This window comes from Acaryochloris thomasi RCC1774 (genome assembly GCF_003231495.1).
Classification (GTDB): domain Bacteria; phylum Cyanobacteriota; class Cyanobacteriia; order Thermosynechococcales; family Thermosynechococcaceae; genus RCC1774.
The window spans coordinates 56,591-97,793 of the sequence record NZ_PQWO01000017.1 but is presented as its reverse complement, the minus strand read 5'-3'; the positions used below and the strand labels follow the sequence as shown (position 1 = coordinate 97,793).

Annotated in this window: 40 protein-coding genes, 1 tRNA gene and 2 pseudogenes (1 of these 43 only partly in view); 21 read left to right on the top strand and 22 right to left on the bottom strand. The window is 50.8% G+C overall.

The genetic code is table 11. The features are described 5' to 3' along the window. The 4 genes from C1752_RS21445 to menB all read right to left on the bottom strand — a co-directional run. A partial coding sequence (locus C1752_RS21445) for a sodium-dependent bicarbonate transport family permease (RefSeq protein WP_199464474.1) occupies positions 1-232 on the bottom strand: 232 nt, incomplete at its 3' end. Positions 233-333: 101 nt separating this feature from the next. After that, positions 334-1,710, bottom strand: coding sequence for a cation:proton antiporter (locus C1752_RS21440; protein ID WP_233501797.1), 1,377 nt, complete (start codon positions 1,708-1,710; stop codon positions 334-336). A 165-nt stretch (positions 1,711-1,875) separates the two neighbouring features. Continuing rightward, entirely contained in the window at positions 1,876-3,570 is a 1,695-nt protein-coding gene (bicA, locus tag C1752_RS21435) for a bicarbonate transporter BicA (protein WP_110988096.1), read from the bottom strand. Between the two features lie 560 nt (positions 3,571-4,130). After that, complete coding sequence (gene menB / locus C1752_RS21430) at positions 4,131-4,964, bottom strand: 1,4-dihydroxy-2-naphthoyl-CoA synthase (protein ID WP_110988095.1); 834 nt, start codon at positions 4,962-4,964, stop codon at positions 4,131-4,133. A gap of 116 nt (positions 4,965-5,080) precedes the next feature. On the opposite strand from menB, the gene C1752_RS21425 reads away from it, so the two are divergent. After that, positions 5,081-6,664, top strand: coding sequence for a purple acid phosphatase family protein (locus C1752_RS21425; protein ID WP_110988103.1), 1,584 nt, complete (start codon positions 5,081-5,083; stop codon positions 6,662-6,664). A gap of 40 nt (positions 6,665-6,704) precedes the next feature. Here C1752_RS21425 and C1752_RS21420 read toward each other — a convergent pair whose 3' ends face one another. From C1752_RS21420 to C1752_RS21410, 3 genes are read right to left on the bottom strand one after another with little or no spacing between them, the layout of a single operon-like run. Further along, positions 6,705-7,535, bottom strand: coding sequence for a hypothetical protein (locus C1752_RS21420; RefSeq protein ID WP_110988094.1), 831 nt, complete (start codon positions 7,533-7,535; stop codon positions 6,705-6,707). 30 nt (positions 7,536-7,565) lie between these two features. After that, positions 7,566-8,402, bottom strand: a complete 837-nt coding sequence (locus C1752_RS21415) for a M56 family metallopeptidase (protein ID WP_110988093.1) — start codon at positions 8,400-8,402, stop codon at positions 7,566-7,568. Positions 8,403-8,405: 3 nt separating this feature from the next. Next, positions 8,406-8,822 (bottom strand): BlaI/MecI/CopY family transcriptional regulator, encoded by a 417-nt coding sequence (locus tag C1752_RS21410; RefSeq protein ID WP_110988092.1) that lies wholly within the window; start codon positions 8,820-8,822, stop codon positions 8,406-8,408. Between the two features lie 347 nt (positions 8,823-9,169). Here C1752_RS21410 and C1752_RS21405 point away from each other — a divergent pair, with 347 nt between their 5' ends. Then, positions 9,170-9,823 (top strand): DUF3386 domain-containing protein, encoded by a 654-nt coding sequence (locus C1752_RS21405; protein ID WP_110988091.1) that lies wholly within the window; start codon positions 9,170-9,172, stop codon positions 9,821-9,823. 182 nt (positions 9,824-10,005) lie between these two features. On the opposite strand, the gene C1752_RS21395 is transcribed toward C1752_RS21405, so the two are convergent. Further along, positions 10,006-10,078: transfer RNA gene (locus C1752_RS21395), tRNA-Thr, on the bottom strand. Between the two features lie 87 nt (positions 10,079-10,165). Then, positions 10,166-11,026, bottom strand: coding sequence for an acyl-CoA desaturase (locus tag C1752_RS21390; RefSeq protein ID WP_110988102.1), 861 nt, complete (start codon positions 11,024-11,026; stop codon positions 10,166-10,168). A 173-nt stretch (positions 11,027-11,199) separates the two neighbouring features. On the opposite strand from C1752_RS21390, the gene C1752_RS21385 reads away from it, so the two are divergent. Next, positions 11,200-12,405 (top strand): TetR/AcrR family transcriptional regulator, encoded by a 1,206-nt coding sequence (locus C1752_RS21385; protein WP_110988089.1) that lies wholly within the window; start codon positions 11,200-11,202, stop codon positions 12,403-12,405. A gap of 184 nt (positions 12,406-12,589) precedes the next feature. After that, positions 12,590-12,808, top strand: a pseudogene (locus C1752_RS21380) (DDE-type integrase/transposase/recombinase); the annotation flags it as partial. A 279-nt stretch (positions 12,809-13,087) separates the two neighbouring features. Here C1752_RS21380 and C1752_RS28105 read toward each other — a convergent pair. After that, positions 13,088-13,567 carry a hypothetical protein gene (locus tag C1752_RS28105; protein ID WP_146242395.1) on the bottom strand — a complete coding sequence of 160 codons (480 nt, stop codon included), beginning with the start codon at positions 13,565-13,567 and terminating at the stop codon, positions 13,088-13,090. A 225-nt stretch (positions 13,568-13,792) separates the two neighbouring features. On the opposite strand from C1752_RS28105, the pseudogene C1752_RS21375 reads away from it, so the two are divergent. Both C1752_RS21375 and crtD read left to right on the top strand, forming a co-directional pair. Beyond that, a pseudogene (locus C1752_RS21375) lies at positions 13,793-14,510 on the top strand (IS6 family transposase). A gap of 269 nt (positions 14,511-14,779) precedes the next feature. Continuing rightward, positions 14,780-16,303: a C-3',4' desaturase CrtD gene (gene crtD / locus C1752_RS21370; RefSeq protein WP_110988087.1), complete on the top strand. Its 1,524-nt coding sequence runs from the start codon at positions 14,780-14,782 to the stop codon at positions 16,301-16,303. Between the two features lie 64 nt (positions 16,304-16,367). Here crtD and msrP read toward each other — a convergent pair whose 3' ends face one another. Then, entirely contained in the window at positions 16,368-17,357 is a 990-nt protein-coding gene (gene msrP / locus C1752_RS21365) for a protein-methionine-sulfoxide reductase catalytic subunit MsrP (protein ID WP_110988086.1), read from the bottom strand. Positions 17,358-17,509: 152 nt separating this feature from the next. Between msrP and C1752_RS21360 the strand changes: the two genes are divergently transcribed. The 3 genes from C1752_RS21360 (at position 17,510) to C1752_RS21350 (ending at position 21,083) form a co-directional block, all read left to right on the top strand. Next, entirely contained in the window at positions 17,510-18,472 is a 963-nt protein-coding gene (locus C1752_RS21360) for a cell division protein FtsQ/DivIB (RefSeq protein ID WP_110988085.1), read from the top strand. 412 nt (positions 18,473-18,884) lie between these two features. Further along, a complete protein-coding gene (gene ftsZ, locus C1752_RS21355; protein ID WP_315865273.1) occupies positions 18,885-19,988 on the top strand; it encodes a cell division protein FtsZ in 1,104 nt (367 codons plus the stop codon). Between the two features lie 102 nt (positions 19,989-20,090). Beyond that, entirely contained in the window at positions 20,091-21,083 is a 993-nt protein-coding gene (locus C1752_RS21350; protein WP_110988084.1) for a ribose-phosphate pyrophosphokinase, read from the top strand. Positions 21,084-21,124: 41 nt separating this feature from the next. On the opposite strand, the gene C1752_RS21345 is transcribed toward C1752_RS21350, so the two are convergent. Next, on the bottom strand, positions 21,125-22,033 hold the full coding sequence (locus C1752_RS21345; RefSeq protein ID WP_110988083.1) for a CoB--CoM heterodisulfide reductase iron-sulfur subunit B family protein: 909 nt from the start codon (positions 22,031-22,033) through the stop codon (positions 21,125-21,127). A 217-nt stretch (positions 22,034-22,250) separates the two neighbouring features. On the opposite strand from C1752_RS21345, the gene acpP reads away from it, so the two are divergent. The 3 genes from acpP (at position 22,251) to tkt (ending at position 25,987) form a co-directional block, all read left to right on the top strand. After that, a complete protein-coding gene (acpP, locus tag C1752_RS21340; protein ID WP_110988082.1) occupies positions 22,251-22,493 on the top strand; it encodes an acyl carrier protein in 243 nt (80 codons plus the stop codon). A gap of 69 nt (positions 22,494-22,562) precedes the next feature. After that, entirely contained in the window at positions 22,563-23,816 is a 1,254-nt protein-coding gene (fabF, locus tag C1752_RS21335; RefSeq protein ID WP_110988081.1) for a beta-ketoacyl-ACP synthase II, read from the top strand. A 164-nt stretch (positions 23,817-23,980) separates the two neighbouring features. Beyond that, entirely contained in the window at positions 23,981-25,987 is a 2,007-nt protein-coding gene (gene tkt / locus C1752_RS21330) for a transketolase (protein ID WP_110988080.1), read from the top strand. Positions 25,988-26,070: 83 nt separating this feature from the next. Here tkt and C1752_RS21325 read toward each other — a convergent pair whose 3' ends face one another. After that, positions 26,071-26,622 (bottom strand): VOC family protein, encoded by a 552-nt coding sequence (locus C1752_RS21325; protein ID WP_110988079.1) that lies wholly within the window; start codon positions 26,620-26,622, stop codon positions 26,071-26,073. Positions 26,623-26,857: 235 nt separating this feature from the next. On the opposite strand from C1752_RS21325, the gene ruvC reads away from it, so the two are divergent. The 3 genes from ruvC (at position 26,858) to C1752_RS21310 (ending at position 28,670) form a co-directional block, all read left to right on the top strand. Continuing rightward, positions 26,858-27,334, top strand: a complete 477-nt coding sequence (gene ruvC / locus C1752_RS21320; protein ID WP_110988100.1) for a crossover junction endodeoxyribonuclease RuvC — start codon at positions 26,858-26,860, stop codon at positions 27,332-27,334. A gap of 248 nt (positions 27,335-27,582) precedes the next feature. Continuing rightward, positions 27,583-28,185, top strand: coding sequence for a MiaE family protein (locus tag C1752_RS21315; protein WP_110988078.1), 603 nt, complete (start codon positions 27,583-27,585; stop codon positions 28,183-28,185). Further along, positions 28,185-28,670 (top strand): GNAT family N-acetyltransferase, encoded by a 486-nt coding sequence (locus tag C1752_RS21310; RefSeq protein ID WP_110988077.1) that lies wholly within the window; start codon positions 28,185-28,187, stop codon positions 28,668-28,670. Before C1752_RS21315 ends, C1752_RS21310 begins: the two co-directional genes overlap by 1 nt. On the opposite strand, the gene C1752_RS21305 is transcribed toward C1752_RS21310, so the two are convergent. From C1752_RS21305 to C1752_RS21295, 3 genes are all read right to left on the bottom strand, one after another. After that, positions 28,645-29,187, bottom strand: a complete 543-nt coding sequence (locus C1752_RS21305) for a GrpB family protein (RefSeq protein ID WP_110988076.1) — start codon at positions 29,185-29,187, stop codon at positions 28,645-28,647. The two genes, C1752_RS21310 and C1752_RS21305, sit on opposite strands and share 26 nt — an antisense overlap. Before the next feature lie 26 nt (positions 29,188-29,213). Beyond that, positions 29,214-29,927, bottom strand: coding sequence for an alpha/beta hydrolase (locus tag C1752_RS21300; RefSeq protein ID WP_199464473.1), 714 nt, complete (start codon positions 29,925-29,927; stop codon positions 29,214-29,216). A gap of 76 nt (positions 29,928-30,003) precedes the next feature. Further along, entirely contained in the window at positions 30,004-30,867 is an 864-nt protein-coding gene (locus C1752_RS21295) for a hypothetical protein (RefSeq protein ID WP_146242394.1), read from the bottom strand. A 235-nt stretch (positions 30,868-31,102) separates the two neighbouring features. Between C1752_RS21295 and C1752_RS21290 the strand changes: the two genes are divergently transcribed. Then, positions 31,103-32,158, top strand: coding sequence for a zinc-dependent dehydrogenase (locus C1752_RS21290; protein WP_110988074.1), 1,056 nt, complete (start codon positions 31,103-31,105; stop codon positions 32,156-32,158). 1 nt (position 32,159) lies between these two features. On the opposite strand, the gene C1752_RS21285 is transcribed toward C1752_RS21290, so the two are convergent. Then, complete coding sequence (locus C1752_RS21285) at positions 32,160-32,846, bottom strand: type IV pilin-like G/H family protein (RefSeq protein WP_110988073.1); 687 nt, start codon at positions 32,844-32,846, stop codon at positions 32,160-32,162. Between the two features lie 71 nt (positions 32,847-32,917). Beyond that, positions 32,918-33,832, bottom strand: a complete 915-nt coding sequence (locus tag C1752_RS21280; RefSeq protein ID WP_110988072.1) for a D-alanyl-D-alanine carboxypeptidase — start codon at positions 33,830-33,832, stop codon at positions 32,918-32,920. Positions 33,833-34,130: 298 nt separating this feature from the next. On the opposite strand from C1752_RS21280, the gene C1752_RS28555 reads away from it, so the two are divergent. The 5 genes from C1752_RS28555 to C1752_RS21260 all read left to right on the top strand — a co-directional run bounded on the left by C1752_RS28555 (position 34,131) and on the right by C1752_RS21260 (position 38,021). Further along, positions 34,131-34,289 (top strand): hypothetical protein, encoded by a 159-nt coding sequence (locus tag C1752_RS28555; protein ID WP_158535160.1) that lies wholly within the window; start codon positions 34,131-34,133, stop codon positions 34,287-34,289. 157 nt (positions 34,290-34,446) lie between these two features. Beyond that, a complete protein-coding gene (locus C1752_RS30645) occupies positions 34,447-34,599 on the top strand; it encodes a hypothetical protein (RefSeq protein ID WP_488656254.1) in 153 nt (50 codons plus the stop codon). 308 nt (positions 34,600-34,907) lie between these two features. Beyond that, positions 34,908-35,333, top strand: a complete 426-nt coding sequence (locus C1752_RS21270; RefSeq protein WP_110988070.1) for an acyl carrier protein — start codon at positions 34,908-34,910, stop codon at positions 35,331-35,333. After that, the gene (locus C1752_RS21265; protein WP_110988069.1) at positions 35,326-36,651 is read left to right on the top strand and encodes an aminotransferase class I/II-fold pyridoxal phosphate-dependent enzyme; all 1,326 of its coding nucleotides are present in this window, start codon (positions 35,326-35,328) and stop codon (positions 36,649-36,651) included. The genes C1752_RS21270 and C1752_RS21265 overlap by 8 nt, the downstream gene beginning before the upstream one ends. Before the next feature lie 344 nt (positions 36,652-36,995). Continuing rightward, positions 36,996-38,021, top strand: coding sequence for a Fe(3+) ABC transporter substrate-binding protein (locus C1752_RS21260; protein ID WP_233501796.1), 1,026 nt, complete (start codon positions 36,996-36,998; stop codon positions 38,019-38,021). A 31-nt stretch (positions 38,022-38,052) separates the two neighbouring features. Here C1752_RS21260 and C1752_RS21255 read toward each other — a convergent pair whose 3' ends face one another. The 4 genes from C1752_RS21255 to C1752_RS21240 all read right to left on the bottom strand — a co-directional run. After that, entirely contained in the window at positions 38,053-39,270 is a 1,218-nt protein-coding gene (locus C1752_RS21255) for a flotillin family protein (RefSeq protein WP_110988067.1), read from the bottom strand. A 10-nt stretch (positions 39,271-39,280) separates the two neighbouring features. Continuing rightward, a complete protein-coding gene (locus tag C1752_RS21250) occupies positions 39,281-40,669 on the bottom strand; it encodes a flotillin family protein (protein WP_110988066.1) in 1,389 nt (462 codons plus the stop codon). A gap of 43 nt (positions 40,670-40,712) precedes the next feature. Continuing rightward, positions 40,713-41,036: an NfeD family protein gene (locus C1752_RS21245; protein WP_110988065.1), complete on the bottom strand. Its 324-nt coding sequence runs from the start codon at positions 41,034-41,036 to the stop codon at positions 40,713-40,715. 73 nt (positions 41,037-41,109) lie between these two features. Beyond that, positions 41,110-41,203, bottom strand: partial view of a hypothetical protein gene (locus C1752_RS21240; RefSeq protein ID WP_146242393.1) — the 3' end only. 305 nt of this gene lie beyond the right edge of the window; 94 of the gene's 399 nt are visible here — the last part of the coding sequence; the start codon falls outside the window, past its right edge; the stop codon is at positions 41,110-41,112.

The window sequence follows — 41,203 nt, the reverse complement described above, 5'->3', positions numbered from 1 at the left end:
TGGCGAACGCTGCGGGCAACAGCATCTCTGCTAGATTGGCCTCGCGGATTGCAATACCACCGCTCAGGCCAACTTTTAGCAGCAGCATGAAGACGATGAACTTATAAATCGGATCTGGAATGGTCAGGCGGCTATTGACGGCGGCAACGACCATGCCACCAATCAGAAAGCCAAGTGTCGGGGACTGCAACTTCGCCAAAAAGAGCGTCAAAAAATCAGACAAAAAATCCACGTTGTAATTCCTCCTTAATTAAAAAAAGTTGAATAAAGTAAGGGGGAAGCGTATTACCTCTACTGCGGCGGCGTTAAGCTCCCCAGATATTTTCGATCTGTTCACTTCACTACAGGCACAGCAGCGTTTTCACCCTCTTCGCTATCACTTTCTTCAGGTGTGATGCTCTCCTGATTTTTCAGAGACAGCTGCAACAGGGGGGGAGCCAGAAAAGTCGTCAGAATAACCATCACAATAATGGCGGCTTCCAGCGGAGCGCTTAAGGCACCGCTGGCGGACCCAATACCTGCAAAGACCAGACCGACTTCACCCCGAGGAATCATGCCCACGCCGACGGCAAGTCGATTGATGCCTGGCTTACCAAAGATGGTCCAGCCTGTGACGACTTTCCCGACGATGGCAACGACGAGTAGAAAGGCCGCAATGACCAAACCTGCTCGGTTCTCAGGTACGGTGGGGTTGAGTACGCCGAGGTTGGCTTTGGCACCAACTGTCACAAAAAAGATAGGCACTAAAATATCGGCAATAGGCATCACCTGCTGATCGAGTTCTTTGCGTTTGTCAGTTTCGTCTAGTACCAGACCGGCAGCAAAGGCCCCCAAGATTGCCTCTAAGTGAATGACGCTGGCAAGGCAGGCCATCGCTAGGGCAAAGGTAAATGCAGGAACCAGTAAAGCCCCTCGGGTCTGGAGTTTATCTGCGATCGCAACAAAGCTCTGATTAAAAAACTTACCCAGCAAGATGGAACCCAACAAAAAGGCCGTTGCGCTGACGATCAGCACCACAACATTGACCAAATCCACTTCACCCGTCTTGGCTAAGCTCGCCACCACCGCCAGAATGATAATGCCCAGTACGTCATCAATGACAGCGGCTCCGACAATAATCTGTCCTTCGGTTGATTTCAGATGACCCAACTCTGACAGTACTTTTGACGTAATGCCGATACTGGTTGCCGTTAGAGCCGCGCCTGCAAAAATGGCTGGAATAATCGGTACGTGAAAGAACACCACCAGTCCGACTGTTCCTAACGTGAAAGGAGCAACCACTCCCACCACCGCGACAATGGCTGCCTGATAGCCCACCTTGCCCAGCTCTCGCAGGTCGGATTCTAGACCGATTTCAAACAGCAGCACGATCACGCCCAGCTCGGCCAAGACGGAAATCACTTCGCTCTGACTTGTAAAGATATGGGCGACCGCTTCAGCATCTAGATCCCCCAGCCACTGCAGCGTCGTCATCAACAAAGAGTCCGTTGCTGCAGCTCCTGCCTCGGGGAAAACAATTAGGTGTAGAGCAGAAACGCCTACGATCACACCCCCCACAAGTTCACCTAGAACAGGCGGCAGGTCGAGACGTTTTGAGAGTTCGCCCCCCAGCTTACTCATCAGATAAACGATAATGAGCGTTAGCAAAACGCCCGTGAGGACAAAGGGGGCATACTCTGCCTCTGGTGTGGTTGCAAGGAGAGAGGGCATCGGAGGCCCCTCGCCAGGAATCATCAAACGAGTCATCGATAGCATGGTAGAACACCTTAGATGAGGAGTGATTAGTCAGCAATAGAAATCGAAGCTAGGAAAATGATGGGTCTAGCAGGCATTGCTCTAAGCCCTGAAGTCAATACCTGCTGATAACCACCAGATCTAGAGGGTCGGTGAGACATCTAGCCCAGGTGAGGGGCGATTAGATGCTGAGAAGGTTACGGACGCTGCGGCCTTTAATGCCTCTGCTCGATCCATGTATAGATTCTGGGGAGGAATCAAGCTCAAGACGTTCATCTTCTCTAAGCGACGCTTGGTTTGTCCCGCCGCACCGACGATGTAGACGGTGCGATCGCTCTCGGCAGCTTCCTTCACCGCGTTTTCGAGCGCCAGAGAAGAGGTCACGCCCATGTGTGGCACTTCACTGAGGTCAAAAACAATCGCATCGCACTCTCCAATGGCGTGGTGTTCTCTCGAGATCGCCTTGGCGACTCCGAAAATCATAGGGCCACTCAACTGGAATAATAGAACCCGACCGTTGGCTTCATCTAACCAGCGCTTCTCGTTGGCATTTAGGCGAACGGCATCGTCAGCATCGCTAATCGCTTTGACCGACTCCGAGCGTAATGCGCTCATCCGATCAATGGTGAGAACATTCGCAACGAAAATGCCAACACCCACTGCTGTAATCAGGTCCACCAAAACTGTGAGGATAATGACCCCATACATGATCAGGGCCGCTTTTATGGAAATTTGATGGGCTCGCTTTAAAAAGTCCCAGTCAATAATGTCAATACCGACCTTGAGGGCAATCCCCGCCAGGACCGCGAGCGGAATCATGGCCGCTAACTTTGCTGCACCTAGAATCACAACGAGCAACATGCCAGCTCTTACTAGACCTGATAACGCTGAACGTCCTCCTGCCTGGATGTTGACCACCGTACCCATCGTAGCCCCGGCCCCAGCAATACCGCCAAACAAGCCAGACATGATATTACCAATGCCTTGACCAATCAGCTCCTTATTAGAGTCGTGCTCAGTGCGAGTTAAACTATCGGCAACGACTGATGTGAGTAGAGCATCAATACAGCCCAGCATTCCTAAGACCGCTGCATCAACAAACATAAGCTGAAGCTGGTCGCCACTAAACCGTGGGAGCTGGAGCGCAGGGAAGCCAGCGGTAATTTCACCAATTCGGCGAATCGCCTCTGCGTCTGGGAACAGCACAAACCCAATAACGGTACCGACAATTAGAGCAACGAGTTGAGGTGGTACAAAGCGCTTGAACTTTGATGGCATAAACCAAATGATGGCAACCGTCATCACAGCTAGCCCCGTCTCCCCGAGCTGAATGTTCGAGATCAGCTCAGGAATCGCCTGCAGGGTGCCAATCACGCCCCCTTTCGGGCTAGCCTGCCCTAAGAATGGAGCCAACTGCAGAATCACAAGAATGATGCCAATCCCGGACATAAAGCCCGAAATCACCGTATAGGGCATCATCGTGACATACCTACCGAGCCGCAGCGATCCAAAAATGATCTGGAACACACCGGCCATCATGACAACGGTAAAGGCCATTGCCAAACCGTTCTCGGGATTTGCTGCCGTTAGGTTTGCAATTACCGCTGTCATCACCACCGTCATCGGGCCAGTGGGTTCAGAGATCAGCGTGGGTGTCCCCCCAAACAGAGCGGCAAAGAAGCCAACAATAACGGCCCCCCAGAGACCCGACGCTGCACCCGCACCAGAGGCAACACCAAAGGCCAGAGCCATTGGCAGAGCAATAACGGCTGCGGTGGCACCGCCAAAGATGTCACCGCGTAAATTGCGAAAATGAATTTTATTAGTCAGTTGCATAAAGCATGATTAAAAACGACGGAGTTAAGGGAGCAGCACCCAATCGTTCTAGCTATCAATAGAGAATTCGATTAGAAGCGCTCTGACTTCAACAATACCCTGGCGTCAAGAAGAATAGAGAACCAAAAGAGGGGGATTGCGCACCTGAACCCCTGTCGGCAAAACTATCCGTTTCACTTGTGAGATAGAAAAAAATCTATAGATAAAAGAAAAGAAAAAGCCCGAAGTCATATTGTTGCCTCGCAGCATTAATTAATCAAGTATTGTTAACTGTCTTAAATCATAAACGCCACCGGCAATAGACTCAAGGCAACCTTTTTTATCAAAAGCATAGACTTAAGACTATGCAAAATGACGCCATTTTACTATCTCGCGGAGCGGAAGCTCGGAACCTGAGCCATTCTCGCCAGCAATATCAGAGTTCAAGAAATATGAGATAAATGGAGCACAGTTATAGCAGTACCCGGCTGAGTTAGGACAGCCCTCCTTTAGCACAGCCCTTCTTTAGAGATGGGTTTCAGCCATCTTTATGTCCTAATCAATACGTGTACCGCTATACCTCAAGGTCGCCAAGGGAACTGTCGAAAATTTGGATCGCGCTTCTCTAAAAAAGCAGACTTGCCTTCACTGCCTTCTTCATTCATGTAGTACAGCATCGTTGCATTGCCCGCCAACTCTTGTAGCCCTGCTTGACCGTCACAGTCTGCATTAAAGGCAGATTTGAGACAGCGAATCGCCAGCGGACTTTTATCTAGAATCTCATTAGCCCAGCGTACGCCTTCAGCTTCGAGTTCAGCGATAGGGACAACGCAGTTTACTAAGCCCATCTCCATTGCCTCTTGGGCACTATACTGACGGCAGAGGAACCAGATTTCACGGGCCTTCTTCTGCCCCACGAGTCGAGCAAGATAGCTAGCTCCGAATCCACCATCAAAGCTTCCCACTTTAGGACCGGTTTGGCCGAAAATAGCGTTGTCAGCCGCAATCGTCAGATCGCAGATCACATGAAGCACGTGACCGCCTCCAATTGCATAGCCTGCCACTAGCGCAATGACGACCTTAGGAATCGACCGGATCAGGCGCTGCAAATCTAAAACATTTAGGCGCGGAACACCTGATTCATCGACGTATCCAGCCTCACCTCTCACACTTTGGTCACCCCCAGAGCAAAAAGCATACTTGCCGTCTGTGTGAGGACCGGCTCCGGTCAGTAGAATAACGCCAATCTTGGGGTCTTCGCGGGCATCGGTAAAAGCGGCATACATTTCAAAGACGGTTTGGGGCCGGAAAGCATTGCGTTTGTGGGGCCGATTAATCGTGATTTTCGCAATGCCATCTGCTTTGTGGTAGAGAATATCTTCGTAGGTTTTGACCGACTGCCAGGCAATAGACATAGAGATGAATTCAGCGTTACGTTGAGCATGACGTTATCGGTGCTATCGCCTATCATTCGACAGCGCCTTGTGAATTTTACCCTGACTGAACGCCTCAAAAATTGGACTTCATCATGATGACGCCACTTCGGGCCCCTCAGCTCCTCACTGATCCGTGGCTCCTGCAGCCGACATCCACTTCAATTACGGTGGCCTGGTTCACTGAATTTCGAGGCATCAAACACCGAGTCATCTATGGCGAAGGGCTAGAGCAGAGGGCAACAACGACACAGCTCACGCGCGCGCGTGAAGACGCTCAGTCCCGTCTAGACTCCACACTCCAGATGACAGAGGCTCCCCAGCTGCGTTTGGTCTGGAGGCATGCAGCAACTGTCACAGGGTTAGTTCCAGGCCAAAAGCATTTCTATTATGTTGAAAGCATCCATGAGGATGGGGGCGTTATTCAGAGTCGTTCATTTACCCTGGCTCCTGCTCCTGCCATGGGGACGGCCTTAAAGATCTTGCTGACCTCTGACCATCAGCTCAAGCCAATGGTCGCAGCTAATCTCCAAAAGGTTATGGAAACGATTGGCCCAGTGAATGCCGTTTTTTATGCTGGAGACCTTGTGAATGTGCCGGATCGTGCGTCTGAGTGGTTTGACGATGCGCGGGGCAATGCGTGGTTTCGCTGTCTTCAGGGGCGAGCGGGGGGCGCATATCGTGGCGGAGAATTGCTTCAGAATGCGCCCATTTTTACGGCGGTAGGCAATCATGAGGTCATGGGGCGTTACTCTGAGCACCATAGTTTACATGCCCAGTTCAAAGATCCGGTTCCGGTATCTGCCGCTGCGCAGCAAAACTCGCTTCGTGATCAGAGCTTCAACACAATTACCTATGATGAAATCTTTGGCTCAGTGGATGCCCCTAAGTATTACGCGGTTACCTTTGGGGATGTGCGGCTGATTGTTCTCTACGTTGCCAATGTCTTTCGGTCTCCGGCCCTCACGTCTTCGACCAAAGGCAAGTATCAGGAGAGAGAGCAAGATTTGCAACACCCAGACCAGTGGGGCCACGGTCAGCATATTTTTGAATCCATCGCGCCGAACAGCCCTCAATATCAGTGGCTGCAGACAGAGTTAAAAAGTGAAGCCTTTCAGAAGGCCAAGTATAAAGTTGCCATGTGGCATCATCCGGTGCATTCACTGGGTGGAAATGTCGTGCCTGCCTACACAGATCCGGTGCCGGTGATTGATCGAGATGCGGCAGGTCAAGTTCGAAGGGTTCGCTACGAGTATCCGCAGGACGCAGATTATCTGATGCATGATATTTTGCCGCTGCTCGAAGAAGCGGGTGTGCAGCTTGCCCTCTACGGCCACTGTCATTTATGGAATCGCTTTGTGAGCCAGACCGGAACTCACTATTTAGAAACGTCAAATGTCGGCAACTCCTATGGCGCTGCTGTCAGAGACCATAGCCGTATTGTCCCTGCTACCTATCAAGAGAACTACGCGGCGACGGGGAACCCCAACGGTTTGGAGCCAGTTGTACCGACAATCGCTCCGCTGAAAGGTCTGACCGGTCAACCGCTACCCTATATCGCTAGTAACAGCATCACCGTCTTCACCATTCTCGATACGGGAACGGGTACCGTCAGCAGCTATCGCTTTGATACTCAGAAGCCAGATGCGCCCGCCCTTAAATTTGATGAATTTTCGTTGTGAGTCAATCTCTTAGCGGGCTGCAACTAAACTGAAATGTGTCTCACCTTCTCTTGAGCTTCAATGCAACGACGGCATAGCTGCGAGGACCAAGATCCCAGAGCCAGGGACCAATCGGTTCTATCGTGGTAACTTGCTCGCTCAACTCAGGATCTTGGCGAAAGAGATTCATTAACACTGCTGGGTTGACCCCGTGGAAGAAATTGCCGTCTTTAATCAGTTGACTCAATACTTGGCTGAGATTGTGTGTCGGCACTGATGCCAATCCTGGATAGGAGGTTGAAGAGACGACATCTGTAAACAGTAAGCTAGTGCCACCTGAGACTGTTAGCTGCATCAGGTGCCGCAGATGCCCCATCCGAATGGCTTGAATTAACGCTAGAAATCGTTGATGCTCCTCTCCGACAGCATCAACGACAGTTTTGATCAACTGACTCAGAATGCAGGTGGAAGCAACAACATCGAAAGGACCAGGAATCCTTTTTAGGCTATGAATGGGGTGATCTAAAAAGGCTGCAATATCGGTCTCTGAAACATGGGTATCTGAAGACCAGTTGGCTATTTGATCTAGCATTCCTGTTAAATCAATATCGCCGTGAACATGAATACGAGAGTGGTTCGCAAGGTTCTGTCTTACAACACCTTGGTCTAATGCGTTTGTATCAATGTCAACGAGGTGAACTTCACGGTGAAATTGAACGAGTGTTTGCAAATCCAAGTCATTACAGTTCCCGGCGCCCAAAATGCATAAACGAGAGCCATCTACTCCCTGCATGAGTTGTGAGGTGACGCGATCGCGGTGGTCGGCAAAGACATCCCAGGCGTTGCGACTGCTGAGATTAAAATCAGTCTGGCGCTGGATGAGTAAGTTCATTGGGGCGTTATTCTTTGAAGATCAATCTCTTCAGTGGTGAAAGGGCACAGTTAAAAGCGGCAATAATGCTAACAGGATCCAGCTCCACGACCTAGCACTGGGGCCTGCGGTTTCTTCTGGAGCTGCTAACAGTGCATCGATGCGCTCTTCGATGCGACTTTGAGGTGCGGCGGGGCTAAAGGAGGCACAGAGGGCATCAGACCATAGCGGCGACTGCACCATGAGCATCAGCGATTCTGCTAGCAAGAGACCGTCAACTCGCTGTGCGGCCCATCGGTCAGCCCGTAGCTCCCGCAAAATCAATAATTCTTGCCAGATGGCTTCAGCTTCAGGTAGCCATCGTGTCCACTGATGAATCCATCCCAGCCAAAAAAACCAAAAGGTATCTCGATAGTGCTGGTGAGCCTGTTCGTGAACCAGAATGGCGGCAATTTGTTCTGGTGTGAAGGTATCGAGCAATCCTTGGCTAAACACTAGCTCAGATTTCCAAAAGCCCATTCGGGCGATGAAGGGGGTGGAGGTATTGAGGTAGCGTCCCGTTTGATTGTGGAGTTTTATACAGGGATAGTGGTTGAGCTGATGCAGTGTTTGCCAAGCTCGGTGGGTGTAACGTAGGCCTGCAATTAATAGAATGACCAAAAAGCTAGCGGCCAGTAGCGTACTGGTCCAACCTGTATGGCCCCAGATCATTTGGCCCTGCGGTCCCATCAGCAGGATGGAGATTGCGGTCATCAAGAGCAGCAGGGGCGGCACTAAAAAGCGAACTAGGGCCTGCTGCCATTGATGTGTATCGACTGCGGCAAGTGGCCAATTGAGTCGTAATCCGTAGGCTAGAACTAGGGCACTGAGGATCAGGAGTACATGCATGGGTCAGTCCTCCCGTGCCTTGCGAGCGTCTTTGATTTTTTTTGCGATCGCATCTATCTGTTCCACACTAGCCTGATCGAGGCTATCGGCGAAGGTGGCCACCACATCGGCATTTCCTACGGCTAGAAACTGCTGCAGATGCTTGTGTGCCCACAGGGACTGCGCCTGTGCAGGCGATAAAAGGGCTTTCCAGGTGAAGCTGCGGTTGTGTTTATCGCAGGCGAGCCACCCTTTCTTAGTGAGCCGGTTGAGAACTGTCGTGACAGAGGTGTAGGCCAATTCTCGGTTGGGCTGTGTCAGAATCTTGTCGTGGACGGCCTTTACAGTGGCCGGACCTAGTTCCCAGACAATCGTGAAAATTTCTTCTTCTAGAGGACCAAGGGAAAGTTGCTGGGGGCGGTAGTTCGGGAGGGCAGCCATGCATAGCCTGGGTGTAATTTCCCCCATTTTAAGCTGTTGTCAGCTTAGAGTGAAACAATTTATCTACTGTCTCTCAGTTCAAAGCAATACCGATTCTTCGCGGTTTGAAATGTCGAATCAGCGAATGTACTGGTATGAGGAAAGTGAGCGATGTCGGAACGGCCCACAACCCCAAGCTGTCTTAAGCCCTCACCCTTGAGTAAGATAACAATACGCCAATGTCCTCAACTCGATGATCTGATGTCACCCTTTCATAAGCGTGACGTTAGCGCAGTTGCCAACTTCATGCGTGCATCGTTCATCTAGGAATTTGTGTTCATAAGCGTTCAGATCAATAGGAGAGAATTATGATAGCCAGTACATTAAGCGCTCAAGAATTGTTCCGTGCTGCTTACGAGAATCGTTACACCTGGGACAAAGGATTCCCTGGTTATACAGCTGATGTGACCTATAAAGCTGGTGACCAAGAAATTAAAGGACAGGCGCGTGTCGGCGCAGACCTGAAGCTAGAGGTGCTTGGGGTTGAAGATGAGGACGCCAAGAAAGCGATTCACGGTCAACTATTTGAAATGTCCATTCACCGGGTCCGCCGCACCTTTGACGAAACTCACGGGAAGAACTCTTTTTCGTTTGGAGAGACAAAAGCCGACGGAGCCGTGGAGATTTTAATGGGTGGCAAAGCTGAAGGTGATAAATATGAACTCAAGGACAACGAAGTGACAATGGTGCACCGTCACATTCATGGTGTTGTAGTGACGATTCATACCTTTAGTAGTCATGACACGGGAGAAGGATATCTGTCTCATCGTTATGACTCGGTTTACCACGATCCTAAATCGGGCGAGCAGAAGGGCGGTAAGAGTGTCTTTGAAGATGAGTACCAGCAGGTCGGGAATTATTTTGTCTTGTCTCGCCGTCTGATTGAAACAGACTCAGAGGGACAAGTGCAGGCCCAGGAATTCCGGTTCACGAATATCGAACAACTTGATGCCGCAGCCTAGCAAACCCGCTCCAGACCATCTTCAAGCAAGCAGTCATCGTTGAATCTATAGAGACCTTTCAACGGTTGCTCAACGAAGATGCATGATTTCAGTAACGTGCCGATCTTCAACGGTTGAGGAGAATTACTGAGAGCAAACCGAAAAAAGCCCTGTACAGGTTGTACAGGGCTTTTTGATTGAGAAGCTGGTGACATGACTCGAACATGCGACCGGCTGATTACAAATCAGCTGCTCTACCAACTGAGCTACACCAGCGAAGAATGCTTATCGATTATATACTCACGACCTCACGGTGAATAGGGTAATCTCAAAAATTCTTCAAAACTTTTGTCTGTATGGGGTTTAGGAACTTTGGTTGTGGGCTTTAGCTGGATACAGTGTCACCTTCTTTGCTAATCCCACAGATTTCAAGACTGAGATCGCCCACCAGGTCACATCAACCTCCCACCAGCGAAAGCCTGACTTAGCCACATGGGGATAGGCATGGTGGTTGTTATGCCAGCCTTCACCATAGGTCAAAAGCGATACCCACCAAAGATTTCGAGCATCATCGTCAGAGCCTTCAAAGGTACGATACCCAAACATATGGGTGGCAGAGTTCACAAACCAGGTAGAGTGCCACAGCAGGACAGAGCGAACGAAGATGCCATAAATCACAAAGGACCAGCCGCCAAAGGCATACAGCAAGGCTGCTAAGGGAAGCTGAAGCAGCAGAAAAGCATGATCCAAGAAACGATAAAAGGGCTGTTTCGCGAGATCGGGCGCCAGCTTTCGGTACTGTTGCGGGTCAAAAAAATCTTTTTTGGGGTAGAGAACCCAGAGAATATGGCTCCACCAGAAGCCTCGCTCGGCTGAGTAGGGGTCTTTAATGACGTCTTCGGTGTGGGCGTGATGCTGACGATGACCACCGACCCAAAAGGTTGGACTGCCTTGGATTGCCATTGCGCCTAGAAGTGCGATCGCATATTCCAACCACTTTGGTACTTGAAAACTTCGGTGGCTGAGCAGCCGGTGATAGCCCAGACAAATCCCAATACCGCCAAATAGCCAGTGCAAGAGAACGGCAACGCCAAGCGCCGACCAAGAGAAGTAAAGGGGAGCCAGCAGTGCGACCGCATGGAAAGCGGCAAAGAAGCCCACATTCGTCCAATTAAGCGCAGGCAAATCGCTGCCAGGGGCAGTACCCAAAGTTTGTGCTGTCATAACCAATCCTAAGAATAAATCGCCGACTCTATTCAAGCCAGGGGTTAAGAGCGCCAAAGCAACCTCGATTTTTCGTCGCTTGACCGCTACAGTAAGAAAGCAAGTGTTACTTGCATAGCCCAATGCTAACAAGTTTAATTTGATTCTGCAAGTGTTACTTGCATTTCTGGCTTATGGCTTCCCGATCAACCCGTCAACGTCTGATTAAGTCTGCCTTAGAGTTATTTATGGCTCAGGGAGTGAATGGAACGACGACGCGTCAGATTGCTGAAGCAGCGGACGTGAACGAGGTGACGCTTTTCCGGCAGTTTGGCAATAAGCATGGCCTCTTGCTGGCGGTGTTAGAAGAGTCTGCTGCTTTGAAAGCCCTGGGGGAATCTCTGGTGCAAGGTAGCTCGACCGGCAGTGCGGGGCAGGGATTAAGGCAGTATGCAAGTGTTTACTTGCATGCGCTGGAGCGGGTGCCGAAGCTGATTCGGTCGCTGGTGGGGGAGGCGGATCAGTATCCGGAGGAGCATCGGCGGGCGTTAGGGCAAGGGCTAACGGAGGCCAATCGTTATGTGGCTCAATATCTGCAGCAGGGTATTAACCGAGGTGACTTTCAGGCACGGCTTCCGGCGGAGAAGTTGGCGGGGCTGCTTAACGGAATGCTGCTGGGCTATGCGGTAATTGAGTTCACGAGCGAGTTCCATCAGCTTTGGGAGAGCCGAGACGCATTTCTCGATCATGTAGTACAGCTTTTGCAGGGAGCGGAAGTGTCTCCATCATCAGCGCTCTCGCGGGTGTCAGAAGCACCCGTGGCCGAAGCTAGCGTTGCAGATTTGTCGGCTTCTCTAGTCCATCAAATTTTGCGGCAGGCGAAGAAGGTAAGTCTGCAGGACTATGCGTTGGCCTATGTTTTGTTTGGGGCTGGGGTTGCGGCAAAAGATGTTGTGGGGTTGATGCGATCGCAACAAATCTGCGATAGCCATCAGCATCTCCTCCAGGTTGGGACTCGACAGGTCCCCGTGAACCAGTGGATCATGGGCAATCGCTACGGGTCATATACGGCGAACCCTCTGACTAAATGGCTCAAAAGTCGCAAAGACAAGCAGCCTCATTTGTTTTTGAATGAATTAGATCAACCAGTTGCGATTGCAAACATCAAAACCCGCTGGCAACTCTGGACCGACAGCATCACCACACCCGAAGGATCACCGATTCTTGCCCAAACCCAACAAACTTGGTGTATCGATATGCTGCTGCGGGGCATGAGTCTAGAAAATCTCAGCATTCTCACCGGCTGGGATTTAGAGAGTCTGCAGCCCTATGCTCGCCGTGCTGAAGAAATTGCAGCTATTGAGCAGGCCACTCGCCTTGATCAAAAGCCAAATAGCTGAGTATTCGAATAGAATCCTGCATTCAGATCCTAGCTCCATATTCTTTGAAGCAGATAGCTCTCCTTCTTTGGAATATACACTTAGTAAATAGATTTTTCTTAGACTTACATCTCGCAGTAAGCCCGAATAATCATTCGATTCTGGAGAGACCTTGCAATGGTACTACTAAACGGAACACCGTCCGGTGAAGTACATGAACAATATTTTGGAACAGGACCACCGATTCATAAAACATAAAGTCAAGGCAGGACTGGGCTTTCAGAACTTCTGGAGCGCCAAGCGAACGATACGAGGATACGAGACAATGAATGCGATTCGGAAGGGGCAGATCGTCGGCATTGAGAAAGGAGATATCCGGTCTCAGAATCACTTCATTTCCGAGATCTTTGGGGTTGCTGTTTAAAAAATCAGGGGGAAGCTTCCATTCTTGTGCCCTGAAAAGTTAATGCAACAGAACCGACATTCTACTGTCTGGGAGAACCCTAAAAAGAAACGAGAAATTAAAGCTGTACTGACCAAGCTTGATAAGTTACTCAACTCATAGAAGATAGAAAGTGGGCATTGTTTTTTATTTGTTACCTAACGTGACAACTGGTAGCGGATATCGGCAGTGAGAACATAACCGCCGATATCCCAACGCAGAAACTGTAATGAAAACAAAATAAGAATGGTGCAAAAACCCTTATCCCTTTTTCAGAGATATAGTATTTGAAACCCCATCAAAATAGTAGTAACTTGTTCTGCCATTGAGTCTGACTACCTTTGAAGTAAATTGTTTATCATTTGCATATTTATCAAACTCGAGTAGAGGTAATGCAATACTGCCTTTTCTGCATCTGCTATCACCTCCAATGATCTTGTTGTGGGTGTATTGACCTCCTGGTGATAACTGGTATTTGTTTCCATCAATCCAATAGATCTGTTGCTTACTAGTCTGATTTGCAATCGTTACTATATAGTTGCGACGATTATGATTCGCTCTGCAAGAACGAGAACGATGGTGATGCACGCGGAAGACTTTACGGTGGTGAGGGTGGAAGACTTTATGGTGGCGGGAGCGGAATATTTTTATGTGTGAGCCTGCCAACGCTCCTTCATTGAGCACGGTTCCCATAAGCAAAGACGCTGTAATAAGCGAAGAACCAAGTAGTTTCATATTCATGGTAGTAACTCAAAATATGTATTGAACTCTTTAATCCCATTAGACCCAACAGATGGCTACGTTCAGGGCTGAGAAAGGCTAACTTATGGCTAACTTATGGCTGAGATGCCATCCCGGTCAGAACAAAACTTCCACGGCAGAGTTGGATGGAGGCAAACGGTTCTGTTGCGTTAACTGTGACCTGAGATGGTAGGTTGAGATTCTTGCGGTTCCAGCTTTCCAGCAATGCCAGTTGATCAACCTTTCAAACGACGCCGCTTTCCATCCTTCATCATCTTGATGGCTGTACGCTGGTATCTTCGCTATCGCTTGAGCTATCAAGATGTTGTTGACATGCTCAGTGAGCGAGGGATCTACGTCAACCGTTTCAGTATTTACAGGTGGGTGCAGCGATATAGCCCAGAGTTAAATGAGCGGTGTCGCCCGCCGTCACTTGTGCCCCACCCATGACTCATGGAGAATCGATGAAACATACATCGATATCCAGGGACGGTCCTATTACCTCTGGAGAGCAATTGATTCATCGGGTTTCATGCTCGACTTTTTGCTCATGGCAAGGCGGGACACCAACGCCGCTAAACGCTTTCTGCGTAAGGTCTTACAGCGAGAGCATGTAGAGCAGATGCCCAGAGTCATCAATACGGATAAGTACGCCGTCTATCCTGGCGCAATTGAGGCTCTCCAACAGTCAGGTGAGTTATCTGAAGCGACGGAACACCGTCCGGTGAAGTACATGAACAATATTTTGGAACAGGACCACCGATTCATAAAACATAAAGTCAAGGCAGGACTGGGCTTTCAGAACTTCTGGAGCGCCAAGCGAACGATCCGAGGATACGAGACAATGAATGCGATTCGGAAGGGGCAGATCGTCGGCATTGAGAAAGGATATCTCCGGTCTCAGAATCACTTCATTTCCGAGATCTTTGGGGTTGCTGTTTAAAAAATCAGGGGGAAGCTTCCATTCTTGTGCCCTGAAAAGTTAATGCAACAGAACCGCTATGTCTTCGTATGTTTTGCTTGTCAGGATCAAGCTAAATTTTTACTTCAATCCTCCTGAGTAATCAATTCAATTCAAAACAATAAAATTGATCCACAGCGAGATCTCAGCAATGCGCAATTTTTCTGTAAGCATCACTTGTATAAAATAGATCTCCGAGGGGCTGATACTGAGAAACGCTATCATTAATTTATATAAACAACCTCTACCTCATGCCCCAAGCGCAACAGGTACCTTCACCGACTGGCTGCAAAGTCGTCGTAATCGGAGCCGGGATCGGTGGTCTCACGGCAGCATCTCTATTGGCGCACCGAGGCTATCAGGTCAAAATCTTTGAGCAAGCCCAAATCCCTGGCGGATGTGCCTCAACCTTCAAGCGTCGAGGATTCACCTTTGATGTGGGTGCTACCCAGGTTGCGGGCCTCGAACCTGGCGGCATTCATCACCGCATCTTCACTGAACTCGGTATCGATCTCCCTGCCGCTAGTCCCTGCGATCCGGCCTGCGCTGTTTTCTTGCCTGGAGAAGATCGCCCCATCTCTGTTTGGCGCGATCCTGACCAGTGGAAAGCCGAGCGCCAACGACAGTTCCCCGGCAGTGAGAGGTTTTGGCAACTGATGGCCGATCTTTTTGAGGTCAATTGGGCTTTCCAGTCCCGCGACCCCGTGATTCCGCCCCGCAGCCCTTGGGATGTGTGGCAGGCTGTGCAGGCGCTGCGGCCTGCCACGCTAAAGACAGTCCCCCATATCTTTTCCACTGTAGGGCAGACGCTCCGAGCGTTTGGATTGGGGCATGATCATCGCCTCAAAACATTTTTAGATTTACAGCTCAAGCTTTATTCCCAAGTGGATGCCGAAGAAACGGCTCTACTCTATGCCGCTACTGCACTTGGAGTATCGCAGCATCCTCAGGGACTTTCCCACCTATACGGCAGTATGCAGGTACTCAGCGATTGCTTGGTCGAAGCGCTCAAAAAATCTGCTGGAGAGCTCTATCTAGGACACTCAGTGCAGAGCATCCAGAAAAAGGACGACGCAAATCTCCCCTTCAAAGTTCAAGGGCATGATACCAAGGAGAACGAGTGGATCGAAGCGGCGGACCACGTTGTCGCTAACGTTACAGTGCAAAATCTAGTTGATCTATTGGGGAAGGCAGCTCCGGCCAGCTATCAAAAGCGAGTCCAGGGACTGCCGACCGCCTCCGGTGCTTTCGTTGTTTATTTAGGTGTTGCAGCTGAAGCGATTCCTGATGACTGTCCACCGCATCTGCAGTTTCTTTATGATGCTGACGGACCCATTGCTGAGAATAACTCCCTATTTGTTTCTGTCAGTCGCCCGGGTGATGGTCGTGCAACCGATGGTCAGGCAACGATTATCGCCTCTACCTTTACCGACCCAGATCAGTGGGAGCAGACCGACGATTATGAAGGCTTGAAAGAGAAGTATGCGGAAGATGCGATCGCAAACCTCAGTCAATACTTCACCCTCAACGCAAACACCATCATCCACCAAGAAGCCGGAACTCCCCGCACCTTTGAACGTTTTACCGCTCGCCAGAAAGGCATCGTCGGCGGTATCGGTCAGCGCGTCCCTAACTTTGGCCCCTTTGGTTTCTCCACCCGCACCCCCATCAAAGGACTTTGGCTCGTAGGTGACTCCACCCATCCCGGCGAAGGAACCGCAGGCGTTAGCTACTCTGCCCTGACCGCCGTTAAGCAGATTCAGGCGATGTCATAAACGGTCCAGTCATTGATCCCTGGCACCCGTAATATCAGAGATCGGAATCTTAAAAGTGCAGCGGCTAGCTGTATAGCTTACCCACGTACTCCTCATAACCGTTGTAGGGCAGTGTGGGCTGCTTCTCCCATGCATAGGAATTAGAGCCGGTCCCCAGTAAGCGTTCTTGAGACTGCGACCATCGAGGGTGTGGCACTTTCGGATCGACATTTGCAGTGAATCCGTATTCATTCGGTGACAGCGAATTCCAGAACGTCGCCGGCTGCTGGTCAAGAAACTCAATTTTGACAATGGATTTAGCTCCCTTAAACCCATATTTCCAAGGTAGAACCATCCTTAAAGGAGCACCATGCTGCTTCGGGAGTTCCCGGCCGTATATACCCACCGCGAAAAAGGCCAGTTCGTTGGCCATCTCAGCAATACTTAAGCCCTCTGTATAGGGCCAAGGCAGTGAGCCAGGTAAGAAACCAGGACCGGGGCAGACTGCCGGATCATAGAAAGAAGTAAAGCGAACAAATTTGGCCGTTGCCTTTGGCTCAACCTCCTTGAGCAGCGCTCGCATCGGAAAACCCACCCAGGGCACCACCATTGCCCAGGCTTCCACACAGCGAAATCGATAGATGCGCTCCTCTAGCGGGAATCGCTGCTTGAGATCATCGACATTATAGGTACGCGGATTATTGACCTGACCTGTCACCTCCACCTGCCAGTCGTTGAGCGGTAGCTTTTGCGCCGCCTTCCAAATTTGTTTATTGCCGCCAAACTCGTAGAAATTGTTGTAGCCAGCGGCTAAATCCTGAGGTGTTGCCGAACGATTGACCGTATAGCGAGTATTGCGTTCAGCCTCTAGCCGCGACGTTTTGAAGGTCGCAGCCAGCTCTGAAGGGTCCCCCGTTTTTGACTGGCGGACACAGCTCGCCGTCGAGAATGCAGCCATCCCTATGCCCATCCCCCCTAGCCCTTTGAGCAGTCGACGTCGTTGGTAGAAGACCGTTTCTGACGTCATCCGCTGCCGTTGCCTCTGCCACGGTTTCGGGGATCGAATTAAAACCATACTGCTCTCAATGCTCCGCTGCCAAAGGGCGACATCTTCTTACGGCCAAGATATCTTTAAACTGTACGCTGCTTACCGACGCAAGAGGGTCAGGGTCTAATACTATGAATATTCACTGATGTATACCAGAGCCTTAAGGCAAGGAAGAGGGGATGACAGACCCTGCAGCAGAATCTCAAATTGACCTCATTCGAGATCGGCACAAACAGCTCAAACGGCAGCGGCAAAATCGCTTCCTGCAGGCCGCTTGGCGAACGCTCGTGACCCTGAGCGTAGCTGTTGGCCTTGGCTGGGCCGTGAGTCAACCAGAATGGAAGCTTCGACAGCAGAGTCAGATTGCGATTTCGGGCAATAATCAACTGTCAACCGCTGGGCTGGAATCACTCCTACCCTTCTCCTTTCCGCTATCGCTGATTCGATTAGAACCGCAACGGATTGAGACGGTCCTACAAAAGCACGCCCATATTCAACAGGTGCTCGTTTCACGAAAGCTCTTTCCCCCCAGAGCAACTATTTTTGTTCAAGAGCGGCCCCCGGTGGCGATTACAAGATGCGATCGCTGTTTACTCGTTACAGACCCCGGCGATTCCAAAGCCCTGAAAATTGGCCCTGCAGACACCTGGATCCTTGACGATCAGGGCGTTGCATTACCAGCACAGTATTACCCTGCCTTCGCAAACGCCAAAGATCTACCCGCTCTCGAAATGGAGAACTTCTTAAGTCCTCTCCCCGAAACCGCAGTAGCTCCCCTCAAAAAAATAGCCGCAGCGCAAAACGCTAAACCAATGATTCTGAATCAACAGAAACAGAAACAGTGGCAGCGCATGTATTCAGTCCTGCAGAGCAGTTCGGTCATCAAATCAGATAGCCCCGTTCAGCTTTCATCTATTAACTGGCAAGATCTTGCCAATCTTAAGCTAAAGACGAAGTTAGGTGAAATTCATCTTGGTTCTGATGACAGTCACTTCGCTAAGCAGCTAAAAGCGTTAGATGAGATGCGATCCCTAAGTGACACCATTGATATAGAACAGATTGTTTATATTGACCTGCAAAATCCAGACCAGCCGGATTTAGAAATGCGTAATCCTCCAGAGCCTTCAGTGCCGCCCACCTAATCAAGGAAATTCCTCTATTTCATCTTTTTCGGCTGTTTTAGAAAGAAATTAGCCATTAAATAGAGAAAATCTCTTCAATTCTGTATCTATCGAGGCAATTGAGGTTGTGTTTCGGTCTCTGTGATTGGTTTTTCGGAACACTTGCCCTATACTTGCCCTAAGGTTTACGCGACGTCTCATTTACATTTGCCGTTTATTCACTCCCCCAATGACATTTGAAGAGCAGAATCGTTCTGTCCCGCCTCGTTCAAAAATTAATTTAGATCATCTCAATTCCAGTGCGGGTGACTCCTTTAGTGCTGGTATGCCCCAGAGTACTGAAGGGTTTGATGATTTGGATTCCATTCTTGATAATTTGGGACCCGATAATGCTCCAGTTACTCCTTCTGTTGAGCCAGAGAGTGATTACATCATGGCGCATGGTGCAGCAAGAATTAAGGTGATGGGCGTTGGCGGTGGTGGCGGCAATGCGGTCAACCGCATGATCGAAAGTAACGTTTTGGGCGTAGAGTTTTGGCTCCTCAACACTGATGCGCAGGCTTTGTCTCAAAACTCAGACGCGCAGCGTCTTCAGGTTGGACAAAAGCTGACTCGAGGTCTAGGAGCAGGTGGTAACCCTGCCATTGGTCAAAAAGCTGCTGAAGAGTCACGAGACGAGATCTCAGCAGCCTTAGCGGACTCGGACCTCGTCTTTATTACCTGCGGCATGGGCGGGGGCACAGGAACGGGTGCCGCGCCGATTGTAGCTGAAGTCGCCAAAGAGATGGGGGCGCTGACGGTGGGCGTTGTGACCCGCCCCTTCACGTTTGAAGGGCGGCGGCGGATGCATCAGGCCGAAGAAGGTATTGCAGCGCTGCAGTCGAGGGTCGATACGCTGATTGTGATTCCCAACGACAAGATTTTGTCTGCCGTTGCAGAGCAAACGCCTGTTCAAGAGGCCTTCCGAGTGGCTGACGATATCCTGCGTCAGGGTGTGCAAGGTATCTCTGACATCATTAGTATCCCTGGCCTGATTAATGTTGACTTTGCTGATGTTCGGGCTGTGATGGCTGATGCTGGCTCAGCCATGATGGGCGTGGGCACTGGCTCTGGAAAGTCTCGTGCGAAGGAAGCTGCAACAGCCGCTATTGATTCACCTCTTCTTGATTCTTCTATCAGAGGTGCAAGGGGTGTGGTCTTCAACATTACAGGTGGCTCTGATTTGACGCTCCATGAGGTTGGGGTGGCCGCAGACACCATCTATGAGGTGGTTGATCCCGGTGCAAATATTATTTTTGGAGCCGTGATTGATGAGGCGCTGCAGGGTGATATCAAAATCACCGTGATTGCAACGGGATTCACCGGCGATGACTCGACGCCGCTGCCCCCTCGAATTAAGCAAGCAAAGCCTAAGTCTGATGCTAGAACCAAGGCGAAAGTGGTGAAGAACCCTGCTGCGGCCCCACCCGCACCCGCGAAGAAGCCTGGCTCAGGGCTTGATATTCCTGACTTTTTGCAAAAGCGTCGGGGCTCGTAGTCTGCATCTGAAATTTTGGCTGTGAGAGCCTTGTGAAAATCGGCGTTCTGAAGGTAAATCGAGGATGCTAAAATCTCCAAGGATGCGCTTTAGGAACCTGTCGTGATCTCTTCTGCAACACTGGCCTTGCAATCTCCGTTACCGTTGGTTGCTGAGAATAATCGTCTTAAGCTTTTTTCTGGTTCTGCAAATATTCAGCTTGCCCAGGAGGTTGCGCGCTATCTGAGTGTTGATCTTGGGCCCATGGTGCGTAAGCAGTTCGCTGATGGTGAACTCTACGTTCAGATTCAAGAATCCATTCGAGGCTGTGATGTTTATTTGATGCAGCCCACCTGCCGTCCGGTCAATGATCACCTGATGGAGCTGCTGATCATGATTGATGCCTGTCGACGCGCTTCGGCTCGACAGATTACAGCGGTTATTCCTTACTATGGCTATTCGCGGGCCGACCGCAAAACGGCAGGGCGAGAGTCCATTACGGCCAAGCTGGTGGCGAATCTAATTACTCAGGCCGGAGCAAGCCGCATTCTGTCAATGGATCTACACTCGGCTCAGATTCAGGGTTATTTCGATATTCCTGTTGACCACGTTTATGGTTCACCGGTTCTGATTGACTATCTGGCTCAGAAAGAACTGCCGGATTTGGTCGTCGTTTCTCCTGATGTGGGTGGGGTGGCGCGGGCACGGGCCTTTGCCAAAAAGCTGGATGATGCGCCCCTGGCGATCATTGATAAACGCCGTCAGGCCCACAATGTTGCTGAAGTTATGAACGTGGTCGGAGATGTCGCAGGCAAAACGGCTGTGCTGGTTGATGACATGATTGATACTGGCGGTACGATCACTGAGGCAGCTCGTTTGCTGCGTGAGGAAGGGGCACGGCAGGTTTATGCCTGTGCGACCCATGCTGTCTTTTCACCCCCTGCGACCCAACGGATGGTAGACAGTGTGTTTGAAGAGGTTATTGTTACCAACACCATTCCAGTACCGCCAGAGCGTCACTTTCCGCAACTGCGGGTGCTGTCTGTTGCTAGCCTTTTAGGAGAAACGATTTGGCGCGTTCATGAAGACAGCTCTGTGAGCAGCATGTTTAGGTAAATGTAGATTGGGTTCTAGGTTCTCCAGCCGGGGGTAAGGGCTCAAAATCCTAGCTTTCGGAGAAGTGCCTGAGTTTTGACAACATGACGCTCTAGCCCTAGCTTCGAGGGTTCAATACCGAGAGCGAGGCCCACAAGCTGAGGGAGATGCAGGATGGGCAGACCTAAGGTTTTGCCCGTTGCCTTTTCGACTTCAGGTTGGCGGGAGTCTAGGTTGAGATGGCACAGAGGACAAGGCGTGACGATGCAGTCTGCTTGAGATGCGATCGCATCTTCCAATCGATTCCCTGCCATCTTAAAAGAAGCCTCAGTGGCATAGCTCGATAAAGGCCAGCCACAGCACTGCGTGCGCCCAGAATAATAGACCGGCGTGGCCCCCAGTGCCGCAAATAAATTCTCCATTGAACTGGGATTCACTGGGTTATCGAAAGGCAAAGAAGACTGGGCACGCAAAAGATAACAGCCATAGAAAGCAGCACATCTGAGGCCCGAGAGCTTCCGCTTCACCTGCTGCGTGATCATCTCTAAGCCGTAGTCCCCGACTAACGCCCACAGTATATGCTTGACCTCCGTGCTGCCCTGATAGGGTGAGCATTTCTGCTCCTGTAGAAGACCATTGACCTGATCAAAGTAGGCCGGATCGTCAGCCTTTGCTGCCTTTAATCGATCATCAACATGACCGATTACGCCTTGACAGGTACTGCAGTGGGTGAGCAGAGGTAGCTTCAGTTGCTCTGCCAGGGCAATGTTGCGGGCATTGACCGTATCTTCTAAAAGCTGAGACTCTTCTTTGAATGTTCCTGAACCGCAGCAGGCCGCCTTCTTGAGTTCGATCAGCTCAATGCCGAGGGTCTGGGCAATGGCCTGAGTGGCCATATTAAGCTCACGACAGGCCCCTTGCGCCACACAGCCTGGAAAGTAAGCATATCGGAGAGCAGGAATAACCGTCATAGGGACTTCAGGTGATAGAGATTTCACAGGGACCATTTCAGATTACACTGTAAAGAATGGCTTGAATCCTAACAGGCGTTACTGTGGTTCAACGCTCATGGATATTGGGATCAGGTAGCAATAAGATTGTCCAGTTCCTAGAAAAGCATGTGATCGTTGACCCTAGCTTGGGGATCAAACCATTTATCCTGTGAGTATTTCTAGAGAAAGAGAACCTATGAGCGATTCAGGTACGTTTGAGAAAGTCAAGTCTATTGTTGCCGAGCAACTCAGTGTTGACGCAGCGCAAGTTGTCCCCGATGCCAGCTTCCAAAACGATCTCAATGCTGACTCTCTGGACGTAGTTGAGATGGTCATGGCTTTAGAAGAAGAGTTTGATATTGAGATTCCAGACGAAGACGCCGAAGCGATCACCACCGTTCAAAAAGCAGTGGAATATATTGACAAGAAAGCTGCCTAAGCTCATTGCTGCGGCCGTTTGGCCGCAGCGCCCCTCCCCAACTTTCGATGTTGCCCGCAACCTGACATCATGACTGACCTAAATCGAAAACGCGTTGTTGTCACTGGACTCAGTGCAATTACCCCGATCGGGAATACGCTCCAGGAGTATTGGGACTCACTCCTCGCGGGGCGAAGCGGTGTTGGACCGATCACAGCCTTCGATGCTAGTAAACATGCCTGCCAGATTGCCGCCCAGGTGGAGGGATTTGATCCTGAAGCCTATATGGATCGCAAAGAAGCGAAGCGGATGGATCGGTTTGCTCAGTTTGCCGTGGCCGCAAGCAAGCAGGCGCTAGAAGATTCGCAGCTCAAAATCGACGACACTAACGCCACCGATATTGGCGTCATGATTGGCACCGGCATTGGGGGCTTGCAGGTTCTTGAAGATCAGCAAGAAATTTATCTGACCCGTGGGCCAAGCCGCTGTAGCCCGTTCATGATTCCGATGATGATTGCTAACATGGCTGCTGGCCTAACGGCAATTCATACGGGAGCTAAGGGTCCTAATTCCTGTGCGGTGACAGCCTGTGCCGCTGGCTCTAACGCCATCGGCGATGCGATGCGCTACGTGCAGATGGGCTATGCCAAAGCTATGATTTGCGGTGGGACTGAAGCTGCCGTGACGCCGCTGTCGGTGGCGGGTTTTGCCTCAGCCCGTGCCCTGTCCACCCGAAATGACGAACCCCAAAGAGCGAGTCGCCCCTTCGACAAAGACCGAGACGGCTTTGTGCTCGGTGAAGGAACGGGGATCTTAATTTTGGAAGAGCTGGAACATGCCCTCAGTCGAGGCGCCAAGATCTATGGTGAGATAATAGGCTACGGAAATACCTGCGATGCCTACCACATGACCTCCCCGACCCCTGGTGGTGAGGGCGCAACACGAGCCATTGAAGGATGTCTTAAAGATGCCGGCCTCGGGCCAGATGAAATTACCTATATCAACGCCCACGGCACCAGTACCTCAGCCAACGATACGACGGAGACTGCCGCCATCAAGCGAGCCCTAGGCGATAACGCCTACAAGGCGGCCATTAGCTCAACGAAATCGATGACGGGGCATCTGCTGGGTGGTTCTGGTGGTATTGAAGCCGTTGCTACTCTAATGGCAATTCATACCGATCACGTGCCGCCTACTATTAACCTTGAGAATCCAGACGAGGGCTGTGACCTCGATTACATCCCCAATCAAAGCCGAGCACTTGCCGTTAATGTTGCCCTTTCAAATTCCTTTGGATTTGGCGGTCATAATGTCACCTTAGCCTTCCGAAAGTACATTGGTTGAAGCTTGGCGGTGCTAGCGCGATCTCTGCTGACCTGCTTTGAATAAGCAGTGCCTTAAACCCTCGATGCTTTGATAGGCTGGGTTTATTAAGGTGATAATAAAAATTAATCGGCTGATTTCTCCCTTCTTTCCTTTGCTGTTCAGTACATAGAACCTACAAAATTATGGTTGTTGCCACCCAATCTTTAGATCAACTGTGCATTAATTCCATTCGCTTTTTAGCCATTGATGCGGTCGAGAAGGCGAAGTCGGGTCACCCGGGGTTACCAATGGGGGCAGCACCGATGGCCTTTGTGCTGTGGGATAAGATCATGCGGTTTAATCCCAAAAATCCACAGTGGTTTAACCGCGATCGCTTCGTTCTCTCTGCGGGCCACGGCTGCATGCTGCAGTACGCCCTTCTGCATTTGTCAGGCTATGACAGCGTCACCATCGACGACATTAAGAGCTTTCGGCAATGGGGGTCAAGAACACCGGGGCACCCTGAGAATTTTGAGACACCCGGAGTAGAGGTCACGACCGGACCTTTGGGGCAGGGCATCTGTAACGGCGTTGGTCTAGCGATGGCGGAGGCTCATTTAGCGGGTCGATTGAACAAGCCTGATGCAACACTCGTCGATCACTACACCTACGTTATCTTGGGCGATGGCTGCAACATGGAGGGGGTTTCGGGTGAAGCCTGCTCTTTAGCGGGACACTTGGGTCTTGGTAAGCTGATTGCACTCTACGACGACAATCACATCTCTATTGACGGCTCTACAGATATCTCATTCACGGAAGATGTCAGCAAGCGTTTCGAAGCCTATGGGTGGCACGTGCAGCATGTCGAGAACGGCAATACTGATTTAGACGCGATTCAGAAAGCAATTGAGGCCGCAAAGGCCGTCACCGATCGTCCGTCCATGATTAAGGTGACCACCACGATTGGATATGGCTCTCCTAATAAGTCTGATTCCGCCGGGATTCACGGTGCAGCCTTAGGTGATGAGGAGATCAAGCTTACCCGTGAGAATTTAGGCTGGGAGCATGAGCCGTTTGTGATTCCTGATGACGTTCTCTCTCATTTTCGTAAGGCGGTTGATCGCGGTGCCAGCGCTGAGGCGGAGTGGAATGAGACGTTAGCGACCTACCGCACTCAGTATCCTGAGGAAGCGGCGCTCTTTGATCGGATGCAAAAGGGTGAGCTGCCCGCAAACTGGGAAGCGGCACTACCGACCTATACCAGTGCAGATAAGACCCTGGCAACGCGGAAGCACTCCGAGATCACAATCAATGCTTTGGCGGGTGTCATCCCTGAAATGCTGGGCGGCTCTGCTGACCTAACCCACTCTAATTTGACTGAAATTAAGGGTGAGGGGAATTTCCAGAAGGGTACCTACGGTAATCGCAACCTCCGGTTTGGTGTGCGGGAACACGGTATGGGAGCGATCTGTAACGGGATTGTGCTCCACAACTCGGGCTTGATTCCCTATTGTGCAACGTTCTTGGTCTTTGCTGACTATATGCGGGCGGCGATTCGCCTTTCGGCACTGTCTGAGGCGGGCGTAATTTACGTCATGACCCACGACTCCATTGGTTTGGGTGAAGATGGTCCGACGCACCAGCCGGTGGAAACCATTGCGTCGCTGCGGGTGATTCCAAATCTAATTGTGATGCGTCCTGCTGAAGGAACGGAGACTTCTGGGGCCTATCAGGTTGCGATCGCAAACCGTAAGCGCCCCACTCTAATCGCTCTTTCCCGTCAGGGACTGCCTGATTACGATAATTCCTCTATCGAAGGGGTCACCAAGGGAGCCTATGTCCTGTCCGACAGCGACGGTACGCCAGACTTAATCTTGATCGGAACCGGCAGTGAAGTACAGCTCTGCACAAAAGCAGCTGACCAGCTACGCGGTGAAGGTAAGAAGGTTCGGGTCGTCTCGATGCCTTCCTGGGAGCTATATGACGAACAGGATGACGCCTATAAAGAGTCTGTGCTGCCTAAAGCCGTTAAGAAGCGTCTTTCTGTAGAGGCTGGCTGTGACTTCGGCTGGAGCCGCTATGTTGGTTCTGAAGGAGCTTCCATTGGCGTGGATGGCTTTGGTGCCTCTGCCCCTGGTGGTCTGGTCATGGAGAAGTATGGCTTCACTGTAGAAAACGTTGTCGCGAAAGCGAAGGAAGTACTGGGCTAATTGCCCACCGCAAACTTGAAAGGGCCCTCCAGTTGGGGGGCTTTTTGCTGTCTTCTATACTTGAAGTCTTGAAGTGATCTGTACTATGCAGAGACCTCAGAAAATTCAATGACGCTGCCGTCCAGAGTTTTGACCAGGAAATTGAGCGGCATTTCGCTGCGGAGCTTATATTTCACGTAGCGAGTCTGCACTCGCACCAAAATTTTCTCTAAGCAATCGTGATCAAAGCAAACGTGGCGCTGCCGATCTTTCTCGCCAATACTTGCCCCCGTAATCACGTGGAGCTGGACATTTTTCTTAAGCTGAAACCACAGCCCTTCATTGCCGCTAAAGCTTTTGCTCGCAGGGGTACCCAGATCCACCGCCGACATATAAATGGGATCTACAGCCGATAGTCCTAGCGTTTGCTCGTAGTTGTAGTAATAGTGCAGCGGTACATCTGCTGTTCGCAACTGCAGCTCATTTTCAAAAAACTGGCGCGCAACCTCCAAGTCCGACACCATTAGCGTATGCACCTTCGGAGCGCTGGATAAAAACATCCACATCGCACCGGCATAGGCCACCAGCAGCATGACCATCACGCCCTGGGTCGAAAGTAGGCCATCAAGCGCTAACAAAGGTCCAAATACACCCATGCTAGGCAGCGATGTGGAAAGATTAAACAGGCTAACCAAGGCAGTTCTTCCAGCGTCTGTGGACTTTGAAGTAATATACAGCGTAGCTCGGACTCTCAGTTAAGAGCTAGTCCTAAGTCCATTATAAAGAACCTCAGGCAAGCGCCAGGAGGCGAGCCAGCAAACCAAGGTAGGGATTACCGATTACCAAGTTAATGAACATCAGCTTCTCTTTGATCTTAGTCTTGCTACCGTGGTGAATCAGAGGATTCTAGGACTCGATCCAGGACTGGCCTCACTCGGGTTTGGTAGCCTGAGTTTGCCTGAGTCAGGGACAGATTTTACCCTTTTGGATTTTGGTATTATTCAGACCAAAGCTGGCGTGGAAGTCAGTCTGCGTCTACAGACCATCTATGACGATCTGCATTGCGTTCTGAAAGAAGCCCAGCCTGATTTAGTCGCTATCGAAAAGCTGTTTTTCTATAAGATGGCGAACACCATTTTGGTCGCCCAGGCGCGGGGCGTTGTGTTGCTGGTGCTGGCGCAGTGCCAGGTGCCCTATGTTGAGTTCACACCCGCTCAGGTGAAGCAGGCGCTCACCGGCCACGGGAATGCTGATAAGCATGATGTTCAGGCAGCCGTGGCTCGGGAACTGAAGCTAGACAAGATTCCGCGGCCTGATGATGCTGCCGATGCGCTGGCCCTGGCCCTGACGGCTTGGTTTCAGCGATAGACCTCCGTGTTTCTACGATTGGCAATAGATGAGAGATTTGCGATCGCAAATCTCCACGGTAGAAAAATCGAGCAATTATACTGAAATCCCAGCTTGTAAGGGTTACAGCCCTTTGACAATGGGCATCCTGAGTTAGTTGATAAGCCATACTGCCCCTAGCAATTTGTTAGGGGTTTCCCTTTAGCACTGCACCTCGACAAAATTCCATGACCACCGCACCATAAAGACAGACTTTGCTTTTTTGTTTTATGGTTGCCACCTCTCCAACGCCCACAATTAAGTTTCTCAAGCAGCCTACCTCTAAGGCTTGGGTTGAGCTTGCGATCGCAAATCTAGACACCATCCTCCTCGATCACTCTCACTGCGAACGCAAAGCAGCCGGAGTCGCGCTGAACATGATGTTCCGCTATCCCTCTTACAACAAGCTGGTGCGGACCTTAACAGCCATAGCCCAAGAAGAGCTGGCTCATTTTGAGCAGGTCAACCAGTGGCTTGATAAGCGAGAGATTCCCTTTAGCCCCCTGGGCGCACCACCCTATGGCTCTCAGCTCAGCTCCCAAGTCCGCCGTCAAGAACCCGAGCGCTTGTTAGATATGCTGCTGGTCTCAGGCTTGATTGAAGCCCGAAGCCACGAACGCTTGGGGCTACTGGCAGACCACATTGAAGATTCGGAGCTGGCCGCATTTTATCGGGGGCTGATGGCCTCAGAGGCCCGTCACTACGGTGCATACTGGGTTTTAGCCACGACCTATTTTGAAACGGATGTGGTGAATCAGCGCTTAGCAGAACTGGCTGAGTTTGAAAGTAATTTGCTCTCTGAGCTGCACCCGCATCCCCGCGTCCATAGTTGATGCTGCAGACTTTCAAGGACTTTGTAATTCGAGATTGGCAGACGACAGATCGCATCCCTGCTTCTGAGGTCATCCGCACTGTCTTGACTGAATATGGGCTGGGCTGGGAACCCGATGGTGCGGATATAGACGTCGTTGAAGTCGAAAAGCACTATCGGCTAGGTGAATTTTGGGTTGTGGAGCATCAGGGTGCCGTGGTCGGCACAGCGGCCTACTACCCCGTTCCGCGAGGAGAGCAGGCGGTGGAGATTCGTAAAATGTATCTGCAGCCCCAGGTGAGGGGGGGCGGACTGGGGCGATTTTTGTTGCGATCGCTAGAATCTAGAATTTCAGAACAAGGCTTTCGGCAAATTTGGGTGGAGACCGCTTCCGTGTTGGTGGAAGCGGTGCAGTTGTATGAGACCAGTGGTTACAAAGCGGAGACTGGCGTGGAGACAGTGAGATGCGATCGCATCTACACTAAGCGTCTACCGTCATCGAGCTAGCTTTCCATTGCTTAGCGATCTGCGTCATGGATTGAATAAAAGCCGTCTTACCGGCAGTATAGGCTTCACGATCTGTTGAAAACTGAGCTGCCAACTGACTTTTCAACTGCAAGTATTGCTCCGCTTCTGCCGGATGACTGCGGAGATAGTCTCGAAAAGTCAGGCGCTCCCAAAGCACACTATCCGCTTCCACCATATGTATGTGGTGGGTCCGAGGACCATTCGGCGGTAAACCTTTCACAAAAAACATTCGCTCTGGATCAGGGTTATCTGACCAATAGGCATAGCCCAAGGCGGCAAGTGGCTGTATTACTGATTCCTGAGCCTCGGTTAGGGAACGTACCTCGACGAGCAAATCAACAATTGGTTTTGCTGCTAATCCAGGAACTGCAGTACTCCCAAAATGTTCAATGCGCTTCACTAACGTGTCATCTAAAGCATTGGAGATGGTTGCAGCTTCCTGCGTAAACAATACAGGCCACTGGAGATTATATTCAACGATCACGACTTTATCCATAGCCTTAAAGCATTTCTAGCGCTGCATTACGAAGTGCGTTGAGCACTGTGGTCAAACTGTCCTTGCTGAAGAAAGGTGAGGGTTTGATCAATGACCTCTCTTTTATCCACCATCAAGGTATGGGAAGCATTAACGACGAGAAAATCCGTCATCCCTTCAACTTTGGTGCTAGCCAGCGAGACCTTGCCATCGTTGGGCTTGGGCAATAGTCGTGAGAGCAGTGGGTTGATGGGCTTAACTCCGGCAATAACGCCAACACAACCCGTTACAGGACCCAGATTTTTAGGCGTGCTATCTTGGCCGGTACTCAGTTCAAAACCTGCCGGTCCGTTGATGAGACGAAATCCCGGAACCCCTTTGAGTTTATCGACGACTTCGCTACCTTTATTCGGAGGCCCCAACATAACCGCACGACCAAAACTGAATTCAGGATGTTCTTTTAGATAAGCGCGCAGCAAGATAGCGCCCATAGAGTGCGTTACGAAATGAACGGGTAGGTGTTCACCAATCTCAGCCGCCGCCTGCAGAGCTTTGGGTATTCCGTCTTCAGCGAGTTGGACAATATTCGCTGACCGAGAGGGATAGTTGAGACCAATGACGGCAAAGCCCTGTTTGAGCAAGCGTTTTCTCAGTTGCTTGAGCGATCTTGCCGAACGAATGAGACCGTGTATGAGAACGACAACTGCTTTTGCGCAGTTGTCTGGCCAGTAAACTATCGTCTTTGCGGACCTTTGCGTCACAGTTACAGATCGTCCAACTCGTATGCAAGTAAATCACTACTGTAGCGTTCACTCATCGAAAGATGGCTGCGACAAGCTAGGCTACGGCCCTATTCTTGCTCCTTGCATAAGAACGCCCTAAAAGAGCACCAGAAATCAGCAGAATTGGTAATAGACTCATCCGAGGATCTTCAGGTACCTCTGGGAGAGGTCCGGGGGTCGGATTGAGGCCCGCTTCGATAGCCGCATAGTCGAGAATATTGGCTCGTAAAGCAATCACTTCGGGCTTAGGATTTTGAAAATTCGTAGTCGTTAGACCACCGAACAGAACTAAACCTGAATCGAAGCGTTGTTCAGCTAAGACCGCTTGCCCCAAGCTATCGTTGATTAGCGGCGCAATATCAGTACCTGTCACATAGTCATGGGAGAAAGAGAAACCACTGAAAGAGGAACCTGTCAATCCTACAGGCCCGTTGAAGATCGGGTGATTGGGATCAACAGCAGCAGCAGTATCAGAAAAAGCATCGTTTATTAACGTCGCTCCGAACCCTAGATCAATAGGGGCGGGGGAGGTGTTTCTAGCTGCATTCAAGAATAGTGAGCCTCCGTCAGCGACCCAGGATTCTAAAGAACCCCTGTTTTCATCTAAAAAGCCTCTAAATTCGCCTCCAAGAGAATCCCCGCCGTCTACATACAGAACCTGATAAGTGCTAGGGGTAAATATTCCGTCTTGAACTGCATTCCCAAAAGAAAGCTTGTCCCAGTTCCCCTCACCAAAAGCGACGTTTAGGGCTTGGTCATTTTGAGCGTTGTCCCACGGATTGCCTGCGCCGCCCCCTGCTTCGCTAGTCCCGGTGATATAGCCAATACTTGCAGCATTCGCCGCTTCAGATGTGACACCCCCGCTCAGGACCACGCAGGTCATCAGAAGTAGTCGCGGCCAGATAGTTTTAAATCTCATGTATTGGGTTCCTCTTCGATGGGTTTGTGATCTTGTACCGAACAAGCTGCTTTTTATTTTTGGCAACTACATTTCCTGCCTATGGACGAAGCAACTCAACTGGAGGAAAATTCGCCTGACTATTTCAGACTTCATATTACTACAAACCTTTACCATGGCTAGAACGAGCAGTATGTTCCCTTGCCAAGGCTAGAGCAGAACTGATTGAATGCTAGTGGACACAGGGAGAAAAGCTATGAAAGCGCAGGTATTTCGAGGGGTCAACCAGCTCAGCTATGAAGAGGTTCCACAACCCGAGCTAGCCGCAGATGAGGTTTTAGTGCAGGTTAAAGTTGTCGGGCTTTGCCAGTCAGATATCAAGAAAATTCTCTATCCCCTCTACGAACCACCTCGTATCTTTGGTCATGAAACCGCAGGCGTTATCTCTGCCGTTGGTGCAGATGTTGAACGCTGGAAAGTGGGGCAGCGGGTAATTGTGCTGCACCATATTCCCTGCATGCACTGTGACTATTGCCTCAATGACAATTTCTCGATGTGTGACGTTTACAAAAACATCACGACTACCGCTGGGTTCACTCCTAGCGGCGGCGGGTTTGCTGAATATGTGAAAGTACCGGGTCACATTGTCCGCCAAGGCGGGTTAATGGAAATCCCCAGCGAGATTACTTTTGAGCAGGCCAGCTTTGTAGAGCCGACCAATTGCTGTCTGAAGGCGGTTAAGAAAGCTAATATTCAGCCCGGTCAAACGGTTCTGATTACAGGGGCCGGTCCCATTGGCCTAATGTTTATCATGCTGGTGAATCACTTTGGGGCACGTGCGATCGCAACAGATCTTCTCCCCAGTCGCATCGAAAAAGCCAAAGAAGTGGGCGCAACAGCTGCCTTTGACGCCCGAGACTCAGATCTTCCGCAGAAAATCCAAGACCTCACGCGAGGCTTAGGCGTCGATGTCACCATTCTCGCCGTTCCGAGTGATAAAGCTTTCTTTCAGGCCCTCGACTGTACCCGTAAAGGGGGCAAAATTCTATTCTTTGCTGAATTCCCCGATCAGATTGAAATCCCCATCAATCCCAATTTGCTCTATCGACGTGAGATTGATTTGATGGGCAGCTACAGCTCCTCATTCCGACTACAGCAGCTGGCTGCCGACATCGTGTTTCAAAAGAATATTGATGTTGATGCTCTGGTGAGCGATCGCTATCCCCTCAGCAAGTTGGCTACGGCTGTTGAACAAGCCACTGCCCCCACCGCCGAAACCTATAAAATTCTTCTGTACCCTGAAGAAGCTTAATTTACTCAACCGCAGTGGAACCCGATGCACACTGAATTGATTTACCCGCCAGCTTCGGAGGCTTCGGTGCCTGTTGTGCCGGTAGATTGCTCCGGCAGATACCACTGATCGGCGTACTGCCTTCAATGCTGTAGGCGGCCCCCACATAGCTCGTGATGCCAGGGATCTTTGCGATCGCAACCACCACCGCTTCCTTCGTGTCAGCCCTGAGCACCTTGAACTGATACTCCGTCGTTTCCTTGGGTACTTCGTCAGAGAGCTGCCCTAGGTTTGGGACAAACGTGCCCCCCACAAATCGTTCCGTTTGCTGAAGCAGCAAAATATTGTCGAGATAGGTCTTGCCCGTGTCTTGCCGCGCAATATTGCCCTGCTTTTCAGCTTCCTTGACCGCCTGACTCACAACCTGCTGTTCTTCCTTCGGCAGTGGACTGGGCTTGTTCGTCGCCGGTTCTATTGATGGCGTTTCTGCCCCCGTTGACGGCTGCTCCACCTTCGCCGTTGAAGGCGTTGGCTCCTCACCACCGGGTAATTCACTCGCCGCTGGGCTGGTAGGTGTCGCTCCAGGATCGGTTGTACTCACTGGAGGCTGAGAGCTGTCCCCAAACCAAGAGCAGCCCACCACCATGACGCCACAGAAGCTGGCTGCAACCCTTATGATTACTCTCGAATGATTGAATAGATATGCCATATTCTCAGGATGCCCTGATCTCACTCATCATCGCCAGTTCAGTGTATCAAAGCGACCTACCCTCCCAACCATTAGAGCGACGTAGATCCATAGCCACAGGGCCGAGAGCGAGCCATATTAACAACAATCTCATCAATCGTCCGCACTAAAACCGAACCAGACCGAGAAGACTGATTCGCCAAAATGCTGAACGCTAGCGGTCCATAGTCAGGATGCTGGAGATACCCAGACAGCGCCCTCACACCGCGTAGCGTTCCCGTCTTTGCCCGTACCTGACCTCTCAATGGCTTCAGGCGATTTCTCAGCGTACCGCTCTCTCCAGCGCTGGGCAGCGAATGATAGAACGTTGACCAGTTGGGCGTTCGGCTCATGCCCCGCAGAGTAGTGACCAATGTCGCGGGTGAAGCGAGGTTGTATCTTGATAATCCCGACCCATCCTTCTGTCGGTACTGGCTTGGATCAACGCCGAGATCTCCCAACAAGCGGTTGCGGACAGTTTGCTGTCCCCCAATCTTACGCAATAGGAAGTCAGCAGAACGATTGTTGCTGTAGGTGTTGATGGTATTAACCCACTCGCTCAGTGGCTTAGAACCCATCGGGAATGAAGGGCCTAGTGACTGCAGGGCCGCAGCCGTCGTCAAAATTTTTGTATTAGATGCCGGAATAAAGTGGCGATCGGCATTGTGGCTGTACAGGACCGTTCCCTGATCCAACGACGTCACCAAAACTCCCCATCCACGCTGTGCCACGTAGGAGCGATTAAGAATTGAATGCACCGTCTGGGGCAGAGATGTGGCACAAGAACTATTGCTCCATGCACGAGGCTGAGATGGATCTAGGGTCTGAATCTCTTGGCTTGCTGGGATTGTTGTCGGGAGTGCTGTTGCTTCTGAAGTGAAGAGAGAACCAATCGTGAGGGCCGCTAGGACAGCCAGCACCGCGCGCAATCGAGCGGGGTGCGCAGACACCTGAGAAAGTTTGTGCATGGATGGAGAACTCGGGGTGAGTAAATATAGATAAACGCTGATTTTAAAGGTGAACTGTCAAAATTCAGAAATATCAAGCGACCATAGAATTTAGCGAATACTATCACTCGACGGTGTTTCTGTATACAAATAAACTCTCTTACATATATAAATATTGTTCCCGCCTCCATCCTGAAGAGCGCTTTCCCTGATCAGACTCACCCAAGAGGATGAGAGCAGATAGATTTAGCTTGCGTGAAAGTCTTGTCAGACGTACCGACTTGGCTAATAGAACAACCTCTTTCTGGCCTCAACTCGTATGAATCATGATTTTTTTAGAGCAACCCTATTCCGGGTAGCCAATTACTATCATGAGCTACCAACCGGATCTGTGGGGTTCCATAACCATAACGGTGCCAGCGATAGTGAGAAGATTGAGGGGCTGGATGAAGAGTTTGACGACCCCTTGCCAGCATAATGGAAGCGACTCTGAGCGATCTGTCCTATGCAGGATCCCTCTCTATACGAAAGTTCCCACGGATCAAAAACCAGCTTTGAACAACCTTGGCTGAGCTTACTTTCATGCCTCGCTTTCCACAACCTCCCAGCCCTAGGGTCGCGCGTTCTGCAGTGAATTGGCATCGCCGGCTGCCTATGAAAAATGGATCGCTAACCTATCGATCTATGTAGTGCAGTACAATGCACTGCAGGGTTTGAACGCAGGTATCTTCAGCCTCTATTTAGATGATGATCAGTTTTTCGTGTCGTTCTTGTACAAGCTCTTGTAGCAGTCTTTACTTGGATGCTTTGTACTTGATTGAGCAGAGTTTTGTCTGTGAGCATCAAGATCTGTATGTCTTAACTCTGTGGCAGCAACGCTTGTTCCGTGAGTACTGTTGCTTCCCTAGCTTTGCCCGTTCTTTGCCTGTGAATCGATGGATGCGACGCACGGCTGCTGATCTGATGCGTAACCAGGCTATGGCGCAAAACCAAGAGAACGGCCAGAGAACTGGATGTAGGGTAACTAAGCTGCTCTTCTACGGTTCCCAGCTTAGCTTGATTCAGTTAACCTGTGTTTAAGGTGCGAGAAAGAGTAATGTCCCTGCAAAAACAGTCTACCCCTCCCCAGAATGTGATCGATAGTGATGCAAATCAGCCTTCAATTGAGGACATTCAGGCTTGGTTGAGCTCCCACTTGGCGGAGGAACTAGAAATTGAAGTGCAGTCTGTCAAGCCAGATAGAGACTTTACTGAGTATGGATTAAACTCCATAACCATGATTAACCTTTCTGGGGAACTGGAAAGCTTTCTAGGGTGTCGTATAGACCCGACACTGGTATTGAATTATCCCAATATTCAATTATTGTCAGAACAGTTGATGCAGCAGAGTTCGCTCTCAGCTCCGTCAAGGAGTCCGCAGCAGCAAGAAGCTGAGCGAATGCTGACGCAGGTTGACCAGATGAGTGACGAAGAGGTGGAAGGACTGTTGGGTAATCTCTTAGCAGAAAATGAGCATGGGTGAGTCTGCTAACCATGTTGCCGACTTATCTGCGGCTGAAAAGCGAGAGCTATTGGCGCAGCTTCTAACAGAGAAGGCTGCGGGTTCGCTGCAGATTCCGGCCGAGGCTTGTCACTTTGACTTATTTCCTGAAGTGCAGCAGCTGCACCAGCAGCAGGAACAGATTCAACTGCTTGGCATTCAAAATCCTTATTTCTCAACGCATACGGGGACTGCACTCAATACGACCACCATTGCCGGTCGTGAACTTATCAATTTTGCGACCTACAACTATCTAGGGCTCTCGGGTCATCCCATTGTGTCGGCGGCGGCCAAGGAGGCTATTGATTGCTACGGTACTTCGGTCTCGGCTAGTCGAGTTGCCTCTGGTGAGAAGCCTTTGCACCTAGAGCTAGAACACAGTATTGCGAAGCTGATTGGGGTAGAAGATTGCGTCACGTTTGTGGCGGGTCATGCGACGAATGTCACCACGATTAGTCATCTTTTTGGTCCGAACGATCTGATTCTCTATGATGCGCTCAGTCATAACAGCGTCATTCAAGGCTGTCAGCTATCTGGGGCACGTGCGATCGCATTTCCCCACAGCAATAGCGCAGCCCTAGAAACTCTTTTGCAAAAGCAGCGCCAGCAATATCGACGCGTCTTAATTGTCATTGAAGGAATTTACAGTGCCGATGGCGATATCCCCCCGCTGCCAGACTTTATCAAGCTAAAACAGCGCTATAAGACTTTTTTGATGGTTGATGAAGCGCATTCCATTGGCGTATTAGGGCAACATGGGCGCGGCATCAGCGAATACTTTGGCATTGATCCGACCGACGTTGATGTGTGGATGGGGACGCTAAGCAAATCCTTCGCTAGCTGTGGTGGCTATATTGCAGGCAGCAAAACCCTTGTAGACTATCTCAAATGCACTGCTCCCGGCTTTGTCTACAGCATCGGCATGTCTCCGGCAAACACAGCGGCGGCATTGGCGGCCTTAGAGCAGCTCAGCGCTGAACCAGAACGGGTTGCCCAGCTCCATGAGCGATCGCAGTTTTTTCTCGAGCTAGCCCGATCTAAGGGACTGAATACGGGCACGAGCCAGCACTCTGCGATTGTGCCGGTTATTGTCGGCGATACCTTAAAAGCTTTTCGGCTCTCTCAGATACTGTTTCAGATGGGGATCAACGTTCAGCCGATGATTTACCCTAGCGTTCCCAAGAATGAAGATCGCCTCCGCTTTTTCATTAGCTGTCTACACACCGAGGACCAGTTACGGACCACCGTTTCTGCTGTATCTGCAGCTCTAGAGCAGATCGATCACGAAGACGCTCCCTAAGACGATCCGGCTAGATCGCTCGCCACGGAAACCGCCAAGGCTTTGCTTGAAAGACAGCGACAGCCAACGGATTGCTTCTTTCTCTTGTGTAGATGATGCTGAATCGACTCGTCGAATCAGCACGTGGCGAACTTCACCCAAGTGCTCGAAGATGATGAGCCTGACTTCGCTGAAGGTCTAATCTCTTTTTAGGAAGCCCGTCCATATCGCCGATTGACGGCATGAACAGCAAGTGAAACCTTGCTCGGATTGACAGATGGGGCAAAACTTCGATACCTTAGGATTCCTATTAAGAAAGATTTTCATTAAAGAGACCGATACTTGTCATGCGTAATTACAGGCATATGGGACGTTGCTATCTTGCTGGACTCGCTGCATTAGCTCTATGGGGGTGTGCCAGCCAAGATTCATCGCCGCAGGCTGAGGTCAATGTCTATTCGGCCCGTCACTACGATACCGATCAGCTTCTCTATGACACCTTTACAGAACAAACCGGCATCAAGGTGAATTTGATAGAGGGCAAAAACGACGAGCTGCTGGAGCGGATCAAAAATGAAGGCAGCAATACAAAGGCCGATGTGCTGGTGATGGTTGATGCTGGCCGTCTATGGCGAGCAGAAGAAGCTCAGCTGCTGCAGCCTATCTCGTCTGCTGCGCTAGAAGAAAAAATTCCTGCAAGTTTGCGCCACCCGGAGGGGCTGTGGTTTGGGTTGACGCGCCGAGCCAGAGTCATTGTCTATAACAAAGACCGCGTCCAACCTGATCAGCTCTCGACCTACGAAGATCTTGCCCAGCCAGAGTGGAAGGGACGCGTCTGTGTTCGTAGCTCTAGTAATGTCTATAACCAGTCACTTCTGGGTTCTATGGTTGAATCGCAGGGTACTGAAAAGACGGAAGCTTGGGTGAAGGGGCTGGTGAGCAACTTTGCCCGTGATCCTGAAGGGGGCGACATCTCACAAATCAAATCGGTGGCTGCGGGACAATGCGATGCCGCTATTGCCAATCACTACTATGTGGCTCGACTTGCCAGTTCAGAGAAGGCAGAAGATCTGGACGTTACTGCTAAAACAACGGTGTTGTTTCCAAATCAGGACGGGCGTGGAACCCACGTTAATATTAGTGGCGCAGGTGTTGTCGCTAATGCACCTCATAAAGAGAACGCCGTCAAGTTTATTGAGTATTTAGCCAGCCCTGCAGCCCAAGCTATTTTTGCCGATAGCAATAATGAGTATCCGGCCGTAGAGGGAACTAAGAACTCTAAGATTATTGATACCTATGGCGAGTTTAAGGCTGATACGGTTAACGTCAGTGCCTATGGTCGCAATAATCCAGAAGCGCTGAAGATAGCTGACCGAGCGGGTTGGAAATAGGGTGCGAAGCGACGGGGGGATCGAAGGCAGCCTATTTCCCTAGCATTCGATACATATCTATGCCGGTGGCTTGCTGGAATTGTTCTATGAAGGCGGCCAATTTAGTGGCGGTGGCCCCGTCTTGGGTATCGATAACGCTGACGTTTTTCACGCTTACTTCCGGGACGCTAGCGGCCATTAATTTGGTTAAAATATGCAGCTGCTGAAACATAAAAATGTCCTGAGCATTGGACCCAGCCGACTGCCAAGATTGCCCCAACTGTCGAGTGCCGGTGGCCTGGGCTTTACCTTCTTCGATAATGCGGGCGGCTTGGCCTTTGGCAGATGCGATCGCAACTTCACAGTCCGCTTCAGCTGGGGCAATCACTTCCGCTTGAAGCTGCTGCTCTACCTGATGAATTCGCTCTGTTTCCACAGCAGCTTCAGCCTTGACGCGAGCAACCTGGACCTCTACAACAGATTCAACCTCTGCGATCGCCGCTACCCTTTTTGTCAGCGCATCCCGTACCCGTTTTTCCGCATTAGCCTTGGCAATTTCTTCGTCCCGCTGCAGCTTTCGGAGTGCGGTACTGCGGAGGTTGGCCGAGTCCTTAATCACAGACTCGGCTCTGGACTGAGCTTCTGCAATGCGAGCGTCGCGGATCAGCTCTGCTTGCTGCTGACGCCCTAAAGAATCGAGATAGCTCACTTCGTCAGAAATGGTTTGAATTTGCAAGCTGTCCAATAAAAGGCCCAGTTTTTCTAGATCTTCTTCGGCCTCGTCTAAAAGGCTCTTGGCAAAGGCAAGCTGGTCGGAATTGGCCTGTTCTGGTGTGAGACTTGCTAGTACTCCCCGTAGATTTCCCTCTAGGGTTTCTTTCGCCAGTTGCTCAATCTGCTCCCGCTTTTTACCCAAGAGACGTTCAATGGCGTTGTGAATAGTCGGTTCTGTACTGGCAATTTTGATGTTGGCGACCCCTGTAACCGTCAGCGGAATGCCGCCTTTGGAATAGGCCCCGGTCACCTGCAGGTCAATAATCATATTCGTCAGATCCATGTGGAAGGTCTGCTCTAATAGGGGCACCTGCAGACTGCTGCCGCCCTTGACTAGGCGATAGCCCATGGACTGACCACTGGCTAATCGCGTCCGGCGACCGGCAAAGATCAAGACTTCGCTGGGTTGGCAAATGCGATAGAAGTTTTGAATGACGCCCCAGCCAGTGGCAACGCTAAGGCTTCCGAGGCCCATGAAGATGAGAATGAGTTCCATAATTGTTCCCCTATGCTTGTAGTTGATGAGAATGGCTATCCGAGGAAGGCAGTTGTGCCTGCGTCAGCGTGCCGACGACATCAATCCCCAGGGTTTCGTGGAGACTGTCTAGGAACTGGCGCACTACCTGGGGGTAAACTTTGACTAGGCTCGCGATGGCCTTACCATCGCCGTTGTCCACCACGCTGACCTGGTGCAGCTTCAGTCGCTCAGGAATCTGCACTGCCTCACGCAGCACGGTTTCGATCTGCTGACTTAAGAAGACTTGAGAGGCATCCGTGCCAATCTCTTGCCATACCTCAGCTAGCATGTCGTTGACGAGGGCCGCAGCGCGAGCGTTCTCCTCCAAAATGGCGGCGTTGCCCCGCTGTCGTAGCTCTGCGGCCTGCTGTTGTGCTTGAGCCGGTAAGATTTGATCGGCCTGCAGCCGCAAGCGCTCTACTTTGGCCCGGAGGGTTTGTAAGACTTGCTCCATTTTGGCCTGTCGTTCATTTGTCGCCGCGACGGTAATTTCTTCTTCAGAGCGCGCCTGTCGCTCCAGTTGGGCTGTGATTTTACGGAGCTGATTCTCCTGCTCAATGATCACAATCCGATCCTGAGTCTCGGCCACCTGCGACCGCTCCTGGCACTCAGCCTCCTCTTGTTCTGCCGCCGTTAGTGCATCAGACTCTGCCACTTCGGCATCACGCAAAATCATGGCGATTCGCTTGCGACCGAGAGAACTGAGGTAGTCGACATCGTCTGCAACGCTCTGAATTTTGAGAATATCTAAATGGAGCCCTAAGGTCTGCAGTTGTCGGCTGACATCTGAGGCAATATGTTCGGCAAATTTGAGACGATCTTCGTTGACCTGTTCTGGGGTTAGGGTGGCGACAACGCCGCGCAGATTGCCCGCCAATGTTTCTTGAGCGACTCGGATAATTTCTGTGCGTTTATGCCCCAAGAATCGCTCAATGGCATTACCGACCACCTTGGGATTGCTGGAGATTTTGATATTTGCGATCGCCTGAATATGCAAGGGAATTCCGCCTTTGGAATAGGCATTATGGACTTCCACCGGCACGGGCATCGTCGTGACATCCATCCGCTTCACCGTCTCCACGATGGGGATGCGCATCGCACGCCCCCCGGTGATCACGCGGTAGCCGACCCGCTGACCCTCTGGAGTGCGCCACTTACGCCCCGAGAGAATGACCACTTCGCTGGGCTTACAAATCACTAAGAAAGACTTCAAAAACCAAACGCTCAGCACACTACCGCAGACGGCTAAAGCCAGAGGCAATCCGACACCCAGAATATTAGAGGGGGGCTGAATTTCAACATCGAACCCCGGCTGAGTTGTGGTTCCTTCTGAAGACTGAGCGATGATCCGGTCAGTTGAATAAAGCTGCTTATTCATGGTTACCTCGATACAATTGCAAACGCTGGAAGTATGACTTTCGCTAAGTTTTGAAAGTCTGCTCTGAGACCACCCACACCCGATCGCCCTGGGTTGCCATCACAACGACACGATCGCCTAATTTGAACCCCTGAACGTCGTCAGTAAAGGCCCGCAGGTTAAGGGCAGAGCCATTGATATCCACCCGCACCTTGCCCTGACTGTGGTGATCAAACGGCATTTCCACCGTGCCCGCATGACCCACTAACTGCTCTAGCTGGATGAGACTGTCGATAACCTGGTCTCGCCGCCGCAGCCAGATGAGGGTTGCGATCGCAACCCCGCAACCGACACCAACGCCAATGGAAAAACAGATCAGTACAACCATGTTGGTTCACCATGAAAGTATTTATCAGGAGCGATGATCAGGCACAGCAGGGTATAAATAAGGACTCACCAGCTCAAACGCTAGGCAGTTGTGGCCTCCCCCGCTGAGGCTCGCCATGCTTCAGGGCGCATAGAAGTACAGACTTCTGAAATGCAGGAGGGAGATTA

Coding starts and splice junctions, on each gene's coding strand:
- C1752_RS28105 (WP_146242395.1), bottom strand. CDS start 13,567: ATGAATATGAAACTACTTGGTTCTTCGCTTATTACAGCGTCTTTGCTT.
- C1752_RS21315 (WP_110988078.1), top strand. CDS start 27,583: ATGGTTGCCACCTCTCCAACGCCCACAATTAAGTTTCTCAAGCAGCCT.
- C1752_RS21440 (WP_233501797.1), bottom strand. CDS start 1,710: ATGCCCTCTCTCCTTGCAACCACACCAGAGGCAGAGTATGCCCCCTTT.
- C1752_RS21280 (WP_110988072.1), bottom strand. CDS start 33,832: ATGCACAAACTTTCTCAGGTGTCTGCGCACCCCGCTCGATTGCGCGCG.
- C1752_RS21420 (WP_110988094.1), bottom strand. CDS start 7,535: ATGAACTTACTCATCCAGCGCCAGACTGATTTTAATCTCAGCAGTCGC.
- C1752_RS21270 (WP_110988070.1), top strand. CDS start 34,908: ATGTCCCTGCAAAAACAGTCTACCCCTCCCCAGAATGTGATCGATAGT.
- C1752_RS21360 (WP_110988085.1), top strand. CDS start 17,510: ATGACAGACCCTGCAGCAGAATCTCAAATTGACCTCATTCGAGATCGG.
- C1752_RS21310 (WP_110988077.1), top strand. CDS start 28,185: ATGCTGCAGACTTTCAAGGACTTTGTAATTCGAGATTGGCAGACGACA.
- C1752_RS21290 (WP_110988074.1), top strand. CDS start 31,103: ATGAAAGCGCAGGTATTTCGAGGGGTCAACCAGCTCAGCTATGAAGAG.
- fabF (WP_110988081.1), top strand. CDS start 22,563: ATGACTGACCTAAATCGAAAACGCGTTGTTGTCACTGGACTCAGTGCA.
- C1752_RS21260 (WP_233501796.1), top strand. CDS start 36,996: ATGGGACGTTGCTATCTTGCTGGACTCGCTGCATTAGCTCTATGGGGG.
- C1752_RS21325 (WP_110988079.1), bottom strand. CDS start 26,622: ATGGGTGTATTTGGACCTTTGTTAGCGCTTGATGGCCTACTTTCGACC.
- tkt (WP_110988080.1), top strand. CDS start 23,981: ATGGTTGTTGCCACCCAATCTTTAGATCAACTGTGCATTAATTCCATT.
- C1752_RS21405 (WP_110988091.1), top strand. CDS start 9,170: ATGATAGCCAGTACATTAAGCGCTCAAGAATTGTTCCGTGCTGCTTAC.
- C1752_RS21250 (WP_110988066.1), bottom strand. CDS start 40,669: ATGAATAAGCAGCTTTATTCAACTGACCGGATCATCGCTCAGTCTTCA.
- C1752_RS21265 (WP_110988069.1), top strand. CDS start 35,326: ATGGGTGAGTCTGCTAACCATGTTGCCGACTTATCTGCGGCTGAAAAG.
- msrP (WP_110988086.1), bottom strand. CDS start 17,357: ATGGTTTTAATTCGATCCCCGAAACCGTGGCAGAGGCAACGGCAGCGG.
- C1752_RS21410 (WP_110988092.1), bottom strand. CDS start 8,822: ATGGCTGCCCTCCCGAACTACCGCCCCCAGCAACTTTCCCTTGGTCCT.
- bicA (WP_110988096.1), bottom strand. CDS start 3,570: ATGCAACTGACTAATAAAATTCATTTTCGCAATTTACGCGGTGACATC.
- C1752_RS21385 (WP_110988089.1), top strand. CDS start 11,200: ATGGCTTCCCGATCAACCCGTCAACGTCTGATTAAGTCTGCCTTAGAG.
- C1752_RS21255 (WP_110988067.1), bottom strand. CDS start 39,270: ATGGAACTCATTCTCATCTTCATGGGCCTCGGAAGCCTTAGCGTTGCC.
- C1752_RS21245 (WP_110988065.1), bottom strand. CDS start 41,036: ATGGTTGTACTGATCTGTTTTTCCATTGGCGTTGGTGTCGGTTGCGGG.
- C1752_RS21390 (WP_110988102.1), bottom strand. CDS start 11,026: ATGACAGCACAAACTTTGGGTACTGCCCCTGGCAGCGATTTGCCTGCG.
- C1752_RS21425 (WP_110988103.1), top strand. CDS start 5,081: ATGACGCCACTTCGGGCCCCTCAGCTCCTCACTGATCCGTGGCTCCTG.
- crtD (WP_110988087.1), top strand. CDS start 14,780: ATGCCCCAAGCGCAACAGGTACCTTCACCGACTGGCTGCAAAGTCGTC.
- acpP (WP_110988082.1), top strand. CDS start 22,251: ATGAGCGATTCAGGTACGTTTGAGAAAGTCAAGTCTATTGTTGCCGAG.
- C1752_RS21345 (WP_110988083.1), bottom strand. CDS start 22,033: ATGACGGTTATTCCTGCTCTCCGATATGCTTACTTTCCAGGCTGTGTG.
- C1752_RS21285 (WP_110988073.1), bottom strand. CDS start 32,846: ATGGCATATCTATTCAATCATTCGAGAGTAATCATAAGGGTTGCAGCC.
- C1752_RS21415 (WP_110988093.1), bottom strand. CDS start 8,402: ATGCATGTACTCCTGATCCTCAGTGCCCTAGTTCTAGCCTACGGATTA.
- C1752_RS21295 (WP_146242394.1), bottom strand. CDS start 30,867: ATGAGATTTAAAACTATCTGGCCGCGACTACTTCTGATGACCTGCGTG.
- C1752_RS21305 (WP_110988076.1), bottom strand. CDS start 29,187: ATGGATAAAGTCGTGATCGTTGAATATAATCTCCAGTGGCCTGTATTG.
- menB (WP_110988095.1), bottom strand. CDS start 4,964: ATGTCTATTGCCTGGCAGTCGGTCAAAACCTACGAAGATATTCTCTAC.
- C1752_RS28555 (WP_158535160.1), top strand. CDS start 34,131: ATGAATCATGATTTTTTTAGAGCAACCCTATTCCGGGTAGCCAATTAC.
- ftsZ (WP_315865273.1), top strand. CDS start 18,885: ATGGCGCATGGTGCAGCAAGAATTAAGGTGATGGGCGTTGGCGGTGGT.